This is a genomic window from Zestosphaera sp. (genome assembly GCA_038843015.1).
Lineage (GTDB): Archaea > Thermoproteota > Thermoprotei_A > Sulfolobales > NBVN01 > Zestomicrobium.
Genome location: JAWBSH010000002.1, coordinates 57,672 through 115,342, shown reverse-complemented (window position 1 = coordinate 115,342; position 57,671 = coordinate 57,672). Strand labels below are relative to the sequence as shown.

57 protein-coding genes (1 of these 57 only partly in view) are annotated in these 57,671 nt (G+C 42.7%); 37 read left to right on the top strand and 20 right to left on the bottom strand.

Annotated elements, in window-relative coordinates:
- Positions 1-28: 28 nt before the first annotated feature.
- The gene (locus tag QXL29_02125) at positions 29-1,474 is read right to left on the bottom strand and encodes a CoA-binding protein (GenBank protein ID MEM2283388.1); all 1,446 of its coding nucleotides are present in this window, start codon (positions 1,472-1,474) and stop codon (positions 29-31) included.
- A 302-nt stretch (positions 1,475-1,776) separates the two neighbouring features.
- Here QXL29_02125 and QXL29_02120 point away from each other — a divergent pair, with 302 nt between their 5' ends.
- A complete protein-coding gene (locus QXL29_02120) occupies positions 1,777-2,844 on the top strand; it encodes an mRNA surveillance protein Pelota (GenBank protein ID MEM2283387.1) in 1,068 nt (355 codons plus the stop codon).
- Between the two features lie 60 nt (positions 2,845-2,904).
- Here the strand turns inward: QXL29_02120 and QXL29_02115 are convergent, their stop codons facing one another.
- Together QXL29_02115 and QXL29_02110 are read right to left on the bottom strand one after the other, a co-directional pair.
- Positions 2,905-3,645 carry a 5-formyltetrahydrofolate cyclo-ligase gene (locus QXL29_02115; protein ID MEM2283386.1) on the bottom strand — a complete coding sequence of 247 codons (741 nt, stop codon included), beginning with the start codon at positions 3,643-3,645 and terminating at the stop codon, positions 2,905-2,907.
- Positions 3,614-4,978 carry an NfeD family protein gene (locus tag QXL29_02110; protein MEM2283385.1) on the bottom strand — a complete coding sequence of 455 codons (1,365 nt, stop codon included), beginning with the start codon at positions 4,976-4,978 and terminating at the stop codon, positions 3,614-3,616. Before QXL29_02110 ends, QXL29_02115 begins: the two co-directional genes overlap by 32 nt.
- A gap of 181 nt (positions 4,979-5,159) precedes the next feature.
- Here QXL29_02110 and pyrF point away from each other — a divergent pair, with 181 nt between their 5' ends.
- From pyrF to QXL29_02095, 3 genes are read left to right on the top strand one after another with little or no spacing between them, the layout of a single operon-like run.
- Positions 5,160-5,840, top strand: coding sequence for an orotidine-5'-phosphate decarboxylase (pyrF, locus tag QXL29_02105; protein MEM2283384.1), 681 nt, complete (start codon positions 5,160-5,162; stop codon positions 5,838-5,840).
- Positions 5,828-6,421 carry an orotate phosphoribosyltransferase gene (gene pyrE / locus QXL29_02100; protein ID MEM2283383.1) on the top strand — a complete coding sequence of 198 codons (594 nt, stop codon included), beginning with the start codon at positions 5,828-5,830 and terminating at the stop codon, positions 6,419-6,421. Before pyrF ends, pyrE begins: the two co-directional genes overlap by 13 nt.
- A 56-nt stretch (positions 6,422-6,477) precedes the next feature.
- A complete protein-coding gene (locus QXL29_02095; protein MEM2283382.1) occupies positions 6,478-6,933 on the top strand; it encodes a histidine phosphatase family protein in 456 nt (151 codons plus the stop codon).
- A gap of 39 nt (positions 6,934-6,972) precedes the next feature.
- Here the strand turns inward: QXL29_02095 and QXL29_02090 are convergent, their stop codons facing one another.
- From QXL29_02090 to QXL29_02080, 3 genes are all read right to left on the bottom strand, one after another.
- The gene (locus tag QXL29_02090) at positions 6,973-7,836 is read right to left on the bottom strand and encodes an SPFH domain-containing protein (protein MEM2283381.1); all 864 of its coding nucleotides are present in this window, start codon (positions 7,834-7,836) and stop codon (positions 6,973-6,975) included.
- A gap of 107 nt (positions 7,837-7,943) precedes the next feature.
- Complete coding sequence (locus tag QXL29_02085; GenBank protein ID MEM2283380.1) at positions 7,944-8,105, bottom strand: hypothetical protein; 162 nt, start codon at positions 8,103-8,105, stop codon at positions 7,944-7,946.
- Positions 8,106-8,324: 219 nt separating this feature from the next.
- Positions 8,325-9,353, bottom strand: coding sequence for an ATP-binding protein (locus QXL29_02080; GenBank protein MEM2283379.1), 1,029 nt, complete (start codon positions 9,351-9,353; stop codon positions 8,325-8,327).
- A 138-nt stretch (positions 9,354-9,491) separates the two neighbouring features.
- On the opposite strand from QXL29_02080, the gene QXL29_02075 reads away from it, so the two are divergent.
- From QXL29_02075 to QXL29_02010, 14 genes are all read left to right on the top strand, one after another.
- Positions 9,492-9,638: a hypothetical protein gene (locus QXL29_02075; protein MEM2283378.1), complete on the top strand. Its 147-nt coding sequence runs from the start codon at positions 9,492-9,494 to the stop codon at positions 9,636-9,638.
- A 35-nt stretch (positions 9,639-9,673) separates the two neighbouring features.
- Positions 9,674-12,034, top strand: a complete 2,361-nt coding sequence (locus QXL29_02070; GenBank protein ID MEM2283377.1) for a molybdopterin cofactor-binding domain-containing protein — start codon at positions 9,674-9,676, stop codon at positions 12,032-12,034.
- Complete coding sequence (locus tag QXL29_02065; protein ID MEM2283376.1) at positions 12,031-12,939, top strand: xanthine dehydrogenase family protein subunit M; 909 nt, start codon at positions 12,031-12,033, stop codon at positions 12,937-12,939. Before QXL29_02070 ends, QXL29_02065 begins: the two co-directional genes overlap by 4 nt.
- Before the next feature lie 5 nt (positions 12,940-12,944).
- On the top strand, positions 12,945-13,421 hold the full coding sequence (locus QXL29_02060) for a (2Fe-2S)-binding protein (protein MEM2283375.1): 477 nt from the start codon (positions 12,945-12,947) through the stop codon (positions 13,419-13,421).
- Between the two features lie 73 nt (positions 13,422-13,494).
- Complete coding sequence (locus QXL29_02055) at positions 13,495-13,938, top strand: phosphate-starvation-inducible PsiE family protein (protein ID MEM2283374.1); 444 nt, start codon at positions 13,495-13,497, stop codon at positions 13,936-13,938.
- Between the two features lie 73 nt (positions 13,939-14,011).
- A complete protein-coding gene (gene allB / locus QXL29_02050; protein ID MEM2283373.1) occupies positions 14,012-15,373 on the top strand; it encodes an allantoinase AllB in 1,362 nt (453 codons plus the stop codon).
- Between the two features lie 135 nt (positions 15,374-15,508).
- A complete protein-coding gene (locus tag QXL29_02045; protein ID MEM2283372.1) occupies positions 15,509-17,860 on the top strand; it encodes a xanthine dehydrogenase family protein molybdopterin-binding subunit in 2,352 nt (783 codons plus the stop codon).
- 6 nt (positions 17,861-17,866) lie between these two features.
- The gene (locus QXL29_02040; GenBank protein ID MEM2283371.1) at positions 17,867-18,757 is read left to right on the top strand and encodes a xanthine dehydrogenase family protein subunit M; all 891 of its coding nucleotides are present in this window, start codon (positions 17,867-17,869) and stop codon (positions 18,755-18,757) included.
- Positions 18,757-19,212, top strand: a complete 456-nt coding sequence (locus tag QXL29_02035) for a (2Fe-2S)-binding protein (GenBank protein MEM2283370.1) — start codon at positions 18,757-18,759, stop codon at positions 19,210-19,212. Before QXL29_02040 ends, QXL29_02035 begins: the two co-directional genes overlap by 1 nt.
- A 96-nt stretch (positions 19,213-19,308) precedes the next feature.
- Entirely contained in the window at positions 19,309-20,610 is a 1,302-nt protein-coding gene (locus tag QXL29_02030) for an acetamidase/formamidase family protein (protein ID MEM2283369.1), read from the top strand.
- A 23-nt stretch (positions 20,611-20,633) separates the two neighbouring features.
- Positions 20,634-21,275 carry an ABC transporter permease gene (locus QXL29_02025; GenBank protein ID MEM2283368.1) on the top strand — a complete coding sequence of 214 codons (642 nt, stop codon included), beginning with the start codon at positions 20,634-20,636 and terminating at the stop codon, positions 21,273-21,275.
- A 3-nt stretch (positions 21,276-21,278) separates the two neighbouring features.
- Positions 21,279-22,280: an ABC transporter ATP-binding protein gene (locus QXL29_02020; GenBank protein ID MEM2283367.1), complete on the top strand. Its 1,002-nt coding sequence runs from the start codon at positions 21,279-21,281 to the stop codon at positions 22,278-22,280.
- Positions 22,281-22,285: 5 nt separating this feature from the next.
- Positions 22,286-23,266 (top strand): ABC transporter ATP-binding protein, encoded by a 981-nt coding sequence (locus tag QXL29_02015; GenBank protein MEM2283366.1) that lies wholly within the window; start codon positions 22,286-22,288, stop codon positions 23,264-23,266.
- A gap of 76 nt (positions 23,267-23,342) precedes the next feature.
- Positions 23,343-24,071 carry an SDR family NAD(P)-dependent oxidoreductase gene (locus QXL29_02010; protein MEM2283365.1) on the top strand — a complete coding sequence of 243 codons (729 nt, stop codon included), beginning with the start codon at positions 23,343-23,345 and terminating at the stop codon, positions 24,069-24,071.
- Positions 24,072-24,089: 18 nt separating this feature from the next.
- On the opposite strand, the gene QXL29_02005 is transcribed toward QXL29_02010, so the two are convergent.
- Complete coding sequence (locus QXL29_02005) at positions 24,090-25,013, bottom strand: tRNA-dihydrouridine synthase (protein MEM2283364.1); 924 nt, start codon at positions 25,011-25,013, stop codon at positions 24,090-24,092.
- A 327-nt stretch (positions 25,014-25,340) separates the two neighbouring features.
- Between QXL29_02005 and QXL29_02000 the strand changes: the two genes are divergently transcribed.
- From QXL29_02000 to QXL29_01985, 4 genes are read left to right on the top strand one after another with little or no spacing between them, the layout of a single operon-like run.
- A complete protein-coding gene (locus tag QXL29_02000) occupies positions 25,341-28,697 on the top strand; it encodes a glucodextranase DOMON-like domain-containing protein (protein ID MEM2283363.1) in 3,357 nt (1,118 codons plus the stop codon).
- A 50-nt stretch (positions 28,698-28,747) separates the two neighbouring features.
- Entirely contained in the window at positions 28,748-30,145 is a 1,398-nt protein-coding gene (locus tag QXL29_01995) for an extracellular solute-binding protein (GenBank protein MEM2283362.1), read from the top strand.
- Positions 30,146-30,159: 14 nt separating this feature from the next.
- Positions 30,160-31,113, top strand: coding sequence for a sugar ABC transporter permease (locus tag QXL29_01990; protein ID MEM2283361.1), 954 nt, complete (start codon positions 30,160-30,162; stop codon positions 31,111-31,113).
- A gap of 1 nt (position 31,114) precedes the next feature.
- Positions 31,115-31,927, top strand: coding sequence for an ABC transporter permease subunit (locus tag QXL29_01985; protein ID MEM2283360.1), 813 nt, complete (start codon positions 31,115-31,117; stop codon positions 31,925-31,927).
- A 304-nt stretch (positions 31,928-32,231) separates the two neighbouring features.
- On the opposite strand, the gene QXL29_01980 is transcribed toward QXL29_01985, so the two are convergent.
- Positions 32,232-33,377 carry a glycosyltransferase family 2 protein gene (locus QXL29_01980; protein ID MEM2283359.1) on the bottom strand — a complete coding sequence of 382 codons (1,146 nt, stop codon included), beginning with the start codon at positions 33,375-33,377 and terminating at the stop codon, positions 32,232-32,234.
- Between the two features lie 252 nt (positions 33,378-33,629).
- Between QXL29_01980 and QXL29_01975 the strand changes: the two genes are divergently transcribed.
- The 5 genes from QXL29_01975 to QXL29_01955 all read left to right on the top strand — a co-directional run bounded on the left by QXL29_01975 (position 33,630) and on the right by QXL29_01955 (position 38,533).
- Entirely contained in the window at positions 33,630-34,262 is a 633-nt protein-coding gene (locus tag QXL29_01975; protein ID MEM2283358.1) for a mechanosensitive ion channel family protein, read from the top strand.
- 69 nt (positions 34,263-34,331) lie between these two features.
- Positions 34,332-34,826, top strand: a complete 495-nt coding sequence (locus QXL29_01970) for a 4Fe-4S dicluster domain-containing protein (protein ID MEM2283357.1) — start codon at positions 34,332-34,334, stop codon at positions 34,824-34,826.
- 13 nt (positions 34,827-34,839) lie between these two features.
- Positions 34,840-36,699: an aldehyde ferredoxin oxidoreductase C-terminal domain-containing protein gene (locus QXL29_01965; GenBank protein ID MEM2283356.1), complete on the top strand. Its 1,860-nt coding sequence runs from the start codon at positions 34,840-34,842 to the stop codon at positions 36,697-36,699.
- Positions 36,699-36,929, top strand: coding sequence for a hypothetical protein (locus QXL29_01960; GenBank protein ID MEM2283355.1), 231 nt, complete (start codon positions 36,699-36,701; stop codon positions 36,927-36,929). Before QXL29_01965 ends, QXL29_01960 begins: the two co-directional genes overlap by 1 nt.
- An 80-nt stretch (positions 36,930-37,009) precedes the next feature.
- Positions 37,010-38,533: a glycogen/starch/alpha-glucan phosphorylase gene (locus QXL29_01955; GenBank protein ID MEM2283354.1), complete on the top strand. Its 1,524-nt coding sequence runs from the start codon at positions 37,010-37,012 to the stop codon at positions 38,531-38,533.
- Here QXL29_01955 and QXL29_01950 read toward each other — a convergent pair.
- Entirely contained in the window at positions 38,525-39,283 is a 759-nt protein-coding gene (locus tag QXL29_01950; GenBank protein MEM2283353.1) for an ATP/GTP-binding protein, read from the bottom strand. The two genes, QXL29_01955 and QXL29_01950, sit on opposite strands and share 9 nt — an antisense overlap.
- Positions 39,284-39,364: 81 nt before the next feature.
- Between QXL29_01950 and QXL29_01945 the strand changes: the two genes are divergently transcribed.
- Both QXL29_01945 and QXL29_01940 read left to right on the top strand, forming a co-directional pair.
- Entirely contained in the window at positions 39,365-39,664 is a 300-nt protein-coding gene (locus tag QXL29_01945) for a hypothetical protein (GenBank protein MEM2283352.1), read from the top strand.
- A gap of 65 nt (positions 39,665-39,729) precedes the next feature.
- Positions 39,730-40,635 (top strand): thiamine-phosphate synthase family protein, encoded by a 906-nt coding sequence (locus QXL29_01940; GenBank protein MEM2283351.1) that lies wholly within the window; start codon positions 39,730-39,732, stop codon positions 40,633-40,635.
- Here the strand turns inward: QXL29_01940 and QXL29_01935 are convergent, their stop codons facing one another.
- The 3 genes from QXL29_01935 to QXL29_01925 form a co-directional block, all read right to left on the bottom strand.
- A complete protein-coding gene (locus QXL29_01935) occupies positions 40,636-41,157 on the bottom strand; it encodes an ECF transporter S component (protein MEM2283350.1) in 522 nt (173 codons plus the stop codon). It abuts the gene before it with no gap.
- A 108-nt stretch (positions 41,158-41,265) separates the two neighbouring features.
- On the bottom strand, positions 41,266-41,976 hold the full coding sequence (locus tag QXL29_01930) for an energy-coupling factor transporter transmembrane component T (protein ID MEM2283349.1): 711 nt from the start codon (positions 41,974-41,976) through the stop codon (positions 41,266-41,268).
- Positions 41,976-43,409 (bottom strand): ATP-binding cassette domain-containing protein, encoded by a 1,434-nt coding sequence (locus QXL29_01925; GenBank protein MEM2283348.1) that lies wholly within the window; start codon positions 43,407-43,409, stop codon positions 41,976-41,978. The genes QXL29_01930 and QXL29_01925 overlap by 1 nt, the downstream gene beginning before the upstream one ends.
- Before the next feature lie 150 nt (positions 43,410-43,559).
- Here QXL29_01925 and QXL29_01920 point away from each other — a divergent pair, with 150 nt between their 5' ends.
- From QXL29_01920 to QXL29_01910, 3 genes are read left to right on the top strand one after another with little or no spacing between them, the layout of a single operon-like run.
- Positions 43,560-43,718, top strand: coding sequence for a hypothetical protein (locus QXL29_01920; protein MEM2283347.1), 159 nt, complete (start codon positions 43,560-43,562; stop codon positions 43,716-43,718).
- Positions 43,715-43,975, top strand: coding sequence for a MoaD/ThiS family protein (locus tag QXL29_01915; GenBank protein MEM2283346.1), 261 nt, complete (start codon positions 43,715-43,717; stop codon positions 43,973-43,975). Before QXL29_01920 ends, QXL29_01915 begins: the two co-directional genes overlap by 4 nt.
- Positions 43,976-43,979: 4 nt before the next feature.
- Positions 43,980-44,435, top strand: coding sequence for a molybdenum cofactor biosynthesis protein MoaE (locus tag QXL29_01910; protein MEM2283345.1), 456 nt, complete (start codon positions 43,980-43,982; stop codon positions 44,433-44,435).
- Position 44,436: 1 nt separating this feature from the next.
- Here QXL29_01910 and moaC read toward each other — a convergent pair whose 3' ends face one another.
- The 3 genes from moaC to QXL29_01895 are packed head-to-tail and all read right to left on the bottom strand — an operon-like array spanning position 44,437 to position 46,816.
- The gene (moaC, locus tag QXL29_01905; GenBank protein MEM2283344.1) at positions 44,437-44,865 is read right to left on the bottom strand and encodes a cyclic pyranopterin monophosphate synthase MoaC; all 429 of its coding nucleotides are present in this window, start codon (positions 44,863-44,865) and stop codon (positions 44,437-44,439) included.
- Positions 44,866-44,888: 23 nt separating this feature from the next.
- Positions 44,889-45,803, bottom strand: coding sequence for a GTP 3',8-cyclase MoaA (moaA, locus tag QXL29_01900; protein MEM2283343.1), 915 nt, complete (start codon positions 45,801-45,803; stop codon positions 44,889-44,891).
- On the bottom strand, positions 45,800-46,816 hold the full coding sequence (locus QXL29_01895) for a molybdopterin-binding protein (GenBank protein ID MEM2283342.1): 1,017 nt from the start codon (positions 46,814-46,816) through the stop codon (positions 45,800-45,802). The genes moaA and QXL29_01895 overlap by 4 nt, the downstream gene beginning before the upstream one ends.
- Positions 46,817-46,946: 130 nt before the next feature.
- On the opposite strand from QXL29_01895, the gene QXL29_01890 reads away from it, so the two are divergent.
- Positions 46,947-47,519: a DUF998 domain-containing protein gene (locus QXL29_01890; protein MEM2283341.1), complete on the top strand. Its 573-nt coding sequence runs from the start codon at positions 46,947-46,949 to the stop codon at positions 47,517-47,519.
- 34 nt (positions 47,520-47,553) lie between these two features.
- Here QXL29_01890 and QXL29_01885 read toward each other — a convergent pair whose 3' ends face one another.
- From QXL29_01885 to QXL29_01870, 4 genes are read right to left on the bottom strand one after another with little or no spacing between them, the layout of a single operon-like run.
- The gene (locus QXL29_01885) at positions 47,554-49,623 is read right to left on the bottom strand and encodes a metallophosphoesterase (protein ID MEM2283340.1); all 2,070 of its coding nucleotides are present in this window, start codon (positions 49,621-49,623) and stop codon (positions 47,554-47,556) included.
- 44 nt (positions 49,624-49,667) lie between these two features.
- Complete coding sequence (locus QXL29_01880; protein MEM2283339.1) at positions 49,668-50,762, bottom strand: ABC transporter ATP-binding protein; 1,095 nt, start codon at positions 50,760-50,762, stop codon at positions 49,668-49,670.
- Between the two features lie 2 nt (positions 50,763-50,764).
- Complete coding sequence (locus tag QXL29_01875; protein ID MEM2283338.1) at positions 50,765-52,591, bottom strand: iron ABC transporter permease; 1,827 nt, start codon at positions 52,589-52,591, stop codon at positions 50,765-50,767.
- Positions 52,592-52,648: 57 nt separating this feature from the next.
- Positions 52,649-52,990 carry a hypothetical protein gene (locus QXL29_01870; protein ID MEM2283337.1) on the bottom strand — a complete coding sequence of 114 codons (342 nt, stop codon included), beginning with the start codon at positions 52,988-52,990 and terminating at the stop codon, positions 52,649-52,651.
- 231 nt (positions 52,991-53,221) lie between these two features.
- Here QXL29_01870 and QXL29_01865 point away from each other — a divergent pair, with 231 nt between their 5' ends.
- Positions 53,222-54,571, top strand: a complete 1,350-nt coding sequence (locus QXL29_01865; protein MEM2283336.1) for an RsmB/NOP family class I SAM-dependent RNA methyltransferase — start codon at positions 53,222-53,224, stop codon at positions 54,569-54,571.
- Positions 54,572-54,577: 6 nt separating this feature from the next.
- A complete protein-coding gene (locus tag QXL29_01860; protein ID MEM2283335.1) occupies positions 54,578-55,288 on the top strand; it encodes a nucleotidyltransferase domain-containing protein in 711 nt (236 codons plus the stop codon).
- Between the two features lie 60 nt (positions 55,289-55,348).
- Here the strand turns inward: QXL29_01860 and QXL29_01855 are convergent, their stop codons facing one another.
- The gene (locus QXL29_01855; protein MEM2283334.1) at positions 55,349-56,191 is read right to left on the bottom strand and encodes a BtpA/SgcQ family protein; all 843 of its coding nucleotides are present in this window, start codon (positions 56,189-56,191) and stop codon (positions 55,349-55,351) included.
- A gap of 88 nt (positions 56,192-56,279) precedes the next feature.
- On the opposite strand from QXL29_01855, the gene QXL29_01850 reads away from it, so the two are divergent.
- Together QXL29_01850 and QXL29_01845 are read left to right on the top strand one after the other, a co-directional pair.
- Entirely contained in the window at positions 56,280-57,428 is a 1,149-nt protein-coding gene (locus tag QXL29_01850; protein MEM2283333.1) for a DUF1464 family protein, read from the top strand.
- Between the two features lie 151 nt (positions 57,429-57,579).
- Positions 57,580-57,671, top strand: the 5' end (the start) of a protein-coding gene (locus QXL29_01845) for an acetyl ornithine aminotransferase family protein (GenBank protein MEM2283332.1). Its footprint extends 1,255 nt past the window's final position; only the first 92 of its 1,347 coding nucleotides appear in the window; the start codon lies at positions 57,580-57,582; its stop codon lies off the right edge, out of view.

The following is a 57,671-nucleotide window of genomic DNA, read 5'->3' as shown; positions in this document are numbered from 1 at the left end:
ATCTTAAGTTAATTTATTCCAGCACCCACTACGAAAGTTGTCTTTTCCTGAGATTCTCTATGTATTCGCTAAATGTCCCTACAGTTTTTAGCCAGCTACCGTAATCTACTAAAGCCTTAACTGCTTTAGCAGCTCTCTCAGGCGAGAGGTACATCGGTATTCCCATTGACTCAGCTTCAGCAGAGTATTTTACTGTGTAGGAGCCTCCTGTAGCTACTCCTACTATAGGTATCGGATACTGAAGAGTGTCGTTAATTTCATTAACTAGTTTCACGAATTCTGGATTTAGCTTGTCTGTGATGCCTGGCACGATGTAGTACGGTAACCAGAGTATTATGTCTACTTCACCAGACTTCATTAGTATTTCTGCGGCCTGGATTAAGTGTTCGTCTCTTGCTGAGCCGGTCACGTCCACAGGATTATAGGGGGAAGCTATAGGTAGCAAGACTCTCCTCAACTTCTCAACAGTCTTGTCACTAAGCTTAGGTACTTGAAGTCCTAAATCAGATAACGCGTCAGTAGCCATCACTCCGGAACCCCCACCCACAGTTAAGACAGCAACCCTAGGACCGTGTGATGGTGGTTGGAGAGCTAGAGCTAAAGCCATGTCAAAAAGTTCTTCCATTCCGTAAGCTCTTAAGACTCCTGCCTGCTTAAAAGCGGCGTCATATACCTTGTCTTGACCCGCGAGAGCCCCCGTATGCGATGAAGCAGCTCTAGCCCCGGCTTCAGTCCTGCCCGACTTAAGAATAATTACAGGCTTAACTGGAGTAGTGTCTTTTAACGCCTTAAAGAAAGACTTGCCATCCTCAACACCCTCAATATACATTGTTATTACTCTCGTATCAGGGTCTTTCTTAAGATACTCTAGGAGGTCGTCATCGTCTACGTCTGCCTTATTACCGTAGCTGACAAACTTACTTATTCCAAGGCCTCTCAGTGCTGCCCAATCTAATACTGCTGACCCGAAAGCTCCTGACTGAGAGACAAATGCTATATGCCCGTGTGGTGGGAAGCCCTGCCTAGTCTTAGGCAGAAACAGAGTGTTCATCCCAGATTTAGGGACGTAAACCCCAACACAGTTTGGACCTATCAACCTCATCCCGTACTTCCTCACAACATCAACCAACTTCTTCTCTCTCTCAACACCCTCATGCCCGACTTCTTTAAAACCTCCTGATATCACTATAAGTCCCTTAACTCCTGCTTCTCCAGCGTCAACAGCTACTTCAGGAACTTTCTCAGCAGGAACCGAGATAACTGCCACGTCAACTCTGTCTGGTATTGCCTTAATTGACGGGTAGGCTTTAAAACCTAGGATCTCATCAGCTGCTGGATTGACTGGATAGAGCCTACCCTTATAGAACTCAGCTAAGTTTCTAAGAAGCTCATAACCTACCTTACCAGGAGTTTTAGACGCACCAACTACAGCAACGCTTTCAGGAAAGAAGAAGTAATCAAGGTTGTTATCCATTATGCGCACCCCATACTTAATATATAGATCCTCTTATAAGCGATTGCCTGCGCCCTTCCTTTTCACATATTGCTTGAGTGTTTTGACTCTGAACACTAGTACCTCCTTCATACTTTCTATTCGGCCCTAACTAATTCATAGGATACGGTCTTCAGAACTCTTAAGTCAGCTGGAAATCCCGCTCTTCAGTGTGAGGCTCACCTATCCTTTAAAGGAGAGAGGAGGTTAGCTATGTAGTCGCTGAAGCTTAATTCGTTGCTTAATATAGTCTTAAACCGAATAAATTTGGTGTCATGTAATCGTTGAAAATAATTGACAAAGACTTGAGGAAGGGTTGGGTTAAGGTCAGGATAGAAGATGTTGATGACTTATGGATACTGAAAAACATCATTAAAGCAGGAGATGTCGTAGTCTCTAAGACTTTAAGAGACGTGAAAGTTGATGGTGAGGGTAAGAGGAGACTGCCCATGACCCTAGCTATTAAGGTCGAGAAGCTTTATTTTCAACCGTTCGCTAGCAGGTTAAGAATACATGGAATTATAGTCGAGGGCCCTGAAGAATATGGGTTAAGAGGCTCTCACCACACGTTGAACGTTGATGTAGGGAGTGAAATAACTTTATTTAAAGAATCAATAAGTCAGGCGTTGCTGAGGAGATTAGAGTCTCTTTCAAATAGGAGGAGATTTAGAGCGTTACTAGTAGCCGCTGATTTTGATGAGGTTTCTTTAGCTATTCTCTACGATCAGGGAATAAGATTCTTAAATGATTTAACACTCCCCGGTATAAGGAGTGATGATGAGTCATCTATTGAGAGCATGGCTACTCTAATCGCTGAGGAAGTAGTTAGGTATTTAGAGTCTGAGAAAATAGATTTCCTGATAGTAGGCTCCCCCACAGTTCTCAGAGAAGCTTTAACTAAAGAACTTAAAACACGAATTAGGGGCAAACTAAAGATATTTACAGACTCTGTCTCTATAGGTGGTAGAGCAGGGATACAAGAACTACTCAAGAGAGATTCTGTGAAAGGCTTACTTCAAGAGTTCGTGATTGTTGAAGGTGAAGAAATACTAGAAAAATTCCTGAAACTACTTATGTCAGACCCTGAAAGGATAGCATATGGTTTAAGAGACGTTGAGTTCGCGGCACTAAGCAACGCTGTAGACATTCTACTCGTAAGTGAAGACTTACTTACTTCTGACGAATACGAACGCATAGAGAAGATCTTTAACGTAGTTGAAGAGAAAGGAGGTAGTGTCAGGATAATTCCAGCAGAGTCCCCACTAGCCCTTAAGTTAAAGGGGTTTGGAGGGGTTATAGCTCTCTTGAGGTTCGCACTCCCGAGAAGTGAAGACCTCATAAAACAAGATTAAGGAAGTACTTAAAGAGTTTCGGAGAGTGTAGCTAGATGACCCTCAATACGGGATAGCTTCTCAGCAACCTCCCTGTTTCAGCAACATTCCTAGTACGGGTATTTTCACTAACTTATCTTTTTCTAAGTACTCCCAGAGAATTCCTTTAGGCCTTACTTTAGGTCCTCTAGCCCGCATACTTTTAGTGGGTGTCACTATCCAGTCGACTGTGAAGTCCCACGGCTCCAGCGGTATTCTATACGTGATTACCTGAATGTCGTGAACTGTCGTCATTATCGGGGTCTCAGGAGAGATTCTCTTGCATTCTATGAGAATCCCGTACTCGAGTTCCGAGTATCCCTCACCCTTACCTAATCTCCCGCCAAACACGTCAACGACAACAGACCCAGCCACAATTAAGTCTATTCTTGGCAGGTTTTGCAGGTCTACGCGTTCACCATACTTGAAAGCTCCCTGTATAGTTGATGCTACCCCGTACATGTTTTCAGGTATTTTGTCAGGGTCTAACAGTAGGAAGCCCTCTGATATCCTTGGTGTTGGCATTACGACTTTCACGTGTGTGCGAAGCATTAACTCACGTACAGCTCTTTGAGGTGCATCAGGATTTACCTTAACTACTTTGACTGCCTTAGTTAAGTCGTGTTTAAGCAGGTTTAACGCAGACTGCTCAGCGCCCACGAAGTTCGGTATTCTGCCATGTACCGGTCTCGGAAATCTAGCTATGTTAGTTGCTTCCATTAAATCCCATATCCTCCTCCTCAATTCTTCTCTAGCTTTCTTGTAGTTTAGCTCTTGATTCATTAGTGGACTCACCAATTTTGGAAACATAGAGTGTCAGGCCCTTAACATCAGTTACTCTAACCTTAGTTCCAGGCTCTATTACTTCATCAACAGAGTATGCTGTCCAGTCTTCACCCAGCACGTAAACCACGCCCGGAGTCTCACGCGTTAATCTAGTCTTACTTACTCCGACTTCACCAACTAGTTTTTCACGGAGTGTCTTGGTCTTAAGTCTTCTTGCTTTTCCAGCCTCGTAACCTATGTAAATCATTAATCCTCCCAACATTGCGAAGCCTGTAGCAACAGCTAGTGGTAATGTAGACGGGATTCCGAAAGACTCGCTAGTTATTATTTCGTAAACTCCAACAAACATGAGTATAAGTCCGGTTATACCGAAAGCTCCAAATCCTGGGGTCAGTATCTCTATGAGAAGGAGAATAAGTCCTAGTACAAGTAGTGAGAGGGCGAAGAAACTCACGGGGACTACTGACATAGCGTATAGCGAGATTAGAATTAAAATAACACCAGCGATTGCATACCCCTGAAAACCTGCTTGAACGAACTCAACGAATATTAGGGCTATGCCTACCATGAGAGCTATTGAGCTCACTATAGGTGCTGAGAATACAGATATTAGGTGGTTCCAGGCAGTATAGCCAACTACTACTAGCTCGTCAAGTCCTAACCGCTGCTTTACTTCTTCTAAGCTATTAGCTGGCTCGGCAAAACCTAGTGCTACTGCTTCAGCAGCGCTCAAAACTCTATTCTTAGTTACGAATTCCTCAGCAACTCTTACTAACGTTTCGTTACCTTTAAAAGCTATAATAGCTAGAGACCTAAACCTGGCCGCAACATAATTGACAGTTTTCTCGTCTGAGGGACTTGGCTGCGCAGCACCTATAGTTGATGCTTCACCCATGAAGACTCTTCTACCTAACAAAGCTATTAAAGACCCTGCGGAAGCAGCTTTACCTCCTGGAGGTATATAAACGTATGTTGTTACTCCAGACTCCATAACTATCTTTATTATAGAGTCGGCTGCCGCTAAGTACCCCCCATAACTGTCTATATACAGTATCAATATGGAAGACCTGCTGACAGCCTCGCTCACCGCGCGAGAAACAACCTCGACTGCACCCCCATCAATAGTTGATGTCAATTCAGCAACAACACCCACTTTACCCTGCGGCAAAGCTATAGAAGTTGTCGTGGAAATTATAATGAGCCCTACAAACAGAACAGACCAAAGAACTAAGCTATACTTTAAAGTAATGCTCGTCATAGTCCCAAATAAGATAGCTTCAGCAACATATATATTTGAGAGACCTAATACAGAACTAGAATCTCGCCTCATAACATCCTGCCTGCTCCACCCGCCTAGCGATAGATTAAGGAAAGTCTTCAGCTTGCTATTCTAGCCTGTCTGTAGAGCCTTCACTTCCTCCTAGACTCAAGATTATCAATGTTGATTTAAGTAGTGTCGTTACGAGCGGCTAAAAGCTTATTAGCTTTTCTGTAGTTTTTTAAGTGGGCATTTGAGTAAAGTAGTAGTAGCGTTAGACCCTCCACCGAGGGTGGAGCTCGAGAGCTGGGTTAAAGAACGTGTTGATTGCTTAGAGGAGTTGGTTTCCTCGTTTAAGGTAGGGCTTCCGTTAGTATTAAGAACTGGAGTAAGCAAGTTGAGAGACCTATTTAGTGCGAGCAGTAAGCCTCTGATAGCAGACCTTAAGCTAGCCGACATAGGAGATATCATGTCTTACGTAGTTGAGGTCCTAGCGGATGCAGACGTAGATGCAGTGATATCTCACGCTTTTGTTGGTAAGTATGGAGCGCTAGACTCTCTCGTCAGAAAATCTGAGGAATTAGGGATTAAGCCGATATTAGTGGTTTCTATGAGTCATCCGGGTTCAACAGAGTTTATTGATAAACACTTGAGTGAGTTTGTTAGCATGGCTTTGGAACTACGTGTCTGGGGTGTTGTGGCACCAGCTACTAGGAGAGAAGTAATTAGTAAGGTCAGAGAATTAGCTGGTAGCGAATTAAGAATACTCTCGCCAGGTGTTGGTGCTCAGGGCGCCGAACCAGGTAGTGCAATATGTTCTGGTGCCGACTACGAGATAGTAGGGCGGGCTGTGACTAGTTCCTCAAACCCTAAGGAGACTCTCAAGAAGATTATTTACGAGCAGGAAAAGAGGGTTAGAGAATGCAGGAGTTAATTCACGAACTATACAAAGCAGGTGTTGTTAAGATAGGGTCTTTCGTCTTAAGCTCTGGAATAACGTCACCATTTTATATAGACATGAGGAGGATATACAGCTATCCTAAAATAATGAAGCTGATAATATATGAGGTGACTAAGAAAGTTGATTTATCACAATACGATGTCTTAGTAGGTGTAGCGACTTCAGGAGTGGCTCTAGCAGCTTTCGTGGCTGCTGTCACTAATAAGCCCATGGCTTACGTCAGGCTCGAGAAAAAAGATCACGGGACGCTTAGTCAGGTTGAAGGAGAGGTAGAGGGTAAGTCCTCACTCATAGTTGACGACGTGGCCACAACAGGTGACTCAATAATAAAAACATATGAGATACTGCGAAACTCGGGGGCTATTCCTACAGGGGCTCTAGTCGTGGTAGATAGAGAGCAAGGAGCTGAAGATAGGGTAAGAGCTCTCGGGATGAGATATCATTACGTGATGACGGCACGCCAGCTCTTCAACGTCTTAAAGAATGACGGGTTACTTAACGGGACAACGTATGAGGAGATAATAAAGTATTTAGAAGCTTTTAGAAAGAAATAAAAGTTAAGAGAGCTCTTGAAAAGTTCTGAGGGCAGGCACTCGTGTTAATCGCTCTAATGCGTCACGGCGAAGCCGAGCCTAAAAAGCCTGGAGTCTCAGATGACGAGAGGTCTCTTACTCAAGATGGACGTCTTCAAGTAATTAAGGTGGCTAGTGTTCTTGGTCTAAAGCCTAGATACGTTGTTTCCAGCCCTCTTAAGAGAGCTTTAGAAACTGCTGAGATAGTGGCCGGGATTCTGGGAGTTAGTGAGGTCCTTCAAAGGGATGAGTTACTGCCTGAGTATTTTAGTTTAGATAATCTCAGACATTTACTTAACTCAATGAGTCTCGACAACAAGGACGTTGTTATGCTAGTCGGTCACTCACCAAGCCTTGAAGAAGTTATTCAAGAATTATTAGGCGGTTTTAGAATTTACTTAAGCCCAGGCGCTCTAGCATGTCTTGAGGTCAGGTATCCTGATCTAAGTAATTCTTCTCTGAAGCTCTACTTGAGGCCAGAACTTATTAAATGAGAAGACTAATAATCTAAAAATGAATTATTCTTTTCAACGCTATTCTTTCCCTAAAAACTCACTAACTCTGGTTAAGAACTTGCTTACCTCCATTGGTATCAGTATCTTTGAAGACGGCGCAACAGCTATCTTCTCAAGAGTTTCGTAATACTTGAGGAGTAGTGTGTTATGAGTTAATTGCCTAGCAGCTTCCTCAATCTCTAGTAGGGCTCTCCTCTTTCCTTCGGCTTCAAGTATTGCTGCCTGCATATCGCCTTCTGCTTTCTTGATTCTCGACTCTCTATAGCCTTCAGCTTCAAGTATTGCTGACTGCTTCTTGCCCTCAGCCTCAAGTATCATAGCTCTCTTAGTCCTTTCGGCAGCCATCTGCTTAATCATCGCTTCCTGAACCTCACTCGGCGGCTTTATTTCCTTGATTTCCACGGAAGTTATCTTTATTCCCCACCTGTCAGTCACCTCATCTAGTTTAGCTCTGAGTGTTTGATTTATGTAGTCTCTACGTGCTAAGACATCATCTAACAGCAAGTCCCCTACTATCGCCCTGAGCGTAGTTACTGCTATACCTGTAGACGCCATGACGAAGTTCTGAACTGATTTAACCGCAAGTTCTGGGTCGAAAACCTTCATGTATATTAGTAAATCTATATTCACGGGCGCGTTATCCTTAGTAATACAGGTCTGAGGAGGTATATCAAGAACCATCTCTCTTAAATCAATCCAAGTACCTGAGTCTATTATGGGCACCAGAAACACTAGCCCAGGACCCTTAATACCTATTATCTTTCCTAATCTGAAAACGACGAGCCTTTTATACTCAGGCACTATCTTTAAATGCGTCAATATAATAACGAGGACGACAACCACAAATAAGCCTAAAACTATGAGAGTCACTATATCAGGCAATTAAATCACCTACTAGCTTACTTTATCCGGCCTTATAAATTCTCCTATCTCAGACGTTTTAGGCCTGCTGAGCTTGTCTATGCTGTGTACTCTTAAGTCCTGAGGCTTTAAGATCCTTGAAACAGTTTTGATGTTTTCCTTGTTTCATACGTTAAGTTCTTAAATAAACACTTATCAAGCCTCAACAATCTACAGACATACGCGCCATCAGGGTAAGCGGCTGTTTCCGGCTCCCCAGACATCTTAGTGTCCCTAATGAGGTCAGGCATAAGCCAGCGGATAAATTGTGTGGAGCTTAATGCCTTAATAAACTGATTAGCAACCCGCGTTTCCAAGACTCGCGGACTACTACAGTGAGGAACTCAGAAAAACTGTGACAAGCTATTTTAGATGACTCGCGAAGCCTAAAGCAGTAGACAAGGAATGATCAGAGAGAAGAAACACTTAGTAGCTCGTGATGGAGGGAATTCATAAAGTTGCGAGACTAACTATGGTCTTAATTTTTTAGAAGCTTCTCTATAGACTGGGTCTTGGAATTCGTAGTTCTTTACTATGCTTAAACGTTCTAGTTTCGTCACGATTCTAGTTAGTGTTGCTTTAGGTATAGTAACACCATAATTTTCTGTTACGTGTTTGCGCACACTACTCCACGTTCTGTGTCCGCTTGCTATGGCTTTAAGTACTGCTCTCTCCCTATAGTTTAGCTTGGTTAGTTCCTCACGCGCGAGCTCTACGGCTATATTCTTCAGGGTTTCTATGTCTCTGTATCCGTCAACGTATTTTCTACCGAAAAACACGAGCCACCCAACTATTCCGTCAAAGAACTCAACAGCTTGATCGATTACTTCCGCAGGTGGTTCAACACCTTCCTCTCTAAACCCTCTCTCAAGAAATTCTCTTGACTCTTTCTCGCTGAATCTATCAATGTGTATTTCGTAGATATACCTCCCATACAGCGGTGACCCGGGATTCTCACACCCTAGGAAATCACGTAACATGCCAATCTCAGACCCTGCTACTATGAATGATATGTTTTCTAGGTTGTCGTACCCGTAAGCTAGTAGGTTTCTTAATTCAGCAGAGAGAGGGGGCTTAACCGATTGTACTTCATCTAAAGCGACGACAAATCTTTTCTTTTTCTTGTTAATCTCACTTAATAGTCCAGCAAGACTTACTGAGTCACTACCTCTCCACTTAATCTCTACTGAGAAGCCAGCTACACTAACTCCTCTGATACCTTCCACGAATTTTCTGACTTTTCTTAAAGAACTACTTATAGAGTCTGTCACCTTGACTTCCAAATCAGCTCTCCTAACGACACCTCTTAAATCAACGTAGATCCCGTACACCTCGTTGAGAAAAGTCTTTAAAACGCTAGTCTTCCCAATACGCTTAATCCCTAGGAGCGCGACTATAGGATAGCCGCGGTCAATAGCTCTATGCAACTCACTTAATTCTCTAGTTCTATCAAACAAATCTTTCCTACTATACTTAGGCTGTAGGTCGAATAGCTTCATGGTTCCGCACCGAAACTTAGTTTCGTACCGGAACTAATAAATCTCACAAGACCTAATCATCAGTATGAGCCTTCAATGACTTAAGTTTAGTATGGGAAAACAGTTTCTGTGTGTTAAGTTTTTAAGGTTTTTGCGTTGGTGTGGGAGTGCCTGAGAAGTGTTGAGAGCGGTCTCTCGAGCTTCCTAGAGAGACCGTATGTGAGTCTCGTGCTGTCAGGCTTGAAGGGTGTCCGTGACCTGGAACTCTGTGTTCTGTTTGGAGGGTGTCACGTCGATAAAGCTTAATTACCCGTGTTCATTAAGGTCTTGGGATGATTAAATTGAGTGCTAAGGTTTCCTTTATTAATTCAAAGACTCTGAGGAAGGATGCCTTAGTCAAGGTTAAGGGTCTTCTTAAATTCACTAATGATTTAGAGGTTCCTGGAATGCTTATAGGCAGGATAGTTAGGAGCCCCTATGCTTTCGCGGACATTAAGAGTTTTGACGTTAGCGAGGCTGTGAGGCTAGGTGCTGTCGTCATAACTCCGGATGACGTTCCTCAGAAGCCTTTCAACCCTAGACTTGTTAGCATAAATGAAGTTACTTTTAAAGATCACTACGTCCTCACTAAGAAGCCCAGGTATCTCGGCGACCCTATAGCCGCTGTTGCCGCACCGACTGAGGAGCTAGCTCAGAAGGCTGCTGAGTCAATCAGATTTGAGGTTGAGAGGGTTTACGAACCGGTGTTAGACCCGTTTAAAGCCATGAGTGCTGAAAGCCCGCCAATTCACGAGAAGATAATGAAAGGTGATGAGTGGATTAAGGTAGAGAATAATATAGCTGCTACCTTAAACTACGTTGAAGGAGACGTTGATAAGGCTTTTAAGGAAGCTGACATCGTGATAGAGAGATTCTTTAAGACAGGTAAGAGATACCACATGCAGCTAGAGCCGAAAGCGGTTTTATGCGTTCCTGAAGCTGATGGAAAGATAACAATATACACGACAACGCAAACAATACATAACACGAGAATACTTATCCATCAGATATTCGGGATCCCCTTAAGTAAGATAAACGTAGTTAAGGTCCCGATAGGCGGTAGTTTCGGGTCGAGTATACAGACGAATGTTCTCGTCCCCATAGCTGTAGCGTTATGTCTTAAAGCTGGAAAGCCTGTGAAGCTCGCTTACACTAGAGAGGAAGACATGCTCGACCATTCTAACTTTACTTTCCACTTCAGAATAAAAGTCGGTGCTAAGAAAGATGGGACGTTAGTTGGTGCTGAGTTTGAGAATATACTTGATGTAGGTGCTCACCAAATCCAGCCATATCCCCTGCTAGGGACTTCACTAGGTTGGTTCGTTTCTCTGTATAAGTGGAAGAACATAAGGTACATAGGTAAGGCAGTCTACACGAATAAAGTGCCTGGATGCGCTTTAAGAGGTTATGGAGCTCCTGAAGTGACTTGGGCTGTTGAGGTCATTATGGATGAGTTAGCTGAGAAGCTAGGTATAGACCCAATTGATTTGAGGTTAAAGAATTATGTAGGATTAGGAGACGTCTTCTGGGGTCAGGGACCTACTGTCAGGTCTGTAATAAAGTCTGACGGCGTCCCAGAACTGCTGGCTAAGGGTAAAGAATTAATCGGTTGGGAGAGTAGAGGAAGACCTGAAGACAAGAAAGGGAGGTTTAGGAGAGGGATAGGTGTTGGCAGAGGATTCCATACTTCCGGCGCAGGAGGACCTATATCAGGTGAAGTAATCGACTACTCCGGCGCTGTTCTGAGATTAAATGAAGACGGAACACTAGAGTATATAACAGCCCTCCAAGACCATGGTGGAGGAACTCTCGACGCGCACGTCAAGATCATAGCTGAAGAACTTGGTGTCCCTCCAGAGTCAATAAGTCTTGCTACAGCTACTACAGAGAATACTCCCTACGACGTGTGTACACATGCGTCAAGAGGTACTTACGTCGGCGGTGAGGCTGCTAGGAGAGCGGCACAGTTAGTTAAGCAGAAGATATTTGAATACGCAACTAGGTTACTGAATAAAGTCGTTAATCCGGAGGCCTTAAAGATAAGATATGATGAGGAGATGAAACAGACGATTATTTATGTGGAGGGTTCTCCAGACGTTAAGATAACTCTCAAGGATCTGGCGAGGACTGCCTGGCAAAGGAATTGGGGTACTATAGCTGCTGTAGTTTCTTATAGGGCCACGTCAGCTCCTCCGAGCTTCACAGTCTATTATGTTGAGGTAGAGGTCGATACCTGGACAGGTAAGGTAAGACCTGTTAGGGTAGTTGCTGGAGCAGACGTAGGCACGCCTATAAACAGAGACCTTGTTGAGGGTCAGCTGCACGGAGGGTTTGCCATGGCTTGGGGTATGGCCTTCATTGAGGATACTCCTTACAACCCGGAGACCGGCGAGTTACTTAGTAGGGGTCTCATAACAGATTATAAGATTCCTACAGCTCAAGACATTCCATATGTTGAGGACTTTAAGGTAATATTAGCCAACACGTACGAGCCTACGGGACCTTTTGGAGCTAAAGGCTTGGGTGAGGCGGCGATGAATCCCGCCGTAGGAGCTATAGCAAACGCCGTCTATAACGCTGTGGGAGTGAGGATTTATGAGTTGCCAATGACTCCAGACAAGTTACTAAAGGCTATTAAAGAGAAGGGAGGTGGTGGGTTATGAGTCGTGAGGTAAGGCCAGTCCCAATCACTCTGAGAAACACTAAGATAATACCTTTTGAGTTTCAGTATTTTGAGCCAGAAAGTCTTGAGGAAGCCCTCCAGCTACTAAAAACCTACGGTAATGAAGCGAGGATTCTTGCTGGAGGGACTGATCTTCTAGTTAAGATGAAGGTCCGAGCTATTGAACCCAAATACATAATTAATATTAAGCGCATCAAGGAGTTAAGGTACATAAAAACAGATAAGGACTCAATACGTATAGGAGCTTTGACTACGTGGCGCGACCTAGAAAAGTCTGACTCAGTGAGAGAGGAAGTGCCCGCGTTGTACGATGCTGTTAAGTCTATGGGTAGTGTACAGATTAGGAATATGGCTACTGTTGGTGGTAATTTGTGTAATGCTTCTCCTGCTGCTGACTCAGCACCACCACTCCTAGTACACGAAGCAAAAATAAAACTAACAAGCATAGAAGGAACAAGAGAAATACCAATAACAGAATTCTTCACAGGACCTGGAACGACAGTCATGAAGCCTTACGAACTACTCCACGAGATCATAATACCTAGGAAGAGGGGGAAGTCATCCTTCATTAAGGTAAGCAGAGTAGCTATGGATTTAGCTATAGCTAGTGCGGCAACGTACGTTGAGGTAGAAGATAATATGATAAAAGACGTCAAGATAGCTCTAGGTTCAGTAGCTCCTCGCCCCGTCAGGGCTAAGAGATGTGAGGCGGCATTAATCGGTAGGAGAGTTGATGAAGAGATCTTGAGAGAAGCAGCTAGTTTAGTAGTTGGTGAGATTAGTCCTATAGATGATGTGAGGGGGAGTGCCTGGTATAGGAGAGAAGTCTCGAAGGTTTTGGTTTACGACTCACTCATTAAGTCATTAGAGAGGGTGAGGAGGTGACTTAAATGGTGAAAATCACTTTCAGAGTCAATGGCGAGCCTATAACATTAGATGTTAAACCTAACGAATTACTGATAAACGTGTTGAGAGATAAATTAAAGCTGACGGGTACTAAGTACGTCTGTGGCATAGGAGAGTGCGGTGCCTGCACAGTATTGCTTGACGGGGAACCTATACTCTCGTGTTTGACCTTAGCAGTAGACGCTAACGGTAAGGAAATAACGACCGTTGAGGGTATCTCTAGAGGTGATGAGTTAAGCGAGGTTCAAGAAGCCTTCGTAGAAGAAGGCGCGATACAGTGTGGCTACTGCATACCTGGCTTCATAATAATGAGTGAGTACTTACTGAGGATTAATCAGAAACCTACTGAGGAGGAGATCAAAGAATTCTTGAGAGGCAATCTCTGCAGGTGTACAGGATACGTCAACATAATTAAGGCGGTTAAAAAAGCTAGTGAATTAAAGACTTCTAAAACCAGATAGTAAGTCGTGACAACCTACTACAACAAACGCAATTTTTATTTAAACAAAGTGAGTAATATCTTAAGGTGGGTTAATGGGTCTCTCAGCTACACACGCGAGAGCTAGAAAAATCGTAAACATTATAATGTACGTTATTGACGTAGTGATTTTAGTAGCGTTAGGGATCATGATAGCAGTAACAACGTATTATTTGGTGAGAGACTTAGGAACCTTAATCTCTTATACTTCGACAATCAATGAGTTGAAGCTTATAGTTGATTATATACTTCTACTCTTCATATTTTCTGAGCTTTTGAGGAGTGTGTTAGCTGTTAGAGGTGAGGAGTACTTAATAGTTTTGATGGAAACAGCTGTGGTAATAGCTATTCGAGAAATATACATATCTGTCATCTCAAAAACTACGATTGACTTGTTAATTAGTTCTATTTCTTTAGTGGCTGTTATAGCTGGTTTGTGGTTAATTAAGACGAGGGTGTATGTGAGGAGACCTAGAGAACATAAGATTATTGCTTCGTAAGGGAAGTCCGGAGAGTCTTGTTTAGGACTACATCTTAATAAAGGTTCTTTAATAGTTTAATGTGGTGATTTAAGTGTCTCGTACGTATCAAGATAGTCTGTTAGTGAAAGGTGGCTTAATAGTAACTCCTGAAGGTATTCTCAGAGCTGATATAAAGATAGTTGAAGGTAAGATAGTAGCTTTAGGTAAGGACTTAAGTCCTGAGAGTGTTAATGAGGTTCTTGACGTTAATGGGTTACTCGTCTTTCCAGGTCTTGTTGACGAGCACGTTCACATGAGAGAGCCTGGGTTAGAGTATAAAGATGATTTCACGCATGGAACTGTGGCTGCTGCCGTAGGCGGCGTTACGACAGTCATTGAGCAACCTAATACTTTGCCGCCAGTAGATGAGCCACAGAAGTTAGTTAATAAGGCAGAACTGCTTAAGAGTAAGGCGTACGTAGATTTCGCGTTGTACGGAGTATTGCACGACTCAAACACACATTTAATTGAAGACTTAATGGGTGCTGGTGCCGTGGGATTCAAGGTCTTCCTAGGCCCTACTACAGGCAATATACCGCCACCGAGTGAGGGCTCTCTTTACGAGATACTTAGCAAGGCATCGAGACTTGGAATTACTGTAGCTTTCCATGCAGAAGATCACCAGCTCGTAAGTCACTTTACTAATAAGGTTAAGAGTTCTGGCAGGGTAGACCCGCAAGCGCATGAGGACGCGAGACCGCCCATAGCTGAGGAGTTAGCTGTCATGAAATTAATACTGATGTCTAAGAAAACCGGTGGTAGAGTACACATACTTCATATGTCGTCGAGGGAGAGTGTTGAGTTGCTTAGAGAAGCGTTAAGGGAGGGCATAAACGTGACTGGTGAGACGTGTCCTCACTACTTGACCTTCAGTAGCGATGATTACTCGAAGTATGGAACTCTGATTAAGGTTAATCCACCAATAAGAAGTAACGTGCATAGAGAATCCCTACTTAGGGCTGTTAATGAGGGCGTAATAAGTGCTTTAGGTTCTGACCACGCACCACATGCTAGGGAAGAGAAGCTAAAGCCTGTGTGGGATGCAGCAGCAGGCTTTCCAAACGTTCAGACTTTCTTCCCAGTGATTCTTGACATGGCTTTAAGAGGCTTAATACAGCTTACTACGATACCTAAGTTAGCTTCAGAAAATCCTGCTAAGTACTTCGGTTTATGGCCGCGTAAGGGTGCGATAAGAATAGGCAGCGACGGCGATCTAGTTGTGGTAGATCCTAACGGGAAAACGTTAGTAACTGAAGAGTGGCTACAATACAAGCATAAAGTCACTCCTTACTTAGGCTGGGAGTTACGGGGAGAGATAAAGTACGTCTTGTTAAGAGGTAATGTGATAGTTAGAAACAGTCGATTAGTAGACACCGAACCGAGGGGCCTGTGGCTTAAGAAGAGTGCCACGTAGTCAACCCTCATCCATCATCACTGACGCTAGGTAATTATCGGTGTTGAAGGACTTCCATAAGGTCTATTTTTCTTTCTGTGACGAGTTAACATAAGATTTATTAATCTACTCTTGTGTTAATCTTGGTTGGATATCATGACGCACATCAACGTAGGTCCAGAGTCTCTTATTAGTAAGTGGCTTGAAGCCAAAGAATTCGTAGTTGTTGGGAAGAGGGTGTCCAGAGTTGATGCCTTGAGTAAGGCTTTAGGGACTGCCAAGTATACGGAAGATTACTTAATGAGTGAGGCGCTCTTTATTAAGCAGGTTCTTAGTGTTGAGCCTCACGCAATTATTAAAAATATTGATGTAACTGATGCCTTAAAGATTCCAGGAGTTAATCAAGTGTTTACTGCTAGAGACATTCCAGGAGTTAATCAAGTCGGTTATGCGTTACCTGATCAGCCATTACTTGCGGAAAGGAAGGTTAGGTACGTTGGTGAGGTAGTAGCTCTTGTTGCAGCAACTGATTACGATAAAGCTTTAAAGGCTGCTGAAGAAGTTAAGGTTAGTTACGAACCACTACCCTATATTCTAGACCCTCTAGAGGCGCTGGAGAGGACTGATGTGCTGATACATGATGAAGCGGGTTCTAATATAGCTTTCAGAACTAAAGTTAGGAAAGGAGATATTGTTGAGGGCTTCAGTAAATCAGATATTATAGTGGAAAACGAGTACAGGACACATCATCAAGACCACATATATCTTGAGACTGAAGCAGCACTAGCTATACCTGATATGGAGGGGAGAATAACGATCATAGGAGGTATCCAATATCCGCATCTAGCAAGAGACATAACTGCTAAAATTCTCGGGGTCCCTGCCAGCTATGTTAAGATAATAGTTCCTTACGTTGGGGGAGGCTTCGGAGGTAAAGATGACGAGGGTCCTTTAGCGGCTGCTAAGGCAGGTCTAGTAGCTTACTTAACTAAGAAGCCCGCGTTCGTCCTGTATAGCAGGGAAGAATCAATAATTATTCATCCGAAAAGAGAAGCAGCAATAATAAAGTATAAGAGTGGCGCCAGCAGTGATGGTAAGCTGCAAGCGATTGATGTGACGATAATACATGATACGGGCGCGTACGCTAATAGGTCGCCCTTCATATTGTGGAGAGCTACGATGCACTCTTCAGGTCCTTATGAAGTGCCTAACGCCAAGGTAGATGGATATGCTGTCTACACTAATAAGGTTTATGAAGGTTCTTTCAGAGCTTTTGGTAATGCGTCAATCCAGTTCGCCGTTGAAAGACAGATGGATCAGTTGGCTGAGAAGCTAGGTATGGACCCCGTAGAGTTCAGACTAAAGAACATCTTAGAGCCAGGCAAGTACACAGTTACGGGCCAGCTCCTCGACCATTCTGTCGGGGTAGGTGATGCCATAAGAAAATTAGCTGAGATATCGGAGTGGAGAAAGAAATATGAGGAATACAAGAAATTTAACGAGATGAGCGGCAGGTTTAAGAGAGGCATAGGTATAGGTGTTGCGTGGCATGGCATAAGCACCTCTAGGGGAGTTCCGGATTGGTCTAACTCTTACATTAAGATAGAGAAAGACGGGTCTGTAACTATGTATACTGGAATCACCGAGATTGGTCAGGGATCTCCTACCTCATCACATGTACAAATAGTTTGCGAATTGCTCGGTGTCTCGCCAGACCATGTCAAGGTGATTTTCGGAAGTACTGACGCTCCCGACTCTGGAGCTACGCACGCCTCAAGAGGAACAAGTATCGGTGGTATAGGGGTTTTAGTAGCGGCAGCGAAACTTAGAGAGAGGTTGGTTTCTCTCGCGGCTAGCATGCTTAACGTGAGTCCTGAGGAAGTAGTATTAAAAGACGAAAAAGCTCTGGTTAAGAGCGACCCCTCAAGATACGTGAGTTGGAAAGACCTCATTAAGGAAGCAATGTCTAGAGGAGTTGAATTAAGTGCAACCGGATATTTCTTCTTACCTAAAGGTAAATTTGATGACACAGTTGGTCAGGGGTTTGCTTACCCAGCATACAGTTATATCACAGTAATAAGTGAGGTAGAGGTAGATACTTGGACTGGGCAAGTCAAGGTGCTTAAGGTATGGCCTGCTTTAGCCGCCGGAAGAATAATAAATCCGCAACAAGTTGAGGGACAGGTTGAGGGTGCTATTGTTCAGGGCATGGGTTACGTCCTGATGGAGCATCTAGTATTTGACGAGAAAGGCAAGATATTAAACCCTGACTTAACAGACTACGTCATACCAACAATAAGAGATGTTCCTGAGATAGCTAAGCCTGTTTACGTAGAGGATGTCTTTAAGTACGGTCCTTTCGGGGCTAAGGGTGTTGGTGAGATGGCCTTGATACCTATGCCTGCCGCACTCTCTAATGCGGTGGCCAACGCGTTGGGGGTGAACATAACTAGATTACCTCTGACGCCTGAGAATGTGCTTAAGTTCTTAGGTGTGGTGAGGGGGTGAGGCCACGTGTTCTACAAGATACCTGAGATAGAGTATGTGCGTGTTTCAGAACTTGATGAAGCTTTAAGACTCTTGAGCAGGAAGGAAGACGTTAAAGTATTAGCAGGAGGGACGGACTTAGTAGTGGACTTGAAGATTGGTAGGTATAAGCCAAAAACAATAGTAGATATCTCAGGAATTAAGAGCCTGAGATACATAGTTGACGAAGGCGATAAGGTCAGGATAGGCGCACTAACCAGAATGCAGGATATTGTTGAGTCTCCAGTCATTAGAGAGAAGCTGCCGGTTCTTGCTGAAGCGGCCTCGATGCTGGGTTCCTGGCAGATTAGGAATATGGCTACTGTTGGTGGTAATTTGTGTAATGCTTCTCCTGCTGCTGACTCAGCACCACCACTCCTAGTACACGAAGCAAAAATAAAACTAACAAGCATAGAAGGAACAAGAGAAATACCAATAACAGAATTCTTCACAGGACCTAGGAAGACCGTAATGTACAAGACTGAGCTACTTCATGAGATAGTAGTGCCTTACGATGCTGACTTCGCTAGGTCTTATTCTTACGTTAAGGTAGGTAGGAGGAATTCCTTCACACTTTCTGTAGTAGCTATAGCTGCAGTCCTTAAAATAAGGAATAAGAGAATTGAAGATGTGAGGATAGCTTTAAACGCTGTTGCTCCGACACCGGTTAGAGCTAGGAGTGTTGAGTCCTTCCTAAAAGGAAAGGAGGTGAGAAGTGACGTCATTGAGGAGGCGTCAGAGCTTGTGTTGAACGACATCTCGCCGATAAGTGATGTTAGAGCTTCAGCAGAATACAGAAAACACATTTCTAGAGTTTTAGTTAAAGACGCTCTACTGAAGGCTCTAGAAAGAGCTGGTTTAGAGGGGGTGAGTAAATAATGATAGTAAAGTTCAAGCTAAACGGGAAAGAAGTTGAGGTTGATGTGAGTCCTAATGAAATCCTTCTTGATACTTTACGTCTAAAACTAGGTGTGAGAAGCGTTAAGAGGGGTTGTGAACGGGGAGAGTGCGGGACGTGCACAGTCCTACTCGACGGCAACCCTGTAACTTCCTGCCTAATTTTAACGCCGCAAGTTGAGGGAGCAGAGGTAGTCACGGTTGAGGGACTAGAGAAAGACCCGAAATTCAGAGAACTCGTTAATAACTTCGTTGATGAAGGCGCGATACAGTGTGGTTTCTGTACGCCGGGCTTCCTACTCACGGCTTATGCTGCCATAAGTAAGCAGAAAATCAAGTCCTTAGAAGATGTAAAGAAGAGCTTGGAAGGCAACTTATGCAGGTGTACGGGCTACGTCAAGATAATAGAGGCAGTAGCTAAGACAGCACTCAAATAAGCTATAACGTGCGCACTGTTTTAAACTTGAAGATAAAGAAAGTTTTTGAAGCTATACATAAATACCTCCCCTAAAATCATATTTTGGGGTATTGTATTGAGTGCCGAGAGAGAAGTATATAATGATGTTCAGACTAACGGTATAATAGGACCACACACTAAGATGATAGGCCCTGTTGCTGATGGCGGTAGGGTAGTGTTCGTTACTTCCCCTGGTTGCTGGGGTCCTATGATAACCCCTAATATAAGGGGGGGTCACGAAGTTAATGTTCCTGTCGCTGTAGAGGGCGCTAGAGTAGGTGATGCTATAGTCATTAGAGTATTGAGTATAGAAGTTCTTTCTAAGGCTTCTTCCTCTGGCGTTGATGCTGTACGTCCAGGTAGTTATGTTGGCGACCCATACGTGATGAAGAAGTGTCCTTCATGTAATGAGCCGTGGCCTGAGTTTTATGTAGATGATATAGGAGATAATGCTGTTAAGTGTAGGAAGTGTGGAGCTCCCGCCTCTCCTTTTACGATGATTAACGGCTATACTATGGTGTTTGATTTAAGCTTGGGTGTCGGCATTACAGTCAATAAGAGGATAGCTGAGGATATAGCTAAGAATGCGGCTGATTGGAGTGTTCTCCCAAGAAATTCTAAGCAGGTTCCCGTACTAGTGTTAGGTAAGAGCGATATTGTCGGGTTAGCAACTAGAATAAAACCTTTCTTAGGTCAGTTAGGTAGCACACCAGCAGTCGATATACCTGACTCACACAATGCTGGTGATTTTGGATGGTTCCTCATAAACGCTTCACACCCTTACGCAATCACTAAAGAAGATTATGAGACCAGGCTTACTGACGGACACTTAGACATAGACTCGGTGAGGGAGGGTGCTACCCTAATAGTTCCTGTCAAGGTAGAGGGTGGAGGAATTTATGCGGGAGACGCTCACGCTATGCAGGGAGATGGCGAGGTTGCCGGACACACGACAGACGTTACTGCTAAGAGTATCGTAGAGGTTTCAGTAATTAAGAACTTAAGTTTAGAAGGCCCCATACTACTACCGCCTGAGGAAGACTTACCGCCTCTAGCTAAGCCCTGGAGGAAGGACGAGTGGGATCATGTCTTGAGTTTAGCTAGAAGATTAAAAATAGAGGTAGAGCCTGTAGCCCCTATACAAGTAATAGGGTCTGGACCCACTATTAACGAAGCAGTCACGAGAGGCTTCATTAGGGCTTCCAAACTATTCGGGATGAGTGTTGAGGAGGTAAGGAATAGAGTTACTATTAGCGGCGCAGTAGAGATAGGCAGACTACCAGGTATAGTGCAAATAACGTTACAAGTCCCGCTGAGAGTCTTAGAGAAATTAAGAATAGATAACATAGTAACGAGCCAGTACAGACTACCTTTTTAAGTTAAATTATCCTAACTTAAAGAATTATATTTTCTCTAATCTTTTATAGACTAACTGATATCTTCATAGCTTTTCCAGGCTTAATTCTCGCTATAGCTTTCGCTTCAGTACTCCCGCAGAAAATTAGGTTCTTCCTAGAGGTCAATACTCCTATTAGAGATCTCCTTTCACTCATTTTCGGCTTAAGACCTGAGGAGTACGCACAGCTAGCGGCATTAATCTCGGTCTGGATAGCTATGGTGATTGTATGGTGGCCGGGTTATGCCAGGATAGTTAGAGGCAGTGTGTTGAGTGTACGTGAGCAGCCTTTCATAGAAGCTGCTAAACTCGTAGGACTTTCTACAAGGAAGATACTCACTAAACATATCTTACCTAATGTGCTATCTCCTATATTAGTTATGATGACGTTCGATCTAGCTACAGCAACACTATTTGCAGCAGCACTCTCATTTTTAGGACTGGGACCTCAAGAACCTGTTCCTGAACTAGGTTACCTCATATCTAAGGCTGGGGGTTTCTTCCCTGAGAGAACCATGCACATAGTGCTCTACTTCGGCATCATACTACTTGTAATAGCTCTCGGGTGGAACTTGCTCGGCGACGCTTTGAGAGATGTGCTAGACCCGCGTACTAGGAGATCTATAGAGTTTAAAGAGGGTGAGTAAGTGATGGCAGAATTACTTCAAGATAATCAAGTACTTAAGGTGAGAGAACTTGAAGTTAAGTTCTATACGTATGCTGGCGTAGTGAATGCGGTATCTAAAGTTTCGTTTGACGTATATGAGGGGGAAGTTGTCGCTCTAGTTGGTGAGACAGGTTGCGGGAAGACCGTGACTACTAGAGCTTTAACTAGACTCATAGAGCATCCCGGGAGAATAGAAAATGGGTCAGCTCTCTTCAGAAGGAGAAATAATGACATAGTAGACTTACTTAAGGTTTCTGATGAAGTCATTAGAGATATTAGAGGCAACGAAATAGCTTACGTCTTTCAAGACCCTACGTCAGCACTAGATCCATTATACACTATAGGCGCACATATAGTGGAGACAGTGACTAGTCATAAGAAAGCCAGAGTTAAGGAAGTCTTAAAAGACGCTATAAAGCTCTTGAGAGAAGTCGTTATACCGAGTCCTGAAATGAGAATCAAGAACTACCCGCACGAATTATCAGGTGGTATGAGGCAGAGAGCAGTAATAGCTACTAGCTTATCTAATAATCCCAAACTGTTGATAGCTGACGAACCAACTACAAATTTGGACGTGACTATTCAGGCCCAAATTCTTGAATTGCTTAAAGAACTCCAATCAAGATATAAGATGAGCTTAATCCTAATAACACATAACCTAGGTATAGTAGCTGAAGTCTCAGACAGAGTTTACATCATGTATGCTGGCAAAATAGTTGAGGAAGCGCCTACTACGGACCTGTATTACAAACCCCTGCATCCCTACACACAGCTACTAATTAGGTCTGTTCCTAACCCTCTTAAGAGAATTGAGAGGCTTGAATCCATACCCGGTATGGTTCCTTCACTAATAAACCCACCACCCGGTTGCAGGTTCTATCCCAGGTGTCCTTACGCAGTTGATGTGTGCAGACGTGAAGAACCGCCGATGACGGAAGTAGAACCTCACCATAGAGTTGCTTGCTGGCTTTATTTGAGGAGGTGAGTCTGTTGTCTCCACCGCTACTAGAAGTACAGGACCTGAAAGTATACTTCAGGGTAAGGGGCTCTCTATTTGCTAAAGTTAGAGCAGTTGATGGTGTAAGTCTCAGCGTCTTTAAGGGAGAGACTTTAGGAATTGTTGGAGAGAGTGGTTGCGGAAAGACCACATTAGGCAAAACTATACTCCTACTTAATAGACCCACAGCCGGAAAGATCTTGTTTGACGGCAAAGATGTGAGCAAGCTGAGAGGAAAGAAACTACTGGAATTTAGAAGGAATGCCCAAATGGTTTTTCAAGACCCTCATACGTCACTAAATCCTAGGATGACTATTGCGGAAACTTTATTAGAGCCTCTAAGAGAACACGGTGTCCAGCTAGATAATTATGAAGAACACTTAATTAAGGAGATGGAGAACGTAGGTTTAGGACCAGAACACTTGTATAGGTACCCACACGAATTATCGGGTGGTCAGAAACAGAGAGTTGCAATATTAAGAGCTATAATTTTAAGACCTAAGTTGATAGTTCTTGATGAGCCTACCTCAGCTCTAGACGTATCTGTTCAAGCACAGATACTTGAGTTACTTAAAGACCTACAAAGAAACTATAATTTAACCTATATCTTCATATCACATGATATCTCAGTAGTTAAATACATGAGTAGCAGGATGGCGGTCATGTACTTAGGGAAGATAATAGAGGTCGGGGACGCGCAGAAACTTTATGAGAAGCCGCTTCACCCCTACTCAGTCATGCTACTTTCGTCAATCCCGATACCAGACCCAGTCCTTTCGAGGAGTAGAAAGAAGACTAGACCGCAGGGTGAACCCCCATCCCCGATAAACCCGCCGTCAGGCTGTAGATTCCATCCGAGATGCCCTCACGTGATGGAGGTATGCAAAGTTAAAGAACCCCCTCTAACAGAGATTGAGCCAGGATACTACGTTTCCTGCTGGCTCTACACTGCGGACAAACCTTCCTCTTCTTGAATTTTAAGCCTGTAGTGTTCAAAGCTTACCTTCTATTAGCCTGTAGCTGTCAACAATATAAAGCTACTTTGACTTAATTATTTGGTGGTTAAATATAAACATAGTTATTACTGGCGCATCCTCAGGCATAGGAAGAGCATTAAGTAAAGAGTTTTGTAAGGAGGACAATAATAGAGTTTTAGGTATTGGAAGAAACTCTGAAAGCCTTAACGAGATTAAGAAGACCTATAGCGACTGCTTTGATTATTTGGTTCTTGATCTAAGCAGAGTCGAAAACATAAGATTAATAGTTACTGAGGTCGCGGTCAGATTCGACGCTCTAGATATTCTAGTGAATAATGCTGGGTATGGTCTCTATAAAGGTCTACTTGAGGTTGATATTAATGAAATGATTAATATGACTCTAGTTAATTTCATTGTTCCTCTAGCTCTAATAAAAGAGCTACAGTCTTTCATGAGGCGCGGGTCTACAGTAGTTAATATAATAACCGCTGGCATACACGTTTTAATGACTAAGTTACCACTATATGGCGCTACTAAGATAGCGTTGCATTACGCTTCAGAGGCCTTACGCAGAGAGTTAGAGTCTAAGAACATAAACTTAGTCAATGTTTATCCAGGACTAGTCAAAACAAGTTTTCACGCTAGAGCTGGCGTGAGCGAGATTAAAAGCGGTTTAACGCCTGAAGAAGTGGCTAGACATATAATTAAGTCCATCAAGTCTAGAAAAAAGAGAGTCTATATACCAGGCTATCTGAGAGTAGCTCAAGTTCTTTTCGGGCCTCACTTACTAGCTCTTCATTAGATGCTCAGTCTGTTTTACTCATATTCTATGAATGTAACCTATAGCTTCCTCCAAACTCGAAAATCCTTTCCTCTCAAGCCAATCCTCAAGACCTCTCAGCAAGTTATTCAGGTACTCCCCAGGTTTTCTAGCTCTCATTAAAGACGTTACTAGCTGGACTGCTCTAGCCCCGGCTAGAATATATGAAGCGACATCACCCCAATGCCTGATACCGCCACAACCTATTATCTCTGCCTTATATTCTCTGTAGACATCGTGAACTGCTCTTAAGCCTACGTAAAATATTGGTGCTCCAGAGTAACCCATATTACTAGAGGAAAGACTGTATGCCAGTCTTTCAGGATCTATGGACACAACTCTAACTGAGTTTATCAGGGTTACGGCTTTAGCACCGCCTTCAAGCGCCTTCCCTACTAGGCTGATTAAGCCATTCCTTAAATCAATTCCTAGCTTAGCTATAACTGGCAATCTTATAATGCTAGACACGCTCTTCACTATCTCATACAAGACCTGCGAATCTGTTACTGCGTTGAGTCCGTAGCCTGACGTAGTAGGGCAACTTAAGTTGAGTTCTACAGCATCAGCTCCTGCCTCCTCAGCCCTAGAAGAAACTTCTATGTATTCTCTTACGGAACTTCCCCCGACACTAACTATTGTAGGCAAGCCGTGAGCTTTAGCTTCCTGAACTAACTCGTGGAGACGTTCAGCTCCTGGATTAGGCAAACCCAAAGAATTGATAATAGCTCCTAAATCACTCAAGTATAGTATGTTTGGCGGCTTATTCATTACTCGGGGATAGCGAGTAATAGTTTTAGTGACTATAGCTGCTAAACCCCATGAACACATTATACTTATTTGTTGCTTAGTAGCTCCTAAAAGACCGCTACCATTCATCACGGGATGCTGTAGGCTTAAGTTACATACCCTACTATTTAATTTCAACTTTAAATCCCCTCATAACCAATGAACATCATAGTAAACATTAAAGAGTTTTATAAATTTTTCTCGTAGGACTTCACCAGAGCTACTCACTACAAATCATCTGACCCTCTTCTGACCTTGAGGGCCGCATATCCTCACCGAACTCATTAGTTCAGTCTTGAGCCTAGCTCAAGCACGCTATCTCACCATCAATGCAGGTAGTTCCCCGCCCGCATTTCTGCGGACTCAGGAGTATGAAGAATAATCTAGTCATTAAAGAAACAAACTGTTAGAAGTCTTGTAAATATATTTCTTTGACTGACGTAGATAATTAATGAGGTGTATACTGTGAGGAGAAAGATTCTGTTGCTGTTTTTGGCAGGTCTCGTCATCGCCAGCATATTCTCAGCTCCGTTTAGCTTGATAAGAGCTGAGAGTAAGCCTCTCAACGTGATCGTAGTCTGGCACTATCATCAACCATGGTATTATGGTGAGAACGACTCTTACTTCATTCTTCCTTGGGTCAGGATGCATTCAGTCGGCAACTATTATAAGATGGCTTTGATTCTTAGTAAGTATCCTGAGGTTAAGGCTACCTTCACGTTTTCTGGCTCGCTCCTCCATCAGTTACTGAGCGCGGTTAACGGTGTCATGGATTTAAGGCAAATAATATCTTGGAAGATTGTTGAAGGGACTGCAACAACCAGAGATCTTTTTGAGGTGTTGAGGATACCTGGAGGGTTTTTCGACATTAACTGGGCTAACATCTTAGAGTTGTCACCTAAATTTAAGGAGTTGAGGAGTAGAGCGCAAGCGGCATTCACGAAATATGCTGGCCTTCCAGAAGAGGATATGATAATCAAGGTAGTTAGTGAGTTTACTAGGCAGGACTTCATAGACTTAGCAACTCTCTTTAATCTGCTCTGGATAGACCCTGAAGTAGTAACTAGTGAATATACTGAGCTGGCTTCTTTAAGGGAGAGAGCCTTAACCCAGACAAACCCGTCCTTCACCGAGAGTGAGCTAGCTCTAGTCCTCAGTAAGCACGTAGAGATAATGAGCAAGATAATACCTAAATACAGAGAACTACTTAACTCGGGTCAAGCAGAAATTATTCCGGTACCTTACTCTCACCCAATAGCTCCGCTCTTAGCTGATTTAGGCTGGTACGATGACTTAAGATTACACGTTAGCAAGTCGCTAGAGCTCTTCAGCACGTACTTCAATTACGTTCCCTCAGGTATTTGGCCTGCTGAGCAGGCGGTCAATGAGGAAGCACTAAGGATATTCAGTGAGTACGGCATTTCCTGGTGTGTGACGGACAGGAACGTGCTAGAGTTAAGCGGAGTTGATGTGTCAAGACCAGATAACTACCTAAGACCTTGGAGAATAGATTTCGGTACTACGTCGTTCTACGTGTTCTTCAGAGACCCTGAGTTAAGTAACAGACTGAGTTTCCAGTATTCAGGGATGGAGACCAGCGCAGCTATCGGGGACTTCCGAAATTACTTACTGAGTATAGCGTCTGCTAATACTGACGAGAGCAGTGTCATAGTGATAGCTCTGGACGGGGAGAATCCGTGGGAGAGTTATAAGAACTTCGGCGATGACTTCCTCAACTCCCTTTACGCTGCACTCACAGAATTGCAAGAGCAGGGCTACATAGTCACTTTAACTCCTTCTGAGTACTTGAATCTATACAGGGAGAAAAGTCCTGAGCTGCCACTAACTACTCAAAAATATCTTGACTTGGTAGGGAAAGATATATCTCATATAACGACTTATGAGGCCCTCCCTACTAGAGAGCTTCCAGCAAGAATAGCAGAGAGTTCTTGGAGCGGCAAAGACGCTAGATTAAGTACTTGGATAGGTGATAAGCAAGAAAACATTGCTTTGATGTGGTTGGTTAAAGCTAGGGACGAAGTAATGTCTAGATACAGCGTTTCAAGTCTTAATGAGTTAGCCGGGATAAATCCAGTAGCTGCTGAAGCTCTCTTAAGAGCAGAAGCAAGTGACTGGAATTGGTGGTATGGGGGTGAGTGGGGTCCTGTAGGCAGGTTCGACCTAGTCTACAAATACTACCTACTAGAAGCTTACAGATCCTCAGATATTCAGCCACCACCCTACCTAAACACTACTTTCCTCCCTGATGGAGTCCCTTCAGGAGTAATCAATACTCAATCACCACCGTCTCTGAGAACTAAACCAGCAAACTACGTTATACCGGACTCAGAACTAGATCGTGTGCTAGAGGTTGTAATAGCGCATGAAGCACTAGATAAGGTCATAGTAGGTGTTGACAGTGACTACATATACGTGAATTTCAGGATCAACTTAACTACTAACTTGCCTTACTCAGTAGTTCTCTACTTAAGCAATCCTAGGAGGAGTTATTCACCCTGGATCAGAGGGTATAACGTATACCCGATGAACTCTACGAGAGACTTGGGTGTGGCTATAGCTAGCGCAGTAGTTATTAAGGTTGTGAAGGAGGCTTTAACAGACCCTCTCAGCAGAGTTGTCATTACTTATCAAGCAAGCGGTAACGAGACTTATTATCCTTCTTACGTTGATTACTATAACGTATTAGGTAGTGAGGGCAACGTCTTCATAGCTCTAGGTATTAAGTGGGTTAACTTAGGTTTGGAAGTAGGTGATGTGACTTACTTGACAGTAGCTCTCTACTCAAACAACACCTTAGAAGCTCACTCAAGCAGATTAGGGAGTGTTTACTTCATTAGGGTACCTAGACCTCCAGTAGCTCCTGGAGCTAACGTAATAGCAGAGTTCGCAGATCCTGAGAGAGATGATAAAGGTGCCGGGACATACGTTTACCCACTAAATAAAGTATTCGTGCCGGGAGTCTTCGACCTACTCAAGTTCAGCGTTCTAGATATCGGTGATAAGTACTTGTTAACTTTCGAAGTAAGAGAGTTGGGAGGTAACCCGTGGGGAGGACCTAACGGCTTCAGCATGCAGTTCTTCCACATCTACTTAGACACTGACGGTATCCCAGGTAGCGGCAATCTCACGACCTTCGGTCTGTGGGTCAATATAGACCCAGAGTATGCTTGGGAAGTAGCATTGCTTGTAGGACCTGGATGGTCTGGAAGCAATAATATCATATACCCTAACGGCACGAACATAGCTAACGCCATGAGTATTTACGTTGAACAACCTAACAAGATTGTTGCTGAAGTGCCTAAAGGGCTAATACCCGCTATTAAAGAGCCTGGTGATTGGGGATGGGTAGTAGTACTAACTTCCTGGGACGGCTACGGAGCCAACAACATAAGATCTTTCTCTATAGACCCTAGTGAGTGGAACTTTGGTGTGGGAGCACAACATGCTATAGGAGTTGCTGCAGGAGTTATACCTAGAATAGTTGACTTGTTAGCTCCCACGTCCGAACTTCAGTACGCTCAGCTCTCTTCTTACAGCGTTGATGTGGAGACGTTAGTCGGGACCCCTGCTAAGATTAAAGGAGTTAGGCCCGCGGCGCAGGTTCCTCAACCACCTACAACCGTGACAGAAACAACTACAAGGACCGTAGTCTTGAGCACTACATACACACAAACAGAAACAACAACAGCTTCCCAGTTAGTTACTGATTGGAATCTGATAGCTTTAAGCGTGATTGCTACTGCTATAGTCTTGAGCGTGGCATTCCTTATACTCATTAAGCTCTTCTTTAAGAAGAAATAATTAATAACTTTTTTAACCTTAATTTAGAGTATTACTTGAGGTGTCTTGCTTTGGGTAGGGCTATTAGTAAGACTCTTGCTATTGTTGTTGGTGTTGTTATTTTGATTGCTGTTGTTGCTGCTGTATTGATTTATATGACTAGCCAGCCAGCACCCACAACAACACCCACAACTACACCAACAACAACACCAGTAACTACACCAACAACCACACCAACCCCAACACCAACAACACCTGTTGAGTATAAGTTGAGGTTTGGCGATGTTGAGGTTTCAGTTACTAGAGAGGTCTATGAAATAGCTCAAAAAGCTAAAAACAGACAGATAGATGTTACGATTACTTTCTGGGTTTCTATGATGCCTTTCGAGGAGGATGTTATAAGAAGCATAATCGCGAACTTCACCGTCGAATACCCGGGTATAAAAGTCAATTTGGTTCATCAAGACAGCATGAAGGATGTCTACCAAGCTCAAGTAGCTATCGGGAGAGGTCCTGACTTACTTACGTGGGCTCACGACTGGACTGGAGGATTCGCTGAAGCCTCCATGATAGTTCCCTTAGACCAGTACTTAACGAACGATATATTGAATCAGTATGTCTCATCTGCTTTGAGAGCGGCATCCTATAATAACAAAATATGGGGTTTGCCTTGGGCTGCTGAGACAGTTGCCCTAGTATGTAATAATGCGTTAGTAAGTAAGATTCCAGAAAGTTTTGATGAGCTGAAGAATATAATGCAACAGTACTATAATCCTGACGCAGATAAGTACGGGATCTCATACCAGGTTGACCCATACTTTGTTTCTGCATGGCCACACGGCTTCGGAGGCTATTACTTTGACGATACTACTAAGAAGCCGGGAGTTAACTTGACGGAGACTGTAAATGGAATAAAGTTCTTCTATGAGAACATCTACGTGTACTTATATAAAGGTGATTTAGGTCATGACGCTCAGTTAAATCTATTCCTAACTAGTAAAACACCGTGCATAGTGACTGGACCCTGGGATATTAAAGCAATTAGAGATGCTGGAATAAACTTCACTATAACACCCTTACCGAAGATTTCAGAAACTATAATACCAAAGCCTTACTCAGGTGTTAAGCTGATATGGTTAAACCCGAATTCTCAAAATAAGGAGGCAGCTGTGTTATTCGCTTTATGGTTTACCTTAAATAATAAAGTTATACAGAAACTAGCTGAGGAGGCAGGTTTCGTGCCAGTTCTTAAAACTGTCCTCGAGTGGGAAGGTTTATCTAGATTACCGGTAGTATATGGTTACGCTAAAGCAGTAGAAAACAGCATACCCATGCCTTCAAGTCCTGAAATGAATTACGTATGGGGGCCAGTTAGCGATGCTTTAACAGCTATAAATCAGGGAGTTTCAACGATTGAAGAAGCACTTAATTATGCGCAGGAACAGATACTACAGAAGCTTTCTGGGTAAGGTGGGTTAGGCGCATGGAGAAGCCGAAAGGTAAAGAAGAACTCCTTTTTCCTGCTAAAATAGCACTTATTCTTGTGGTTCCTTCACTTCTCCTCTTCATATTTTTTAACATATGGCCAATAGCTTTCTCAGTCTACCTGGCTTTCACTAACGCTAACCACATAAACGTGTATAACCCGGATTACCCTGCTAGACCCCTCATGTTCATAGGTCTGAACAACTTTATACAGTTATTTAATGACCCAGCTTTTTACTACTCACTCTTAAAGACTTTATTATTTCTCGGAACATCAGTTCCTCTTAAGATACTAATTGGAGTAGGTCTCGCGTTCCTATTCTCCTCACCACTAATTTATGGGAGGAAGATAATGAGGGGGTTGTTGCTGACGCCTTGGGCTCTACCAGCTATATTATCTGTCATGATATGGAGAGGTGTTCTAGACCCTAGGTATGGGCCCGTAACTCAGTTTTTCTCGTTTATTATTGGTAGGCCTTTTCAAGCAGTAGGTACTATCATGAATGAGTGGGACTCTTTCTTAGCATATAACGTCATAGAGGCTTGGCTGGCTTACCCCTTCATAATGACTGTAGTTGGCGGCGCCATATCGGGAATTCCTAAAGAAATTATTGAGGCCTCCATAGTTGATGGAGCGAGCATATTCTCAAGAACTACTAAGATCGTCTTGCCATTAATAATGAGGACAGTAGCGTTCGTAGCAGTTCTTACGTCAGGTGCTTCTCTTCAAGCATTCCTAATTCCTTTCGTTCTCAATGACGGCGGTCCTATGATTAGGTTTATGGGTAAGTTGATCTTCAGCAATGATTTACTGCTTCTGTATGGGTATCACAGATTCATGAGAGACTATGAGTGGGGTTATGCGGCCTCCTTCTATCTTATAGTCGTCCTAATACTCTCAGTGTATGTTTACGTGTGGTTTAGGTTCGTCTTTCAGAGGGGTGGTAAGTAAGGTGACGTTGGTTAAGGTATACCTCTTTAAACTGTTTATCACTGCGGTAGCGTTCTCCATAACTGCTATACTTCTTTATCCAGTTATTTACATCTTCCTAACCGCGTTCTCGAGACTGCCTACCTTATCGTTTGATATCTCATACTTCACCTTAGATAACTTCTTGTCTGTCATCAACGACGTGGACTTCAGGAACTCATTAATTTTAAGTTCTTTAGTGTCCGGAGCTACTGTGTTCCTAGCACTACTATTTATAACTCCGGCAGCATACGCGTTTTCGAGGTTTAGATTTAGAGGCAAGAGTACTGCACTATACTCTTACCTGATATTCAGTCAAGTGAGTGGAGGCTTTGGTGTAGCGTCTCTTGTAGCTCTCTTCGTATTTTTAGGTAAGTTGAATCTAGTCAATATCTACGTGCTACCATTCCTCTACGTTTCTGGAATGGTGCCCTTTAATACTTGGCTCCTCAAAAACTACTTTGACAGCATACCTAGAGAGTTAGATGAGGCCGCCTTCGTTGACGGTAGTGGCTGGTGGACTCTCATGTTCAGGGTGATCCTTCCTTCCTCTAAGGCACCAATCCTAGTATTAGCTATCTTCGCTTTCATGGGTGCTTGGTCAGAGTTTATTCTAGCTAACCTCTTCGGTTTCCGAACCTTACCAGTTCTAATGTACAAGTACGTGGGGGCCTATACTACATACTGGAACATGTTCGCAGCAACAGCGATACTCTACGCAATACCTATAATAATAATGTATATGGTAGCGCAGAGATTCATAGGAGAGGCCGTCAGGATGGGCGTTAAAGGCTGAAGAATTCTTTACTATCTATAGCTTCCTTTATAAGCGAAGCCAGAATTTCTACGAGTTTTCACATAACTTAAGATTAATCAGACATCCTGGGAACATCACTCATCAGACGGTTGATCCCTCATCACTGTGTTTACTTAGTCTTAAGTTTAATAAGCTTAAGTCATATTAGATTACACCGAGAATGACGCGCTAACGTGAAATACTTATAAACTCGCTCACTCATGATTTGTTGAAGACTGTGTTAGATTAAGTACGTGATGAGAGCTCCCCTTCCTGAGGTAGTGATGTGTCCGACATCGGCTGACTAGTTCTTATTGATTACGTAGAAGTCTTTTATGGTAGGCGCTCTAAAGATTGACGTGACTTCAATTACCCATGCTATGGGGGCTATTAAGAAGTACCTTAATTTTCCGGATTTGTATGCTCCGTACATATATGCTGACCAGTGATATAGTGAATTAAGGATTATGAGAAACACGACAAACAAATTGTAATAGCTACTCGTTACTAATACAGCTATAACGACTGATATTAGAGCAACCCAGAGGAAAGATTTGACAGCCACTATAGCTCTCATCAGGTTTGGAGCATGTTTTAAGTCTTTTAAAACTCCCTTAAACCACCTAGCTCTCTGCTTTTGAAGATCGTTCAAGCTGTTAGGAGACTTAATACTTACTATAGTTCCTGACTGCCACGTCCTGTAATCTCTCTTAACCAACTCGATAGCTAAGCTGAAGTCTTCAGCTAGTGACGATGAATTAAAGTTGAGTTCTTTTAGTACGTGGCCTTTAATACCTAATAACTCGCCGTGTAGTCCTAAGAGAGGCTTCCCTAGAAAGCCTGTGAAGAACCTGTATAAAGTTAGGTCATTAAAGTATCTTATCCAGTCAATCACGTAAGCAAGAGTCGAGTTACCTTTCCTAGGTTTTAGTATTGGGTTGAAAGCCACGTAGCCGAGTTCCTCGTAGTAAGGTATTTCATAGAGGAAGTGGTTATCCAGGATTATATTATCGTCGTCTAGGAAAACATACCAGTTATCAGCCTCTACGAAGTACTCAATGAAGTACTTCATAGCGCGTGCCTTGCCTTTACAAGGTCTCGCGTAAGTCTCAGGAACTACGACGAGCCTCAAGTACGGGTCTAAAGAACTCACCTCACTCAAGTAACTCATTAGCTCGGCTCCCTCATCCACAACGACCCATACTAAGTAGTCTCTAAATCTCCTGCGGAGATTTTCTAGAGCTTCTTTCAAAGCATTCTTGACTTTATTATTTGCTATAGTTATGAGAACAAACTCAACGTTATCACTTTTATAGGGTTTTTTCTTGGGTTTGTAAGCAACGTACCCGACAGACCCAGCTACTAAGAACACATACGTAACAGACAGCGTTATGTATATAGGTATCATAATGACTGGTTCATTAGATAATATGTTAGCGCTCTCATTCATCACTAACACCTAACCACATATAATAAACGCGGGATAAAAACTTATAATCTATTACCGATGTATAAGCAGGTGAGTAGGGTGGGTGGTAGACAAAGAACTACACTTTTCATGATAAGTGAGTCTAAAGAATCTCGTAAGGCTAAGAGTACTGAAACTCAAGAGAAAACAAAGAGTAAGAAGTAGAGCTATTTTAAAGAAACTACTAAAGACTTATTAACCAAGGTTAAGATATATTTATTTGGTGGTTATCTTATGTCATCAAGTAAGGACTCTCTTGGATCTGTTTTGTGGAGATTAGTAATCTACATAGTGGTTGCTGTGTTAGTTCTGGGAGTTCTTAACTGGTTCTTTAATTACTTTATACCAGACTTAGTAGAGAAGAATAAAGCGCTGGAGGGATTGCTCGTACTGAGAGATTATCAGCCTTACGTGTATGTCTTAGTAGCTTTGTTGATTGGTTGGTTGATAGTCTCATCCATAGCGTCTATGTTTTACGTCTTGCTCTCTCCTCGGTATGGTCCTTCTGCTGCGGCAGCTGTTAGGAGTCTTATTAAGATCTTAGGCTTAGGTGCTTTGCTGGCCGGCATCGCTGGCGGGGTGGCTGGCGGTGCTGCCGGCGTAGCTTTAGGAGGCTTCATAGGGTTAGTAATAGGTTTCGCTACTCAGCAGGTCCTCGGTCAGGCCGTATCCGGCATGTTCTTGCTCCTAGCAAGGCCGTTTAAGATCGGTGACATAATAGATGCTGCTGGAGAGAGTGAAGTAATAGTGACTGACATAGGAACTCTATTCACTATAGCTAAGAGAAAAGACGGCAACACAGTGCTTATACCCAGCACAGCACTAATAGGCCAGAAAATAGTTATAAGGAAGCAAGCAGAGACTTAACTCAGCAACTAGCTAATTATAGCTTTTTGTATTTAAATTTTATCCTCGTGAATTATTTGGTGTTATGTTTTGAGAGTATGGATATTAAGAGACTATTCTAAGTGCGTAGGTTGTAGATTGTGCGAGATTGAGTGCTCACTAAAGCATGAAGGCCTTATCTGGCCGGCAGCCTCAAGAATAAGAATTCATGAGTCTATTTATGGATTTCCTGTGCCTTACTTATGCGTCCAGTGTGATGACTATCCTTGTGTAGCGTCATGCCCTACTAGAGCTTTAAGCGTAGCTGAGACTGGTGCTGTATTAGTTAGTGAGGACTCATGCGTGTTGTGTGGGTCTTGCGTGAGTGCGTGCCCCGGGAAAGTACCTAAGATAGTGAGAGGTAAGAAAGCTGTCGTGATATGTGACCTGTGTGGCGGGGATCCAGTCTGTGTGAGAGTGTGTGAGTCCATAGGTTTCAACGCGTTAATGTTAGTTCGCAAACCTGGTGGAGAGGTTGTTAAGTCTTACTTAAACAACCCTATCGAGACTTCAAGAGACTTAGCTAAGAAGCTAGGTGTTGTTTGAGGGGTGTTACTTAATGTTTGGCTTTTGGGGAAGACTCCTCGACATTGACTTAAGCAGAGAGACTGCGAGGACCTTTGAAGTTCCTGAAGACGTCTTTAAGAGATTCGTGGGTGGCAGAGGTCTCGCTACCTGGATCTTATGGAAGGAATTAGGGTCTAAATGGGAATTCGTTGATCCCTTAAGTTCTGAGAACATACTCGTAATTCTCACGGGTCCTCTCACGGGTTATTATCCAGGAATAAAGTTAGTTATCTCTGGTAAGTCTCCCTTAAGTGGGGGCGTGGTCGGCTCTACACTATCTAGCGAGATAGGTGTTGAGCTCAAGTCTGCCGGGTATGATGGACTGATACTGAGAGGAGTTTCTGAGAATCCCGTATATATTTACGTAGACGACGAAGGAGTGCAGGTCCGCGACGCTACTAAGCTATGGGGTCTGGGAGGTCTTAAGTTTATTGAGGCATTTAATGACTTACTCTACAGAGATATTAAAATAGAGTTAGGTCTTGACACGCTACCTAGTTACGTCTACATAGGACCTGCCGGAGAAAACCTTGTGAGAACTTCAGTAGTCATGAGTAAACTTACTCACGCGGCCGGTTACGGAGGTTATGGCGCCGTAATGGGGTCTAAGAAAGTTAAGGCTGTAGCAGTTAAGGGGTATGGACCCCTACCTAAAGTAAGTAATGAAGATGAGGTAGTTAAGCTGAGGAAGGAGGTGTTGAGTGAACTCAGTAATAGGATGAGAGTCTTTAGGTATTGGGGCACTACTGAAGGTCTTTGGTATACAGGCTACGTTACTAGTTCAGAACCCGTGAAGAACTGGACAGAAGAATGGCATAACGTGAGGTCTTATACTCATGAAGAAGTTGAGAGGAAGTGTTGGATTAAGAACTTATGGAGTGACTGGGGCTGCCCTACGTCATGCATGAAGATAAGCAGAGTACTTGATGATCTAAGGTCTTACGTGAGTGACGGACCCGACTATGAGATGGGGGCCTATCTAGGGAGTAATTTAGGAGTATTCGATGTAGTGTCTGTAGTTAAGCTCTCGGCATTAGCTGACGAGTTAGGACTTTGTGGTATACAGACTGGAAACGTTTTGGGGTTTGCTATAGAACTCTTTGAGAAAGGTTATTTGACTATAGAAGACGTGGGTTGTGAGTTGAGGTGGGGGAATGTAGACTGCATCATGAAATTACTTCATGACATAGCGTATAAGAGAGACATCGGCTCTATACTAGCTGAAGGGACTTACAGAGCTGCGTTGAAACTTAGCGCAAAGTCTGGGGCGGACTTGCTAAAGTATGCTGTTCAAGTTAAGGGCATTGCCGTGGGGGCTCACGGCATAAGGAGTGGCCTAGACTACCCTCAAAAAATCGCTTATGCTGGGTCTGTTCAGGGAGGAGACCATACGTCGACAGCCGGCGTGCCGTCTAAGTCAACAGAATCTGAAGCATTCACAGCCTTCTTAGATAGTGCTGTAATATGTTTCTTTAACGCAGTAGATGTTAAGAAGCTAGTTAATTATCTCAACGCAGTGACTGGCTGGGGATTCAGTGAAGAAGATGTTTACTTAACTGGGGTGAGGACACTAACTATCCAGCGAGTACTCTTACTCTTAGGAGGTCCTGACGTTTTTTGGGACCCTAGAACACACGATGATAACCCAGAAAGATTTTACGAGCCACTCCCTTCAGGACCGAAGAGAGGTGAGGCTCCTAGGAGGGAGGACGTGAAGAAGGAACTAATTAGTTACTATGAGGGGCTGGGGTGGGATGAGTTAGGAATACCTAAGGATGAAACGTTAGCGAGATTAGACATGAGAGAATTAGCTAAAGAAATTGAAAGAGTTAAGGCTAAGGTTAGTTGTTGATGCATAGAATATGCGTTAGAGCAGTCGGGCTGTTCGAGGAGCCTGTATGTTTAGACCTGAGAGAGTGTATTAGTGTAGGAGATCTAGTAGCTAAAGTCTTTGATTTGAGAGGAGTAAAAACAGATTTAGAAGTCATAGCAGTAAGTGATGGATTTAAAACTCTGAAGTTTTCTGAGGACGCCTGCTCATATAAGGAACTCATAGTGTTTAGGCTTTTTCGCGGTGGCTAAGACTTTAAGCAGTAACTAACTACTTCACGTTGACGGAATAAGCTTATTTTGCTAACGTATTGAATGTTTAGGGGGTCTTTATGTACGTTAGTGTGACTCCTGAAGTAGCTATTGAGGGCCTAACTAAATTTGCTGGTGGTTTAGGAGTTCTTGAAGGCGATAAGCTTATTGAGGCTAAGTCTATAGGTATAGACTACGCCGTCATCACGATGTATCATCCTGGAGGTTACGCCTCATATGAGGTTAGCAATGGAGATCTTGCTGAAGTTAGTGATGATTGGGTAGTTTCTAATGGGCGAAACTTAGGCTCTTTTACAATAAAAGTTAGAGGCGAAGAAATAACTCTAGATTCTGTTATGTTTGAGGTGTCTGGATCTAAACTAGTCTTACTGAGAGTTTTAAAACCTCTCTGGGCGGTAGAACTCACTAGAAAACTATATGTAGAGAAGAATACAGAGGAGATGTTCCTCAAGTATCTCATCTTAAGTAAAGGTGCGGCAACCCTGATTGAATCTGGCTTGTTGGGAGACATCACTGAAATACATCTTCAAGAAAGTTTTGCTGGGATGGCTGCCTTTGCTCTTAAAGACTTATCTAAAGTTAAGTTCGTGACACACTCGCCCGGACCGTGGGCTCACCCAGTAATTCATAAAGAGTGGTTAATTTCCGAGTTTGGTTTAGATAAGCTTAGAGAGTGTATCAGAGACAACTACATAAACCTGACTGAATGCATAATTAAATTGGTACCTAAGAGCTACGTAGTGTCTAGGAAGCAACTGAAGATAATGAGAGGCGTGACACCCGGCGTTGCTGACAGACTTACTGACGCTACTAACGGGATTAGTTTGAATAGGTGGTGTGACAGGGAAATGCTTAATTACGTTTTAAGAGACGAGGTCGATCTTGAGGCCTACAAGAAGATTAGACAGAAGCTTAGGGAAGAACTCATAACATATCTTAAGAAAGCAGGTTTCAGTAAGTTGCCTGAGCCTGGGACCCCTATAGTAACTTGGGTAAGGAGAGTAGTTAAGTATAAAAGGCCGTACTTCATAGCTAGGTTCATAGAAGATAACAAAGATTTGAAAGTCTTTTATGTCTTGGGCGGCAAGCCTCACCCCCAAGACACTTACGGCAAGATGTACGCGAGGGAATTTCTCAGGTTGTCAAGAAAGTACGAGAACGTAGTATACTTAAATAACTACGGCTTAGAAGACGCTAAGTACTTGCTAAGAGGCTCTGACCTGCTTTTATTCACTCCTTTCCCGGGTTGGGAGGCGTCAGGCACTAGCTTCATGAAGGCGGGAGTTAACGGCGTCCCAACACTAGCATCTAGAGACGGCGCGGTTTTAGAGATGATTAAGGATGGATATAATGGCTGGCTTTTCGGCAAAGATATTTCTGAGTTTATAGATATTTACACTGACCATAGAGCTAACGAAGTAGATGAAGAGGAATACAGAGAGTTTAGTAAGAAATTAAACGAAATAATCAATATGTACTTTAACGAGCCTGAGAAATATTTGAAGGTTTCCATAAATGCTGCTAAGACTTTCGTGAGATTAGCTGATATTAGGAATACTTTGTTCAGGTTAATCTCAGGTTAAATCACCGCACGCGCAAAACACTTCATGAATAACTGAATAGAGTGAGTGGAAACCTTCTTTAGTTATAGCTGATACAGCTATCACGCGTGTTGGTATCGCATACATACTTAAAATCTTAGTAAGCTCGTTCGCCAGCTCGCTGAGTAAGCCATTGCTTTGAGATAATTTTTCTGCTAGACTACTTATCTCTTCAGAGAACGTCTTTTTTAGTTGATTTTTTAGTAAGTCTGACTTGCTGAGGACAGGTATTACAGGGACGTCAAGCCTCAACCGAACTACTAAGCTCATTAAGTACGTCACGACAGCTTCAGCCGGGGTCTTGCTTGCTGTGACGTCATTCAGGTAAATGACTATCGGTAGAGCTACCTTCTTTAATGCCTTGACTACTTTAGGTCCTGAATCTCGTAACAAAAACAGCTCACTTAAGCCCGGGGTGTCTACAAGAATATAATCTCTTTTTAACTTTCTTAATCTGGTAAGTATTTCCTTGTTTTTCTCAGCTAACATATCAACAGCTCTAATCATAGCCCCGTTAGGGCCTAAGCCCTCCTCACTCATTAACTTCCTGAAATCTATTAGCTCACGCACGTCAAAATCAGGATTATAGGGGAGTTTCTCTACTGCCGGGTCTAGGTTCACTATGCTGACGCTCGAACTAAATTCTTTTGCGAGCCACTCGCTGAAAGCAGCTGTAAGAGAGGTTTTTCCGGAAGCTCCAGGTCCTGAGAACACTATGATTCTCGTACTCACACGTCTACACCCTCGTAGTAGATAGGCTCACAAAAAGTTAAGCTTATCTTACTCGAGAAGATAATTGTTTAGGGGATAGAATTGGGGAGTTTAGTTAATGTAAATGTTAAGGAGATTAGGAAGTCTGAGGGTTTGTATGAGGTGCTGCTTTCTATTAAGTATGCTGAGAAAAACTACGACGTATGTCTTCATAGAATAACTCAAAACGTTGCTAAGATAGAAGCAGATCTGAAAGGAGATTACCTATACATTAAATTAGTTAATGAGAAAAACGAAGGTTTCGCAACCTGCTGTATACATGTGATGCATTTAGAGAGCGGCTGTATGGAGTGCCCCTCACTACTTCTACCTCCTTCCAAGACTAGTTGCGAGGGCTCTTGAGTGGTGTCCTAAGACTTACATCACGTCATTTAAAGTTTCTTAACTTATTTTTATCGGGGACAGGATTGATACCGCATGATTTAATTAGTGAGTTTGTAATGCCAGAGTTGAGGGGTCTGTTAGCTCATAAATTATATGAGAAAGGTCTTGGGCAACTACGCATATCTAAACTATTAGGAATTTCTCAGCCGATGATCAGCAAGTACATGAGTGTGAGTTACTCAGAATACCTTAAGAGACTTGAGGACTTAGGACTAGACGTGAGCGAGGTTGTGAGAACTGTAGAGGTCTTAGTAGAGAGGCTCGTAAATGATAACTACCGCGAATACTTAGAATTAATAAGTAATTTTCTCAACTCTATCTTGAGAAGAGGTTTGCTCTGCAAGACCCACAAGAAAATATCGTCTGTAGTTCCTAGAGATTGCGAAGTCTGTTTTAAGTTATTTGAGGAGGTTAGCGACCCTTACGTAGAGGAAGTTAAGGTAGCTTACGAAATACTGAGTTTTCATCCTAGAGGCCATGAGATAATTCCTGAAGTCGGCATGAACATAGTTTCAGCTCCCCCTAACGCGAGAGATTTTAGGGACGTGGCAGGTTTTTCTGGGAGGATAGTGAAGTCCGGTGATAGAGTAATAGCTGTAGGTGATCCTATAAAGGGCGGGAGTAAGCACACCGCGAACGTATTACTTAAAGTGATGAGTAGGTTTCCTAACATAAGGTCAGCTATAGCGATTAAGTATGATGAGAAGTGCATTGAGAAGTTAAGTTCTTCAGGATTGAATGTGGTTAAGACAGGACCTCATAAATCAATCGAGGAGTTCTTTATTTCTCTGGAAAAAATCGTTAGTGAGTTGGGCGGAGAGCCTGACGCGATAGCTGACTCTGGTGGTTTAGGTATAGAGCCAGTTATCTATGTTTTCTCGTTGAGTGCTATTAAAGCTGTTAAAAAAGCTCTTACTTGTGTTGAGTAGTTATTTCCTGATACTAAGACTTACGGAAGATACTACAGCACCGTAAATAGCTCCGCTAACGCAGGCTGCTAAAAACCATAAACTCATCTCTGCAGGTCCTCCTATCAGACCAAAGAGGAGGGCATCCAGACTAACTGCTGGGATGCCGGCTAATGCTCCTGCGAGAGCTCCTGAAAGCATATCCCAGCGCCTATACCTAAATATTAGGTAACCTAGTTCTGAAGCAAGCCCTTGAGTAAATCCGTAAATAGCGTTAGTTATGCCGCCTGCAGGAGCTATCAGGGTCTCGACTAAAGAACCCAGGAACTCTCCTAGAAGTGCTGATGAAGGCTTCTTTAGGAGAGAAGCTGCTAGCGGAGCCCCTATAAACCACAAACCATAACTAATTACTCTAGCGCCTACAGGCCCTACAACAACTTCTGATATGTTGTATATTGTCCAAGTAGCAGTAAATACAACGCCGCTTATCACTCCCGCTACAGCTAACAAAGCTAAGTCTATGCTTGTGAATCTAGCTCTCATCACGTGACGCTCACCATAGATAATGTTATAACTAAAAAATAAAAATATTTATTGCTTAGTTATAGTGTAAGAACTAACAAACACTCTTTTAAACGGACGATAACGGAGTTAAAGTAGTGGGTAGAATACGGTTGCCCATTGTAGAATTAGCGTAGACAATATGATGAGGTCTCCTACTCCTAAAGATTTTCTATCAGACATCTTCCTAAGTCTTAAGCCTCTAAGTTCTGCAGAAATACCGCCCCACACAGCCCTCTCATAGCTTAAGTTAAGTAGTGGTAGCAAGATGCTTCTCAGGTCACTAGGCTTCAGCACTACTGAAGTAACGCCTCGTTCTTTCCTAGCCACGTAAATTTCGCTTAAATCTTTACTTAATAGAGGGAATAACCTGAATGCGTAAGCTATTGAGAAAGCTATTCCTGGTGGAATTCTCAAGTCTCTTTCTAGCGATTTTATCAAGTCTCTTACGTTGACTAAGCCGAGCATGAGTAGAGTAGCACCAACTACTAGGAAGAATCTTAAGCTAACTAACAAGAAGGACTCTATCGCGCCTCTCCTAATTACTATTGCTTGAGTTGATATAATTACTTCACCAAAATTATGAAAGTAGAGTCCGTTTAGGAATGCTCCCCACGCGTTTAAGAGCAGAAGTATCGCCAGCAACTTCTGAGGTAATTTCTTGCCGCCTAAAACGAAACCTAAGATCCCGTTAAGTAGTGAAGGGAGCATTATTGAGTTAATAGAGTTAGCTATGAACGCTACTAAAGAAATACCTAGAGCGTAAAGAAATAGTGTTGATTCTCTATATTTAAGCTTCATCAATAAACACCTGCAACGCTCTCAAGCATTAAGGCAGCCTTATAAGGCTCTACTTCTTTAATCTTGCCTCCCTCAATTACGAGAGACCTGTCTGCTAATCCTAAGAGAACCCTCGGGTCGTGAGTAGATATTAAGAAAGAGATTCCTTCTTCGCTTAACTCTCTTACATGATTAAATAAAGTATTGAGTAAACCTAGATCTAGCCCTACTGTGGGTTCGTCCATCAATATTATGTCGGGCGTATAAGCCCATGCAATAACTAATGTTAACCACCTACGCTGGCCTAGACTTAGTCTATATGGGGGAGAATTCTTTTTCTCGGTATAGAAAGGTACTTTCTCTATTAAAGCATTAATTGAGATGCCTGTTCTGGACGATGTGAGCATTAACTCTCTTTCAACAGTGTTCTCGAGGAACATGTAATCGGGTGTTTGACTAACGTAGAATACTTTTCTTTTGTCATGAAATCTAATCTCTCCTGAGTAACCTTTATGAAATCCCGCTATGGTTTTCAGTAAAGTAGTCTTGCCCGAACCGTTAGGCCCTACTATGGTTAAGACTTCACCTTCCCTTACCTCGAAAGAAACTCCCTTGAGAAGAGGTTTCTCAGGGTCATGCCAGCACTCAAGTCCCTCAACAGTTAGTAGGGCTTTACCGAATCTCTTCTTCTCGTTACTTGATTTCTCAAGCACTTCATGAATAGGCTCGACGTCTACGTTAGCGTCTCTAAGCTTTTCACGTAGGTCTCTCGAAGTAAGCTCATCTCTTGAGTATTCAGCTATCTTTTCTCCAGAACTCATCAATATTAGCTTGTCAGCAAGATCTAGAAAATACTTGATTTTGTGCTCAACAATCAAGACAATATTACCTTCCCTAATCAAGTCAGCAACGAACTTTCTGACTTCTCTTATGCCCCAAGGGTCCATAGACGCTGTAGGCTCGTCGAGCATAACTAGATATGGCTTGTGAGATATTGCTGAGGCGAGAGACAGTCTTCTCTTATCACCTCCTGAGAGAGTCTCTACATGATTAAATCTCTTATCAAAAAGACCGAATCTCTTCAATAACTCAGTAGCTCTATTTAGAGCTTCTTCTTCACTGAACCCTAGATTCTCTAGAGTAAAGAGAACTTCATCTAGAGGCGTAGGCATCAATAATTGCTTCTCGGGATCTTGAAGCACGAGGCCAATAAGCCTCGACACGGCAGAATCTGTCTTGAGCGTGTCCACGTTATTGATTAGCACCGAGCCATCAACCCAACCACCAAGGAGTGAGGAAAGAACGCCTGAAATAGTGAGTAATAATGTAGTCTTACCTGAACCTGAAAACCCACCAACCAGAACTAACTCTCCACTACTACACGTAAACCCGACTCTCTTCAGTACTGCTTCACCCGCCCTATAACCAGCAGCTCTGACATCTACTCTTAACATTTTTGCATGACCCAATAACTATATTATCATAATGATAATAAAACTATTATGATAAACCAAAATACTTCCACAGCAAAAGCCTCACTTCTTGGGACGACAGGAATAATTGCTTATAAAAGTCTGTGTTTATAGTATCTCTTGATGATAAGCATGCTGTCAATAATGACTTCTAAGTATTCAGGAAGTGACCTTCTAAGTGCAGATTCGAAAGCAAGAGCTATATTCTTGAGTCGTGCACTACGTCCGAGACCTAGCACGAGACTAAACCCTACCCTAAAAAGCGAGAGGAGGTCAGGTGAGTACAGATGAAAATAAAGTTTTTCGGAATATTGAGGGACTTCGCTAAGACTGAGTCAGTAGATATTGAGTTAGAGGGTCCTGTAAAGGTTAGGGAATTACTAAACTTCCTATCAGGCAAGCTCGAGTGGTTCAGTGAATTTCTCAAGAAGGTCGAAGAAGCTAATATATCCTTGATAATACTAGTTAATGACCGCGTCATTAGTGATGAGTACTTACTTAAGAAAGAAGACGAAGTCACTCTATTACCGCCGGCTGCTGGTGGTTGATGAAATGGCTGTAGAAGTATTAATAACGAGAGAGAAGTTAGACGTTAATGAGTATCTAGAGAGATTATCTAGGGATTCTTCTAGGGATGGGTGTGGAGCGTTGGTGATTTTCATGGGTTTCGTTAAGGGGTTAGTAAACAATGAATTAGTGAGTGAACTGATTTACGAAGCGTATGAGAGCTTCGCTCTGAGTAAGATGAGAGAAATTGGTGAGGATGCAGTTAAGGAGTTCGGAGTTAGGGATGTGGTTGTGGTTCACAGAGTAGGTAATTTAAGGCCTGGAGACCCAACAATCTACATATTCGTTACTGCCAAAGAAAGAAGTAAGGCTTTCAAGGCTGCTGAGTATGTGTTAGAGAGAGTCAAACACGAAGTTCCTATATCGAAGCTTGAGGTTAGGGAAAACGGAGAATTCTGGGTTTTAGGTGACGGGCGAAGAATAAGAAGAGCAGAACGCTAGCTTAAGCTTCTTTAGTTTTCCTAACTACTCTCACGTTACTTATCATTGTCTCAGGATACTGCCCTCCCTCGTCTTTTTCGTACTTCTTAACCATATCCCATATGTTTAGTAACGCTAGCGTGACTCCTGCGAGAGCCTCCATCTCAGCTCCTGTCTTCGCAGTAGTTCTCACTGCTACAGTGACCTTAACACCATCGTCAAGTACTTCATATGATGTAGAGACGTGCGTGATGGGTATATTGTGGGTTAGAGGGAGCAACTCAGGAGTCTTCTTAACTGCTAACAAAGCAGCTACTGAAGAAACAGCCAACACGTCGCCTTTCTCTATTAATCCTTCTCTTATCAGCCTAACAGTCTCTTTCTTGAGCTTTATGAAGCCCTCAGCAACAGCCTCCCTAAAAACATCTGGCTTAGAAGAAATATCGACCATCCGAATACTCAACTCATACACCCCTACTTAAAATACGGCTCTCTTAATAAAGTAGCTTTCTTGAGTGCTTCCTCTAATGCCAGAGAATCTCTGTTTTTTATCGCGTCCTTAACGTCAATAAAGATATCTTCTCTAAAAATGCATACCTTAATTTCCCCGTTTGGTGTAAGTCTTAAGCGCGTGCAACCACTACAGAGGTATGGATTTCCATATCCCCTAATCAAGGTTACTTCTATGCCATTATCTAACACATAGGTAGGTCTATTCTGAAAATCTCTGTAGTACTTCTTGGTAGCTCTCTGTTCTACTAAGCTTTTTATCTCGTCTAGACTTACGTATTCCTTCATATACACATGTTGGGGCGTACCTAAAGGTATCAGCTCTATCAGATTAACAGAAGTGTTTGTTTTGCTCGCGAAATCAAGCAGTCTTGAAACCTCACTTACGTTTGACTTCATAACGACAAAGTTGATCTTTACTTTGAGTCCGACATCAAGGGCTTCAATAAGGCCTTCTATTACCGGCTTTAAAGGAGCTCTAGCAATATAAGCGAAGACTTCGTCTTTGAACGAATGAAGACTCAGATTAAGTCTGTCTAATCCGGCTTCTGCGAGATAGCGTGCTTTATCTTTAAGTAGTGAGCCGTTAGTTGATAGTGATACTTCACTTGAATAAAACTTTAACTCTTTAACAATACTCGCTATATCATCTCTTATTAGTGGTTCGCCACCAGTTAATTTATATTTGCTTATGCCGAGAGTCTTAGAAATCTTCGCTAAGAAACCGTAATCTTCCGGATTCAGCGCCTCATCCTCAAACCTGAAAATTCCCTCTCTATGACAAAATATGCAGGCATGATTGCATCTCTGAGTAACGCTGATTCTAAATCTATCTACAGATCTCCCATACTTGTCTTTAAGTCTAGATATAGAGTTCAACGCCAACCCCTGCCTTTAAGGAATTCTTCAGTCAAACCACCCTCACCTAAACTAACTAGGTAATCCCTATTTATCTTCTCTCTAGCCATTACCCAAGGCAGTAACACGTCCAAAATATTCCAGGTCTTGTAGTATATTATAGAGGAAGAAACACCTATTATCGGCTTTCCTCGAGCGTACGCTACCATACTCATAGTGTTGGGTTTAATAGGTATTCCGTACATAACTACCTCATCAGCTACTTCAGCAATAGACTTCGGTGTTAAGTCTGTAGGGTCTACACTCATCCCTCCTGTCACTATGATGGCATCGCATTCTTTCAGTAACTTAATTATGGCGTCTTTAATGAGTGCTGAGTCGTCAGGAACTTTAATAACTTCTGTTACGAGCCCGCCATACTCTAAAACCTTGCTTTCAACTACTGGTGAAGCCTTATCTTCTATCAAGCCTTCAAAAACTTCAGTGCCAGTAACTACTACACCTACCCTTAATTTATGAAAAGGACTTACTTCGATAACTGACTTACAACTCTCTAAATTCGTTAGTAAATGTTCTACGTAGTCTTTAGGTACCGTGAGAGGCACTAAATCAACAATGCCCACGATACTGTCTTTATCAATAGCCGTGCCCTTACGCTTAGTGACGACTACGAAGACTCCAGTAGAGTTTATTCTCTCTAAACACGAACTATTAATTTTTAAGAGACCGCGGACCGCGGATTTAAGGAGTGCTTTACCTTCCTCACCCAAAAAGACATTCACGTTGTTACCTGCTAGATATTCTCCAAGCCTGATTACTGCCTCTTCCTCGTGTAAGTCATTTACTGAAGTTCCTGAGCTGTCGTAAACGTACACGTAGTTATGTCCTGCTCTTTTAAGCACCTCAATATCTGCTTGCGTTAAGATATGCCCGCGTCTTAAGAGTGCCCCCTTAAATGACTCAGTTATTAATGAAACATCGTAAGCAAGAGTTTTGCCGACAGCTTCTTCAACTTTGAGTATCCTCAGTAACATCAGACTCTCACCTCTTATACAGCGTAATTTGCCTATTTAACATAGTTATTTTAGGTAATAAACGCAACGTAAATATGTTTATTTACATATAATTTATATTAGTTAATTAGCTTTGATTAAGGGCTTCGAATTGAGTAAATCTCTAGACAAATATCTTCGATATAGTGGTTTACTATCTTTCATTATTGCTTACGTATTTATACTCACGTCTATCTTAGTTAATCCCTGGTTTAATTTATTTAAGAATGCGTTAAGTGACTTAGGCAGGTTAGGCCTTGAAAATAACTATATCTTCAACGCAGGCTTAATACTTGCTGCTCTCACAGCATTAACGTACATACCGAGCCTCTTAAACTTCTTTAAGTCTAAGATAGGCTACATGAGTGTAGGTGTATTCTTAGTTGCTATCATTCACCTATTACTAATCGGAGTTTTTCCAGAAGGCACCAAGCCTCACGGCTTCGTATCATACGAGTTCTTCGCTTTAATGACTTCAAGTCTATTATTAATAGGAGTCTCACTAATTATTGAAAAATTAAGTAAATATGGGGTCCTCTTCATAATACTCTTCCTAGTTAGCTTAGGTGGTTCACTCTTAATTGCTTGGCCTTCTATAGCTCTTCTCGAGCTATATAACATCATATTATATAACATAGGAGTAGCTACCCTAACATACCTCCAGCTTAAGAAACCAACCACGTAAGTCTGTCTTCAGGCAAGAAATATATAATCAGTGTTTAAACTTTCCTCACAAACTTAATCACTACTAGTATTATAGCTAAGGCAGCAATCCCGAGAACTACCAGCATAATGAGCGTATCTCCCGATACTAAGCCAGCAATAGTCTGTGTTGTAGTTGGTGTAGTTACAGGCGTAGTTGCAGGTGTCGTAGGACTCGCTGTAGGGCTTGTGGTTAGTGTTGCTGGCGTTGTGGTCGTTGGGCTAGTAGTGGGGGTTGTTGCTGGTGTTGTCACTGTGGTGGTTGGTGTAGTTGTCGGTGTTGCTTCAATGTAGTCTATGAGTACTTCAGGAGTCTCACTCACGTGTCCGGCCAAGTCAATAGCTACTGCCTTTACTACCACCTGGTTAGTCTGTAGTTGAGGTATTTGAGCTATGTAGGTGCCTTGAGATTCTTGCACACCCACTTCACTCCACTCATAGTCTCCGGCCTTCCTATACAGCAATTTGACCGTGTCAAGACCCCAGCCAGTGTCAGTAGCTGCGATATACACAGTTACTACGCTCTTTCCTGAGATAGGCTTGGTAGGACTGTAGTAAGTTATTCGTACAGAGGGGGGAGTTTCATCAGGATATGACGAGAAGATTAAGTAGAGTTTCATGTTCGGCTTTAAGGGAACGTTGCTTCTGACAAGCCATAAATCGCCGTAAGTCAAGTACTCGTAACTCACGTCAGTAGTATTGTATCTCGCGTAAAGCCTATATGACGGCATATCAACAGACTTGTTCAAATAGAAATAGAGAGTAAAGTTATCTGTGATGAAAGGCAGGGGCGAACTAGTCCATATAACGTTAGCGTAGAGGGTGAAGTTACTGTTAGTGATTACCTTGATGTTGAGTCCATCAGCAGGGTACGAAGCGTTCTCAGAATACGTTGATGCACCGTAATTAATTACCTTTAGAGTGCCGTTAGCGTGAACCTGATAAAGTCTATAACCCCTGTATTGTGAGGTCCCTCCATTAGCCGTAGTGACTGTCAGGAACCACGTTCTGTAAGCGTATAAGAGTGTTGAGTCAGCGTGTATGTGGCCTGAAAAGACCCCCATGATATTAGGGTAGCTATCTATGATCCTAAGGAATGTAAGCGCTATATCTAGGTTTCCCTCCCAACTAGCATACATGGGCCCTAGTAGGGGTTGATAATTTGAGGAATTGCCTGTCAATATACCAAAGCCAGTGAATAACGGATGATGCATTAATATAAGTATCTTCTTCCCGGACTCATTATAAGAACTCAACGTGTTGTTAAGCCAAACCAATTGCTCCATGTCTAGAATCCCGCCGTAACCTGTGTCAAGCCCTACAAGAACGAAGTTGCCTAAATCTCTAACCCAGTAACGAGGGCCTACGAAAGTTCCGTACAGCCTGTAGAAATCACTTAAGCTACTCACCTGCGACCAGTCATGATTACCTGGGACACAGAAAGTAGGTCGTAAGAATTTATTAGTAAGCATCATGAAGACTCTATAAGAGTATATATCACTACCCACGTCAGCAATGTCTCCAGTAATCACTAGGATGTCGGGCTCAAGAGAGTTAGCGACTGCTATGTATCTTTCGTATCTGTCAGATGCGCGCCAGTTATCCATTGATATACCTATGTGTATATCACTTATATGCATTATTTTGAGAGAAGTAGGGTATTCTTCAACTATCCACAAACTCCTAGGGCTAATTACGCGGTACTCTATACCGTCAACTGTAGTCTCAACTAATATGGTATAAAGTCCTGGCTCAATATCTGAAGGGAGACTTACCTTAATTAACACGGTATTAGGTGCGGGCGTAACAACTGTTAAATTGTTTACTTCGTACTCCTTATCTAGACCGTATATCCTAACAACAAATACTTGAATAGATTGGCCTGAGTACTCCAACAATATATCAAGTGTTGAGTCTTTCGTGAGTATTGTTGGAAGACAATATGTTGGGTCTTTCACTCTGACGACGTTAGGCGGTGCTCCAGTATCAAAATATGCCTTGCTTAAGTTATTTAGCGTTGGTAGGACTAGTTGCGCAAGAATACCTAAGAATAAGAACCCTGCTAGCAATACGGTGAGTTTCTTCAATGCGACCACCACTTATAGATTACCTTGATAAGATAAATAAGCTCTTATGTCGTTTCAAGAACTCCTTCCTCTATTTCCTTAGGAAATACGAGAACATCATCGACTTTAACGTACACGGTGAACTTATCACCAGGCTTGACTTCTATTTTCGGGTCTACGAAGACTTTCAGGTTTTGGCTAGCGACACTCATTCTAAGTTGGGTGAAAGAGCCTAAGAACATAGAGAATTCTATGATACCCTCAATCACGTTATGGGGTTCTCTAGGAGGCTCTACCAGAAAGTCTTCAGGCTTAATGACTAGTATGACTTCGCTCCCTTCTCTAGGGCTTGAATCACCCGCTAGTCTCCCTACAATCCTGGTTTCGCCACCCACATCTACTAATACATTGTCCGCGTCTCTCTTGAGTACCCTACCTTGAAGCAGGGTTGATTTACCTATGAAAGTGGCGACGAAAGTATTTTTAGGTCTAAAGTAAATGTCCTGAGGCGTGCCTACCTGAAGTACTCTCCCTTGATTCATGACGGCAATCCTATCTGAGATACTCATAGCTTCTTCTTGATCGTGTGTTACGTAGATAGCCGTTATACCTAATGACCTCTGTATCCTCTTTATCTCCTCTCTCATTCTCACCCTGAGCTTCGCGTCAAGATTGCTGAGCGGCTCGTCTAGCAGGAGGACTTTAGGCTCGACCACGAGAGCCCTAGCTAAGGCGACTCTTTGTTGTTGCCCGCCAGATAGTTGTAGCGGGTACCTGTTCTCTAATCCTCTCAAACCCACTAACTCAAGAACTTCTAAGACTCTTCTTCTAATCTCATCTTTAGGCAGCTTCTTCACCTTCAGTCCGTAAGCTACGTTATCGAAAACACTCATGTGCGGCCATAAAGCGTAGTTCTGGAATACCATGGCCGTGCCTCTCTCATAAGGTTTAGTATAGGTAACGTCATCGCTATCGAAGAAGACATGTCCTGAGTCGGGGTACTCGAAACCAGCAATGATTCTTAAAGTTGTTGTTTTGCCACATCCTGAAGGACCTAATAACGTAAAAAGTTCACCTTCATCAATACTTAATTCTACGTCTCGGGCAGCGTAAACGTTACCGAACTTCTTAGTTACGTTTCTTAAGCTCACTCTAGTCATGCTCATACACCTATAAACGCGTATCTTTGCTTCAAAAATACATTAGTTACAAATATTATTAATAGCTGTGTTATCACTATGAGAACAGCCATAGCGGCAGCTAATTGAAGTCCTGCTAAACGTCCACTAGTTAAGAAGTCTAGCATGACTGCAGTCAGGGGTTTCTGCCCTGCCGCTATAGCGCCCACAGTAACTGAAACGCTTGTTTCAGCTACTGAGTACACGAAAGCTAATAACGCACCACTAAGGACGTTAAGACCTAGTAACGGTATGATTATCGTGGCTAAGGTCCTCAACCTAGAAGCACCTAAATTCATCGCCGCCTCCTCGTAAGCTACGTGTATCTGCTGAAGACCAGCATAAATTACTCTAGTAGCGAAAGGAGACCTTCTAATCGTGTACGCTAGTACGACCAGCAACCAAGGTCCGTAACCTGAAAGAGGGTCTAAAGGCGTGTCTTTGAAGGGCCATGAAGTAAACATGATTATGTATCCAGAAGCTATTGCTAGACCTGGTATAGCTAGAGGGGAGGTACTGACCATATCTATGATTTCATTCAAAGTGCGGAGTCTGCTTCTAGCAACCACGTACGCTGATGAGAGGCTTAACACTGTTATTAGTGCTGTAGCCATCACCGCGTACTTGAGACTATTAGTTAGCCCCGTAAAAACCTCTGGATTAACAAGTATGTTCGCGAAATGGTCTAACGTAAAGCCTTCTGGATACGCTCTAGACCACCTCACACTAAAAGCTGTTATAAAAACACCTATTTGTGGCATGGCCGTGAATATCATTATAGGCAATACTACCAAGTATATTATTAGACTACCCACTAATCCAGGCTTCCTAGTCCTGGGCACCCACCTACCGCCTCTACTCAACATAGCATACTGCTTCAGAGACACGTATCTCTTAATTCCGAAGAATATAGACAGTGCTAGGGCTAGCAAAACTATAGATAATGCACCAACATACGCACCCACCTCACCTATGTTCTGAGCTGCCTTAATATTACTGTAAATACCGTAAGAAAGCACATCATAAAATCCGTAAGCTATCGGACCTCCTAAATCCTCCATAGAAAAAATAAAAACTACAGCAGCGCCTGCGGCAAGACCAGGTAGCGAGAGAGGCAACGTAACACTCCTGAAGAGTTTGAAGCCTCTAGCGCCTAAGTTCTCAGCTTGCTCCTCTAGACTAGGGTCTATCAACATCATACTCGAGTATATGTTTAAGTAAACTATTGGCCAGAAAGCCATAGACTGAGTTAATATAACACCGAACATCCCGTCAACATTAATCCTTAATGGCATCCCTAAAACCGTGTTTATAATGTAAGAGAATAACCCGTCAAATGAGAAGAGCTTTTTTATGATGTAAGCGTTGACGAAGGGGGTCATTAAGAGCGGCATGTAAGCTATGACACGCATAATTAACTTACCTCTGAAATCATAACGTGCCATAATGAAAGCCACAACTAAGCCTAGCAAGGTAGTTATTAATGTAACGAAAGAAGCTATTATCAACGTGTTCGGAATAACCCCGAAATTCCATCCTATCAAATTAACTAGAGTAGTAGCGCCTATCTGAGCTACTATCACGGGTTCTGTAGTTGAGTACGTCCTGAAGAGTCTGGGGTCACTAAATAATTCGATGAGTGAATACCCAGTCTTAACGCCACTAACCAGCCTCTCTAAAGTGAAGACTAATGGGAGCGAAACCATCTCTACTAGAGGTAATATAAGGAACGAAAAGAATAACACGAGAGCAAGAACCATCATGAATATTAACACTCTATCTAGATATCTCAAACTATTCTTTATGCTCAAAGTCTACTCACCCCAATATAAACTTAATTTCAGGACATAATTTCCTTAAGCACCAACTCATGTACTGCAGGCTCCGCCACTGCTCTTGCACAAGCTTATTCTAGCAACACCGTTCTTTATTCTTACCTCATACTTATCTGGGTTAACAGGACTTGCAAGCAGTACTAACTTCTTGATATTACGTCCTCTATACTTGAAAGACAATTCTATTTTAAAGGCGTCTATAGGACGAACAACTATAGTCTGAGGGTCTTGGTCTGAGACCTCAGCTATTATTCTCACGTGGTCAGAATACTCTCTTATCTCGACTAACGGGTCTTGCGTTAAGTACTTACTCGGGTCCTCATACCCCACAGTTTTTCTGCTCTCAGGCACTCCTCTTTTCTTTTCTTCAACCATATCTATCCTCTCTTCGTTAGGTCGAGTTTGCTGAGGAGGTCACACTTAATAGAGAGCCTGTTAATCTCCGACCTCCTGTTTAAAAAAGGAGAGAAGCTTATAAAACTTACTCAAACACTATACTTACATAGTTTCAAGATTCTGGTTAAGCTAGTAATCAAGTTGCGGATACGAGATAAAAATCTAAAGTTTCTGAGTTGAATATGATGTATTGGGTAACGAGATGATATGATGAAAGAACCTTACAGTCTTCAGTGGGTGGATGTAGCGGCTCTGATTGATGCTGTGAAGTTAGCTGAGAGTATTAAGCCTTCCCAGCAAGCCAAGAGAAACGCTTTCAAAAAGTTTGGCATTCTCGGAACTAGGCGCGACCCTCCCCTCACCGCCATATTCTATAACATAATGTTAAGACTTGGTCTCATAGATAATTTAATTAAGGAATTTTCAGGCGTGATAAACCCCCTACTACTAGACAGTAATCTCAGAGCAGCTCTCAGAGTTTTCATAGGCTTAATGATTTTTAGCAAAGAGAGAGTCAAGTTTGAAGATTTTGATAAAATTAAAAACAAGGTATCTCAGTACCTCTCAAGAAGTAGCCACCCATTCACTGGTATGTGGTTTTGGGATTTAATAGATAAATTAAAGAATTACGAGTATAAGCCTAGAACGCCTGAGGAGGAGCTCACCTTAAAGCACTTACTACCAGCTTGGTATGTTAAAAAGATACGTGAATTGATTGGCGAGGATGAAGCATCTAAACTCTTTGAAAGCTTTCTAAAAACACCAAAGATATCAGTGAGGGTAAATACGTTGAAAACTACCGTAGATGAGGTTCTCAAAGAGCTTAAAGAGGAGGGAATTAAAGACTTAGAGGTATCTCAGGTAGTACCTACGGTAGTAAAATTTAGGGGGCCCTATAACTTCGACAGGTCGAGCCTCGTGAGGGAGGGTAAGATAGTCATTCAGGACGAGTCAGCAGCCTTAGCAGCAATGCTGTTAGATCCTAAACCTGGTCATGTAGTAGTTGATTTAACTGCTGCTCCAGGAGGTAAGACAGAGTTCTTGGGCGAGTTAATGAAGAATGAAGGAGTTATCTATGCGTTCGATGTAGACCCTATACGCATTAAGAGAATGCAGAGATTACTTGAGAAAACAGGCATCACTATAGTCAAGATATATGAAAGAGACGGGAGGGAAGCTCCTAACATAATCGGTAAAGACGTGGCTGATAGGGTTCTCGTAGACCCTCCATGTAGTTCCGACGGAACCTTAATGAAGAATCATGACCTGAGGTGGAGGCTCGTGGAAGACGAGGTCCCTAAATTAGCACAGCTTCAGTATGAGCTCTTACTAGCAGGATTGAAAATTCTTAAACCGGGTGGGTATCTCTTATACTCTACGTGTTCTCTCCTCAAGGAAGAGAATGAGGACGTGATATCGCGCGTCATTAAGAAAAAGAGAGTTAAGGTAGTGCCTATTAAGGGTCCGTACGAGGAAGGCTTTATTACAGGCACTATGAGGGCGTGGCCCCATAAACATGGTACGACAGGCTTTTTCTACGCTCTCCTCACTAAGGAGTGATGCGTCTTGAGTCCAGTACCGCGTCACAAGATTCAGAGAATACCAGAATTCAGAGAAGTCATTTATGATGAGAAAAGATGGGATCTACTAGCTAAGTTAAGGTCAAGAGCTCTTCACATAATAGAAGACCTGAGTAGTTGCGGGATAAGTGCAGTCGCTCACGGCTCCCTAGCAAGAGGAGACGTGACACCAACTAGCGACGTAGATATAGTGATAACGTATTTAACTCAGCCCTACAAAATCACTTTTTGCCTAGAAAAACTCAATTATTCTATACATAAGCAGTATATAGTTAAGGCTACTCCCGCGTCAACCCCTAAAGCCTACATAGAATTAGATGTTGAGGGTAGAGAAGTAATTTCGTTCCCCCTCAAAGAATCAAGTCCTACTGAATGGGAGTTTTATAAGTTTGGCGGTATTGTGACGCTCGAAGACCTGAGAAAGAATGTTAGGAAGCCTGGTGTTAATAAAAACCTAGTTTTGATAGTGCCGACGGAGAGAGGACATCGTGAAGCACCTGTCATCAGCTATGAGGGTTATGTTGCTTCTCTCTTAGGTGTTTCTATTAATGTAGTAAACGAGAGAGTTAGATTACTGAGTAGGCGAGACCAGGTTGGCAGGACAGGAACATATCTTAAGTATGTCTTGAGGATTGGAGAGAGTATTGAGGAAGCTCTTTCTAAATTGATTAAGGAGGGGAGACTAGAGTTAAGTTGAAAAGTAGCTACGCTCTTGAGCGATCATATTTTATTAAACAGAATATAGCCTCATGCCTGCCTATCTTAGTGTTCGTGTTACCTCATTAAATTTATTGATAAATCGTCTAGCTCTCTCAGCGTCTACAGGATTGCCTGCCTTTCCATCAATCTTGATGAATGAACCCACTATAACCCCATCAGATACTTTCAGTAGTAGCTCAAGATTCTCGGGTCTCGCGCCACTACCTACTATGACTGGTACTGGCGAGATACTCTTTACTTTACTCAAGAATTCCACGCTGGGTTCTTCTCCAGTTCTAGCTCCAGTCACTATCAGCGCGTCAGCTCCCCCTCTCTCTACAGCGTCCGCAACTAATTCTTTTATTGCTTCTCTACTGCTTCTTATTAAGTTGTGTTCTCTGTAAGCTAAGTAGCTTAGGCTAGCTCCGTGCTTACAGAGAATGTCAGCATATACTTTAATTCCCGGATGATTAAATCTAACATTTCTGAGTCTAGGTGCTTCAGGTTCTATAATTCCTGAGTCTGTCAATAAAGTCTCTGTTAATGAATTTACTCTGATGAACTTAGCTCCTGTTGCCAGCGCTACTGAGTAGGCTTCAAGACCTGAATTCCTTAGGAGATTAACTCCTACATCAATGCTGACAGACTTAACGACTTCTCTAGTTATGACTGTGAACGTTGCTAGCGTTAAAGGATCTTTAACTCTTTTTAGGAAGGGGGAATCACCAAAATTCTCGACTATAACGCCACTAAACCCTAATTCTTCAAGTAGTTTAGACTCTCTAGTAGCTCTCTCTAGTATGTCTTCAACTTTAACTTCGCTAGCGTAGTTGGTGCTAGGCAGTCTGGGCAGGTGTATCACTCCAATCAGTAATTTTCCCGAGTTACCAAGTTTTGTCACACTATCACCTTAACTAGCTCTTAATCTATACTGTTGCCGGGAGTATTATTTTTATGAGCGTCTTTATAAGATATAGTTTGGTGTGCTCTTGGTCAGAGTCGTAGGAATAGACCCAGGAACTAAGACCATGGATTTATGCTTGCTTGAGAACGGTGTAGTAAGAGATGAGGTAATTCTTGAATCTAGTGAGGTAGCGCTTAGGCCTGAACTACTCATAAAAGCTGTTGAGAAGCTATCTCCGCACGACCTCATAGTAGGTCCGTCAGGCTACGGGGTTGAGGTGACCTACCTTGATGAAATATCTGACGACATCTTTGAAGAGTGGTATTACACCTACATACTCCTAACTAGTAAGGAAGAAATCGAGTATGGTGTTGCTAGAGGTGATGTAGGCTCCTACGTTTATTACGCTATGGCTAAGACGATGATAGAGTTCAAGAAGCGTCGACTCCCAGTAGTTTTTATACCAGGCATCATAAATCTTCCCACAGTTCAGAACTTTAAGAAATTAAATAAGGTTGATTTAGGAACCGCAGATAAGTTGGCAGTAACTGTCCTCGCAACATATCTACAATCCAAGAGACTTGAGATACCATATAGTGAGGTCTCCTTTATTTTATCTGAGCTGGGTTTCGGCTACAACGCAGTTATAGGGGTTAGTGAAGGTCTTATTAAAGACGCGTTTGGCGGGACTACGATGCCCGGCCCCGGATTTCTGTCAATGGGCTGTGCAGACCTAGAAGTCGTTCAACTAGTTAAGAATTGGTTAAAGACTGACGTGTTTACTGGGGGAGTTTCTTACGCGTCAGGTTGTAGAACTCCTGAAGAGTTAGTTCAGTGTTTTGCTTCTAGACCTGAATGCGATGATTCACTAAATTCTATGCTTGATGGAGTCCTGAAAGCTATTCATGCCTTAACCTACAGTGTCGGAATACCTAAAGAAGTACTTTACTCGGGAAGGCTTTCCAGGATCGACTTAATCAGAAATATGTTGATCAAGAACATCAGAAACTCCAGTGTTTTAGGTTTGGTAAAGGTATTGCCTGTGGGAAATCTCCCAGGCGCCAATAAAGTTAAAGAGACAGCACAAGGTTACGCTTTAGTGGGGGATGGCATAGCAGGCGGTTCTTCCAGAAAACTAATTAATCACATGCGCATCATGGACGCTAAAGGGAATGCACTCGACTATATAAACCATCCTAAATTTGATAAGAGGAGACTCGTTAGGTTTAAGTAGTTTAAAAAGCTGACTTAATATTTCATTAGAAGTAATTAACTACTTAAGAGTGATGTTTTGTCTACATATGAGTAAACAACAGATTTTTATTGTGTTTACGTAAATTCTGGGTTTTAATACCTTTACCGTAAGAGAAGTCGGTGACTAAATTTTGTGGGATTATAAGAGGCCCTCAATAGTTGTCCCGCCTCCCGGTCCTAAAGCTCTTGAATGGATTAAGCGTGATGAAGCACTACTCTCAAC

Coding starts and splice junctions, on each gene's coding strand:
- QXL29_01870 (MEM2283337.1), bottom strand. CDS start 52,990: ATGGTTGAAGAAAAGAAAAGAGGAGTGCCTGAGAGCAGAAAAACTGTG.
- QXL29_01930 (MEM2283349.1), bottom strand. CDS start 41,976: ATGAAGCTTAAATATAGAGAATCAACACTATTTCTTTACGCTCTAGGT.
- QXL29_02065 (MEM2283376.1), top strand. CDS start 12,031: ATGAGTCGTGAGGTAAGGCCAGTCCCAATCACTCTGAGAAACACTAAG.
- QXL29_02045 (MEM2283372.1), top strand. CDS start 15,509: ATGACGCACATCAACGTAGGTCCAGAGTCTCTTATTAGTAAGTGGCTT.
- QXL29_01975 (MEM2283358.1), top strand. CDS start 33,630: ATGTCATCAAGTAAGGACTCTCTTGGATCTGTTTTGTGGAGATTAGTA.
- QXL29_01965 (MEM2283356.1), top strand. CDS start 34,840: ATGTTTGGCTTTTGGGGAAGACTCCTCGACATTGACTTAAGCAGAGAG.
- QXL29_02020 (MEM2283367.1), top strand. CDS start 21,279: ATGGCAGAATTACTTCAAGATAATCAAGTACTTAAGGTGAGAGAACTT.
- moaC (MEM2283344.1), bottom strand. CDS start 44,865: ATGGTCGATATTTCTTCTAAGCCAGATGTTTTTAGGGAGGCTGTTGCT.
- QXL29_02060 (MEM2283375.1), top strand. CDS start 12,945: ATGGTGAAAATCACTTTCAGAGTCAATGGCGAGCCTATAACATTAGAT.
- QXL29_02110 (MEM2283385.1), bottom strand. CDS start 4,978: ATGAGGCGAGATTCTAGTTCTGTATTAGGTCTCTCAAATATATATGTT.
- QXL29_01880 (MEM2283339.1), bottom strand. CDS start 50,762: ATGACTAGAGTGAGCTTAAGAAACGTAACTAAGAAGTTCGGTAACGTT.
- QXL29_01925 (MEM2283348.1), bottom strand. CDS start 43,409: ATGTTAAGAGTAGATGTCAGAGCTGCTGGTTATAGGGCGGGTGAAGCA.
- QXL29_01915 (MEM2283346.1), top strand. CDS start 43,715: ATGAAAATAAAGTTTTTCGGAATATTGAGGGACTTCGCTAAGACTGAG.
- QXL29_01960 (MEM2283355.1), top strand. CDS start 36,699: ATGCATAGAATATGCGTTAGAGCAGTCGGGCTGTTCGAGGAGCCTGTA.
- QXL29_01920 (MEM2283347.1), top strand. CDS start 43,560: ATGCTGTCAATAATGACTTCTAAGTATTCAGGAAGTGACCTTCTAAGT.
- QXL29_02115 (MEM2283386.1), bottom strand. CDS start 3,645: ATGAATCAAGAGCTAAACTACAAGAAAGCTAGAGAAGAATTGAGGAGG.
- QXL29_02085 (MEM2283380.1), bottom strand. CDS start 8,105: ATGCCTGACCTCATTAGGGACACTAAGATGTCTGGGGAGCCGGAAACA.
- QXL29_02080 (MEM2283379.1), bottom strand. CDS start 9,353: ATGAAGCTATTCGACCTACAGCCTAAGTATAGTAGGAAAGATTTGTTT.
- QXL29_01895 (MEM2283342.1), bottom strand. CDS start 46,816: ATGTTACTGAGGATACTCAAAGTTGAAGAAGCTGTCGGCAAAACTCTT.
- QXL29_01865 (MEM2283336.1), top strand. CDS start 53,222: ATGAAAGAACCTTACAGTCTTCAGTGGGTGGATGTAGCGGCTCTGATT.
- pyrE (MEM2283383.1), top strand. CDS start 5,828: ATGCAGGAGTTAATTCACGAACTATACAAAGCAGGTGTTGTTAAGATA.
- QXL29_01980 (MEM2283359.1), bottom strand. CDS start 33,377: ATGAATGAGAGCGCTAACATATTATCTAATGAACCAGTCATTATGATA.
- QXL29_02055 (MEM2283374.1), top strand. CDS start 13,495: ATGGGTCTCTCAGCTACACACGCGAGAGCTAGAAAAATCGTAAACATT.
- QXL29_01910 (MEM2283345.1), top strand. CDS start 43,980: ATGGCTGTAGAAGTATTAATAACGAGAGAGAAGTTAGACGTTAATGAG.
- QXL29_01955 (MEM2283354.1), top strand. CDS start 37,010: ATGTACGTTAGTGTGACTCCTGAAGTAGCTATTGAGGGCCTAACTAAA.
- QXL29_02125 (MEM2283388.1), bottom strand. CDS start 1,474: ATGGATAACAACCTTGATTACTTCTTCTTTCCTGAAAGCGTTGCTGTA.
- QXL29_02095 (MEM2283382.1), top strand. CDS start 6,478: ATGCGTCACGGCGAAGCCGAGCCTAAAAAGCCTGGAGTCTCAGATGAC.
- QXL29_02035 (MEM2283370.1), top strand. CDS start 18,757: ATGATAGTAAAGTTCAAGCTAAACGGGAAAGAAGTTGAGGTTGATGTG.
- QXL29_01935 (MEM2283350.1), bottom strand. CDS start 41,157: ATGAGAGCTAGATTCACAAGCATAGACTTAGCTTTGTTAGCTGTAGCG.
- QXL29_01990 (MEM2283361.1), top strand. CDS start 30,160: ATGGAGAAGCCGAAAGGTAAAGAAGAACTCCTTTTTCCTGCTAAAATA.